The 41,771-nt window shown below is 37.3% G+C and carries 36 protein-coding genes and 2 pseudogenes; 26 read left to right on the top strand and 12 right to left on the bottom strand.

Translation table 11 applies throughout. From position 1 onward, the window contains the following. Positions 1 to 389: 389 nt before the first annotated feature. The 4 genes from KX581_RS02790 to KX581_RS02800 all read right to left on the bottom strand — a co-directional run bounded on the left by KX581_RS02790 (position 390) and on the right by KX581_RS02800 (position 2,837). Complete coding sequence (locus KX581_RS02790; RefSeq protein WP_187862013.1) at positions 390 to 1,526, bottom strand: potassium channel family protein; 1,137 nt, start codon at positions 1,524 to 1,526, stop codon at positions 390 to 392. Between the two features lie 9 nt (positions 1,527 to 1,535). After that, on the bottom strand, positions 1,536 to 1,670 hold the full coding sequence (locus KX581_RS08250) for a hypothetical protein (RefSeq protein ID WP_269201241.1): 135 nt from the start codon (positions 1,668 to 1,670) through the stop codon (positions 1,536 to 1,538). Positions 1,671 to 1,712: 42 nt separating this feature from the next. Next, entirely contained in the window at positions 1,713 to 1,901 is a 189-nt protein-coding gene (rpmB, locus tag KX581_RS02795; RefSeq protein ID WP_001118998.1) for a 50S ribosomal protein L28, read from the bottom strand. Between the two features lie 99 nt (positions 1,902 to 2,000). Continuing rightward, positions 2,001 to 2,837 carry an HpaA family protein gene (locus tag KX581_RS02800; RefSeq protein ID WP_231175522.1) on the bottom strand — a complete coding sequence of 279 codons (837 nt, stop codon included), beginning with the start codon at positions 2,835 to 2,837 and terminating at the stop codon, positions 2,001 to 2,003. 123 nt (positions 2,838 to 2,960) lie between these two features. On the opposite strand from KX581_RS02800, the gene mraY reads away from it, so the two are divergent. Together mraY and murD are read left to right on the top strand one after the other, a co-directional pair. Further along, positions 2,961 to 4,022, top strand: coding sequence for a phospho-N-acetylmuramoyl-pentapeptide-transferase (gene mraY / locus KX581_RS02805; protein ID WP_231175523.1), 1,062 nt, complete (start codon positions 2,961 to 2,963; stop codon positions 4,020 to 4,022). Position 4,023: 1 nt separating this feature from the next. Next, on the top strand, positions 4,024 to 5,292 hold the full coding sequence (gene murD / locus KX581_RS02810; RefSeq protein WP_231175524.1) for a UDP-N-acetylmuramoyl-L-alanine--D-glutamate ligase: 1,269 nt from the start codon (positions 4,024 to 4,026) through the stop codon (positions 5,290 to 5,292). Here murD and KX581_RS02815 read toward each other — a convergent pair. Both KX581_RS02815 and ybgC read right to left on the bottom strand, forming a co-directional pair. Next, a complete protein-coding gene (locus KX581_RS02815; protein ID WP_231175525.1) occupies positions 5,289 to 5,549 on the bottom strand; it encodes an HP0495 family protein in 261 nt (86 codons plus the stop codon). The genes murD and KX581_RS02815 overlap by 4 nt on opposite strands. Next, positions 5,539 to 5,940, bottom strand: coding sequence for an acyl-CoA thioesterase YbgC (ybgC, locus tag KX581_RS02820; protein ID WP_001203796.1), 402 nt, complete (start codon positions 5,938 to 5,940; stop codon positions 5,539 to 5,541). Before ybgC ends, KX581_RS02815 begins: the two co-directional genes overlap by 11 nt. 230 nt (positions 5,941 to 6,170) lie before the next feature. Here ybgC and KX581_RS02825 point away from each other — a divergent pair, with 230 nt between their 5' ends. The 13 genes from KX581_RS02825 to KX581_RS02885 all read left to right on the top strand — a co-directional run bounded on the left by KX581_RS02825 (position 6,171) and on the right by KX581_RS02885 (position 21,395). Next, entirely contained in the window at positions 6,171 to 7,499 is a 1,329-nt protein-coding gene (locus KX581_RS02825) for a sodium-dependent transporter (RefSeq protein WP_108394384.1), read from the top strand. Positions 7,500 to 7,509: 10 nt separating this feature from the next. Further along, positions 7,510 to 8,838 carry a sodium-dependent transporter gene (locus tag KX581_RS02830; RefSeq protein WP_231175526.1) on the top strand — a complete coding sequence of 443 codons (1,329 nt, stop codon included), beginning with the start codon at positions 7,510 to 7,512 and terminating at the stop codon, positions 8,836 to 8,838. Between the two features lie 14 nt (positions 8,839 to 8,852). Beyond that, positions 8,853 to 9,920, top strand: a complete 1,068-nt coding sequence (locus KX581_RS02835; protein ID WP_231175527.1) for a phospholipase A — start codon at positions 8,853 to 8,855, stop codon at positions 9,918 to 9,920. A 56-nt stretch (positions 9,921 to 9,976) separates the two neighbouring features. Next, positions 9,977 to 11,101: a DNA polymerase III subunit beta gene (gene dnaN, locus KX581_RS02840; protein ID WP_231175528.1), complete on the top strand. Its 1,125-nt coding sequence runs from the start codon at positions 9,977 to 9,979 to the stop codon at positions 11,099 to 11,101. A 12-nt stretch (positions 11,102 to 11,113) separates the two neighbouring features. Then, positions 11,114 to 13,435 carry a DNA topoisomerase (ATP-hydrolyzing) subunit B gene (gene gyrB / locus KX581_RS02845; protein WP_231175529.1) on the top strand — a complete coding sequence of 774 codons (2,322 nt, stop codon included), beginning with the start codon at positions 11,114 to 11,116 and terminating at the stop codon, positions 13,433 to 13,435. 45 nt (positions 13,436 to 13,480) lie between these two features. After that, entirely contained in the window at positions 13,481 to 14,473 is a 993-nt protein-coding gene (locus KX581_RS02850; RefSeq protein ID WP_231175540.1) for a DNA methyltransferase family protein, read from the top strand. Further along, positions 14,460 to 15,233, top strand: a complete 774-nt coding sequence (locus KX581_RS02855; RefSeq protein ID WP_231175530.1) for a R.Pab1 family restriction endonuclease — start codon at positions 14,460 to 14,462, stop codon at positions 15,231 to 15,233. The genes KX581_RS02850 and KX581_RS02855 overlap by 14 nt, the downstream gene beginning before the upstream one ends. A 186-nt stretch (positions 15,234 to 15,419) precedes the next feature. Beyond that, positions 15,420 to 16,628, top strand: a complete 1,209-nt coding sequence (csd3, locus tag KX581_RS02860) for a peptidoglycan DD-metalloendopeptidase Csd3 (protein WP_231175531.1) — start codon at positions 15,420 to 15,422, stop codon at positions 16,626 to 16,628. Continuing rightward, a complete protein-coding gene (locus KX581_RS02865) occupies positions 16,628 to 17,266 on the top strand; it encodes an NUDIX hydrolase (protein WP_231175532.1) in 639 nt (212 codons plus the stop codon). Before csd3 ends, KX581_RS02865 begins: the two co-directional genes overlap by 1 nt. Before the next feature lie 10 nt (positions 17,267 to 17,276). Then, the gene (pgbA, locus tag KX581_RS02870) at positions 17,277 to 18,626 is read left to right on the top strand and encodes a plasminogen-binding protein PgbA (protein WP_231175533.1); all 1,350 of its coding nucleotides are present in this window, start codon (positions 17,277 to 17,279) and stop codon (positions 18,624 to 18,626) included. Between the two features lies 1 nt (position 18,627). After that, positions 18,628 to 20,007 carry a glycolate oxidase subunit GlcD gene (gene glcD, locus KX581_RS02875; RefSeq protein WP_120871442.1) on the top strand — a complete coding sequence of 460 codons (1,380 nt, stop codon included), beginning with the start codon at positions 18,628 to 18,630 and terminating at the stop codon, positions 20,005 to 20,007. Positions 20,008 to 20,029: 22 nt separating this feature from the next. Continuing rightward, on the top strand, positions 20,030 to 20,794 hold the full coding sequence (gene dapB, locus KX581_RS02880; protein WP_120871444.1) for a 4-hydroxy-tetrahydrodipicolinate reductase: 765 nt from the start codon (positions 20,030 to 20,032) through the stop codon (positions 20,792 to 20,794). 430 nt (positions 20,795 to 21,224) lie between these two features. Continuing rightward, a complete protein-coding gene (locus KX581_RS02885) occupies positions 21,225 to 21,395 on the top strand; it encodes a hypothetical protein (RefSeq protein WP_000849514.1) in 171 nt (56 codons plus the stop codon). Between the two features lie 253 nt (positions 21,396 to 21,648). Here KX581_RS02885 and glnA read toward each other — a convergent pair whose 3' ends face one another. Beyond that, complete coding sequence (gene glnA, locus KX581_RS02890; RefSeq protein WP_231175534.1) at positions 21,649 to 23,094, bottom strand: type I glutamate--ammonia ligase; 1,446 nt, start codon at positions 23,092 to 23,094, stop codon at positions 21,649 to 21,651. A 145-nt stretch (positions 23,095 to 23,239) separates the two neighbouring features. Between glnA and KX581_RS02895 the strand changes: the two genes are divergently transcribed. From KX581_RS02895 to csd6, 6 genes are all read left to right on the top strand, one after another. Further along, entirely contained in the window at positions 23,240 to 25,315 is a 2,076-nt protein-coding gene (locus KX581_RS02895; protein ID WP_231175535.1) for a DUF262 and DUF1524 domain-containing protein, read from the top strand. A 62-nt stretch (positions 25,316 to 25,377) separates the two neighbouring features. Next, complete coding sequence (gene rplI, locus KX581_RS02900; protein ID WP_025276052.1) at positions 25,378 to 25,827, top strand: 50S ribosomal protein L9; 450 nt, start codon at positions 25,378 to 25,380, stop codon at positions 25,825 to 25,827. A gap of 3 nt (positions 25,828 to 25,830) precedes the next feature. Further along, the gene (gene hslV / locus KX581_RS02905) at positions 25,831 to 26,373 is read left to right on the top strand and encodes an ATP-dependent protease subunit HslV (RefSeq protein WP_108266994.1); all 543 of its coding nucleotides are present in this window, start codon (positions 25,831 to 25,833) and stop codon (positions 26,371 to 26,373) included. Continuing rightward, positions 26,373 to 27,704 carry an HslU--HslV peptidase ATPase subunit gene (gene hslU / locus KX581_RS02910; RefSeq protein ID WP_231175536.1) on the top strand — a complete coding sequence of 444 codons (1,332 nt, stop codon included), beginning with the start codon at positions 26,373 to 26,375 and terminating at the stop codon, positions 27,702 to 27,704. The genes hslV and hslU overlap by 1 nt, the downstream gene beginning before the upstream one ends. After that, positions 27,704 to 28,609: a GTPase Era gene (era, locus tag KX581_RS02915; protein WP_180599787.1), complete on the top strand. Its 906-nt coding sequence runs from the start codon at positions 27,704 to 27,706 to the stop codon at positions 28,607 to 28,609. The genes hslU and era overlap by 1 nt, the downstream gene beginning before the upstream one ends. Further along, positions 28,606 to 29,598, top strand: a complete 993-nt coding sequence (gene csd6 / locus KX581_RS02920; protein ID WP_231175537.1) for a cell shape-determining L,D-carboxypeptidase Csd6 — start codon at positions 28,606 to 28,608, stop codon at positions 29,596 to 29,598. Before era ends, csd6 begins: the two co-directional genes overlap by 4 nt. Positions 29,599 to 29,679: 81 nt before the next feature. On the opposite strand, the gene KX581_RS02925 is transcribed toward csd6, so the two are convergent. Then, positions 29,680 to 30,534 (bottom strand): SEL1-like repeat protein, encoded by an 855-nt coding sequence (locus KX581_RS02925; RefSeq protein WP_120871463.1) that lies wholly within the window; start codon positions 30,532 to 30,534, stop codon positions 29,680 to 29,682. Positions 30,535 to 30,801: 267 nt separating this feature from the next. Between KX581_RS02925 and KX581_RS02930 the strand changes: the two genes are divergently transcribed. From KX581_RS02930 to cag4, 4 genes are all read left to right on the top strand, one after another. After that, a complete protein-coding gene (locus tag KX581_RS02930) occupies positions 30,802 to 31,149 on the top strand; it encodes a cag pathogenicity island protein Cag1 (RefSeq protein WP_000785788.1) in 348 nt (115 codons plus the stop codon). A 63-nt stretch (positions 31,150 to 31,212) separates the two neighbouring features. After that, the gene (locus tag KX581_RS02935) at positions 31,213 to 31,917 is read left to right on the top strand and encodes a DNA topoisomerase (protein ID WP_414600151.1); all 705 of its coding nucleotides are present in this window, start codon (positions 31,213 to 31,215) and stop codon (positions 31,915 to 31,917) included. Continuing rightward, positions 31,910 to 33,355, top strand: a complete 1,446-nt coding sequence (gene cag3, locus KX581_RS02940) for a type IV secretion system outer membrane cap subunit Cag3 (protein ID WP_231175538.1) — start codon at positions 31,910 to 31,912, stop codon at positions 33,353 to 33,355. The genes KX581_RS02935 and cag3 overlap by 8 nt, the downstream gene beginning before the upstream one ends. 9 nt (positions 33,356 to 33,364) lie before the next feature. After that, a complete protein-coding gene (gene cag4, locus KX581_RS02945) occupies positions 33,365 to 33,874 on the top strand; it encodes a VirB1 family T4SS lytic transglycosylase Cag4 (protein WP_180599779.1) in 510 nt (169 codons plus the stop codon). A 473-nt stretch (positions 33,875 to 34,347) separates the two neighbouring features. On the opposite strand, the gene cag5 is transcribed toward cag4, so the two are convergent. The 4 genes and pseudogenes from cag5 to cagY all read right to left on the bottom strand — a co-directional run. Continuing rightward, the gene (gene cag5 / locus KX581_RS02950) at positions 34,348 to 36,594 is read right to left on the bottom strand and encodes a VirD4 family type IV secretion system ATPase Cag5 (RefSeq protein WP_231175539.1); all 2,247 of its coding nucleotides are present in this window, start codon (positions 36,592 to 36,594) and stop codon (positions 34,348 to 34,350) included. 8 nt (positions 36,595 to 36,602) lie between these two features. Continuing rightward, a complete protein-coding gene (virB11, locus tag KX581_RS02955) occupies positions 36,603 to 37,595 on the bottom strand; it encodes a cag pathogenicity island type IV secretion system ATPase VirB11 (RefSeq protein WP_000133874.1) in 993 nt (330 codons plus the stop codon). A 4-nt stretch (positions 37,596 to 37,599) separates the two neighbouring features. Beyond that, positions 37,600 to 38,199: a cag pathogenicity island translocation protein CagZ gene (gene cagZ / locus KX581_RS02960; RefSeq protein ID WP_000418790.1), complete on the bottom strand. Its 600-nt coding sequence runs from the start codon at positions 38,197 to 38,199 to the stop codon at positions 37,600 to 37,602. Between the two features lie 136 nt (positions 38,200 to 38,335). Next, positions 38,336 to 39,838, bottom strand: a pseudogene (cagY, locus tag KX581_RS02965) (type IV secretion system apparatus protein CagY); the annotation flags it as partial. Here cagY and cagA point away from each other — a divergent pair. Then, a pseudogene (gene cagA / locus KX581_RS02970) lies at positions 39,836 to 41,771 on the top strand (type IV secretion system oncogenic effector CagA); the annotation flags it as partial. The pseudogenes cagY and cagA sit on opposite strands and share 3 nt — an antisense overlap.

The following is a 41,771-nucleotide window of genomic DNA, read 5'->3' on the forward strand; positions in this document are numbered from 1 at the left end:
GCATCCAACAGATCACACATAAGTATGTATCGCAAGTTTATTATAAAAAGCTTTTAGTGGAGAATGCGAGCGGTGTTTTAGGCTTGTATCATGGGTATTTTTACGGGAATATCAATTATTTTAATGAAGCGATTATAACGATCATATCAACAAAGAAGGCTTTAAAAGGGTTATAATTAACTCTCATTGAGCGTATGGGTGTGAGAAAAATAAGCCTAAAATCCATTTTAAATCTTGGATCTGTTCTCATCAAACATGAATGGCTAATTTTTTGACTAACGCCAAGCTCTTTGCTATGGATTGTAAAAAATGTTTTTAGCATTTTTTAGATTTTATTACCCATATCTGATGAGAGTCAAGCCTTTTTTATTTAAAAAGGGCTGTATCAATCACAAGGAAATGTAATCCACTTCTTTGGGTCTTTGATGGTTGGCAATGAGTTGCTTACAGGTCGCAACGCCTTCTGAAGTGCCAACCATTAATAGCTTGGATTCGCTTGCAATAATCGTTTCTCCATCAGGCATGGGGATGTATTTGCCATCTTTTTGAGTGATACCAATCACAAACGCTTTAGCGATCTCTCTAAAATGGGCTTCTTTTAATTTCCTTAACACAAGCCAGCTGGTTTTGGGGACAATCACTTCCTCTAAGTCTAAAAGCGTGTCTTTTTTATTGATAAAGCGCTCTAAGATATTTTCCATATCCGGACGCACCGCCATAGCACTCACTCTCTGCGCCATGAGTTTTGTAGGGGAAACCACCATATCAGCCCCTAATTTTTTTAATTTTTCTAAGCCTTCATCGCTATGCGCACTTGCAATGATGTAATAAGGTTTGCGCTTTAATTCCTTTTCAAACAAGCGCACGCTCACCATTAACGCCACATTCACCGGTAAAATCTTAGACAAAGCCACAACACCCCTAGCGCTGCTTAAGTGGGTTTTTAGCATGGCTAAATTGGTGTGCGGATCGCCTATGATATAGTAGGGGTATTTGTGCTTAATGGCTTCTTCTTCAAAACTAGGGTCATTATCCACGACCACAAAAGGGATCTGAGCGGAGCGGAATTGCTTGCTCAATTCAATGGTGTATTCGTTGTGGTAACAAATCACATAATGATCCTTAAGGCGCGCGATTTTATAAATCATACCTTTCTCCTTAATCAATCTGGTAAGCGTGCCTTTATTGACCACGCTAACTAAAATAGCCACGCTAAAGGCAATGATTCCTGCCCCAAAAAACATTAAAATGGAAGTTAAAAAAATACTTATAGGCCCAAACTGGCTTTCATTTAAAGTGCCAAACCCTGTAGCTGTCATGGTGTAAGTCGTTTGAAAGAAAGCTTGCATAAGGCTATAATTTTCTAGGGCGAAGTATCCCAGAGTGCCTAAAAGCACAAGCAATTGGATTAAAATAAGCGGGAGTCTAAAGACCTTAAATTGCTCATAGATTTCAGAATTTAAATTGACTTCTGGCTGAATTTCATCGTCTTTTTTGATTTTAAAAAATTTCAACTTTTCAAACAAAACCAATTCCTAGATCAAAATAAATTCTTTTGAAAGCGTTTCATTTTTAAACTCCCTTAAAATATCAAGCCCAATCGCACCAAATTGATATTTAATAAAGAAGTTTAGTTTTAAGGGGAGTTTTAAAAAGGTTATCAAAAACATCAAAACCACCCCTACAATCAAAACGGACAGAAATTCTAAAAACTAAGCCCCTTTACGCATGGTTCTTAAAGTGGAAGCAGCCACTTTAATGCGTTTAGTCGTGCCGTCGTCTAATTGGATCTTAATCGATCGCAAGTTAGGGAGTAAGCGGCGTTTGTTTTTGTTGTTGGCATGACTGACATGATTGCCTATCATAGGCCCTTTAAAAGTTAAAGCGCATCTTTTTGCCATTGTATATCCTTAATTATTGAAATAAATTTGACATTATACTTAAAATAGTCTTTAAAGAGACTGATTTTAAGGCTAATTTTTAAATGGTTCGTTTAAGAACTACTTTTTTTGAGGCATAGAACTTTTAAAGCCTTTCATTCTATCAATAGCGTCTCGGTATTTGGCAATATTTTCTTTTGTAAGTTCTGTTACAGCTTTTTTCATGACAACCGCATACATTCTGTTTAAGATTTTATGTATCGCATCTTCTTTATTCTTTTCTAAATTTTCATGGATAATGCTGTTTGAAGAATTAAGCCCTCCAGAATTACTGTGTTTGTAAGTATAAGTCATTGCCTGAAAAGTTCCTACTTCCACAGCAAAATCATGGACTACACGATTGCTTTCTGGCTCATAAAAATTAAACCACACAGAGCCTGAGCTTTGATCCACTAGCGCGTCTAAATTAGGATTATTGGGATCTTTTACATTCATTTTTAAATCTTCTAAGATTCCTACCCACCCTTTCAAATCCAAAACGGAAAAAATCTTTCTTTTATCTTGCGCATTTAAAGCTTTTTCATCTTGAAAACGCAACACTTGATAGCCTCTTTTTTCAAAAATAGTTTGGATTTGATTGGCTAAAGCGTCTTGAAACTTATCAATATAGGGTTTTAGATTATCGCTCACTTGAATGTGTGGCGCTAAAATACCTACAACATGGTGGTTTTGTGGGGCTTGAACGATATGTATCGGATAATTAAAATCTAGCGGCGTAACATGTTCAGAGCTTGTTTTCATTCTTTCATGAGTTTGAACTTGATTTTTGGCGCCATTTGGTGTTTTTGTTTCAGCGCTTGGATTCATCGCACAACCAATCAACACGCTTGAAAGCCCTAAAGCCACTAACATTTTAGAATAAATTCTAACTTTTTTAAAAATAAGCGAACGCTCCATAAAAGACTCCTAAAAATTAAAACAAACTTCTATTCTACCCTATTCATGCTATTTTTAAGTAAATCAATTTGCGCTACAATTTTCTTTTTTCTAAATTCAAGCATGGCGATTTTAGGGGATTTTATGCTCTATTCTTTACTATATGGCTATTTCAATATCAATCTTTTCCAGTATTTGACTTTTAGAGCAGGGTTAGGGTTTTTCATAGCCTTTTTCCTCACGCTTTTTTTAATGCCTAAATTCATTCTATGGGCCAAGGCTAAAAAGGCTAACCAGCCCATTTCAAGCTTTGTGCCAAGCCACCAGAATAAAAAGGATACCCCTACGATGGGGGGGATTGTGTTTGTTTTTGCAACCATTGTTGCGAGCGTGTTGTGCGCGTCTTTGGGCAATCTTTATGTGTTGTTAGGGATAATCGTGTTAGTGGGCTTTAGTTTTGTGGGTTTTAGAGACGATTACACTAAAATCAACCAACAAAATAACGCCGGAATGAGCGCGAAAATGAAATTTGGCATGCTTTTTGTCCTTTCGCTTGTGGTGTCTGTTTTGTTGAATCTTAAGGGGTTAGACACTTTTTTATACGCGCCTTTTTTGAAAAACCCCTTGTTTGAAATGCCCACGATTTTGGCGGTTGGTTTTTGGGTGTTGGTTTTTTTATCCACAAGCAATGCGGTGAATTTAACCGACGGGTTAGACGGCTTAGCGAGCGTGCCTAGCATTTTCACCCTCTTAAGCCTTTCTATCTTTGTGTATGTGGCAGGGAATGCGGAATTTTCTAAATACTTGCTCTATCCTAAAGTCATAGATGTGGGGGAATTGTTTGTTATCTCGCTGGCGTTAGTGGGATCGCTCTTTGGCTTTTTGTGGTATAACTGCAACCCGGCAAGCGTGTTTATGGGCGATAGCGGGAGTTTGGCCTTAGGGGGGTTTATCGCTTATAACGCTATTGTTTCGCATAATGAAATCTTATTGGTTTTAATGGGATCGATTTTTGTGGTAGAAACTTTGTCTGTGATCTTGCAAGTAGGGAGCTATAAAACCCGTAAAAAACGCCTTTTTTTAATGGCGCCTATCCACCATCATTTTGAGCAAAAGGGCTGGGCAGAAAACAAGGTGATCGTGCGTTTTTGGATCATTTCTATGCTGAGTAATTTAGTCGCTCTTTTAAGCTTGAAGGTGCGTTAAAATGAAAATCTCTTTATTTGGGCATGGCAAAACCACTCTAGCCTTAGGGCGTTTTTTTAGAAAAAACCATAACGAAGTCAAATTTTTTGACGACCAATTCACTTCATCTTTTAAAGATAGAGAGGGTTTTGTTTGCTATCCCAGTAAGGATTTCAACCCTAATGATTCCCAACTAGAGATAGTCAGCCCTGGCATTAGTTTCACGCACCCTTTAGTCATAAAAGCCAAGCATTTAGTGAGCGAATACGATTATATTAATAGCTTGTTTGATTTGGTTTTCACGCCTACTATAATAAGTATTAGCGGCACTAATGGTAAAACCACCACGACAGAAATGCTCACCATGCTTTTAGAAGATTTTAAGGCTGTGAGTGGGGGGAATATCGGCACGCCCTTGATTGAATTGTTTGAAAAACAATCGCCCTTGTGGGTGCTAGAAACAAGCTCCTTTTCTTTGCATTACACTAATAAGGCTTACCCTTTAATCTACTTGCTCATCAATGTAGAAGCCGATCATTTGACTTGGCATTGCAATTTTGAAAATTATTTGAACGCTAAACTCAAGGTTTTAACATTGATGCCTGAAACTTCGCTCGCTATCCTCCCTTTAAAATTCAAAGAACACCCCATTATTCAAAACTCGCAAGCGCAAAAAATCTTTTTTGACAAAAGCGAAGAGGTTTTAGAGTGTTTAAAAATCCCTTCTAACGCTCTTTCTTTTAAGGGAGCGTTTTTATTAGACGCTGCCTTAGCCCTTTTAGTTTATGAGCAATTTTTAAAAATAAAGAATTTAAAATGGCAAGATTATAGAGAAAACGCCCTTAAAAGACTGAACGCTTTTAAAATCGGATCGCATAAAATGGAAGAATTTAGGGATAAACAAGGGCGTTTGTGGGTAGATGACAGCAAAGCCACAAACATTGATGCCACCTTACAAGCCCTAAAAACCTTTAAAAACCAAAAAATCCATTTGATTTTAGGGGGCGATATTAAAGGGGTCAATTTAACCCCCCTTTTTGAAGAGTTTAAAAACTATAAAATAAGCCTTTATGCCATAGGATCAAGCGCTTTTATCATCCAAGCCTTAGCGTTAGAATTTAATGTTTCTTGTCAGGTTTGTTTGGAGTTAGAAAAAGCGGTTCAAGAAATTAAAAGCGTTTTATCGCAAAATGAAATCGCTTTGCTTTCACCCAGCGCGGCCAGTTTGGATCAATTTTCTTCATATAAAGAAAGGGGTGAAAAATTTAAAGCGTTTGTTTTAAAGGATTAAAGCGCATGCGCCACAACATCTAATTGTGAAATTTTTTGAAAAATCTCGTTCCGTTCTGCTTCGTTTGAAACTTCCATAGAAACATTAAAGCTATAAAATTTAGCGTTTTTAGAAGTGTTTTTAAATTCCAATTTAAAGGGGCGTTGGTAGGTTTCTAAAAGCTTTTTTAATGTGCTTGTATCTTTAGTGGTCATAATCACCCTATAATCCCAAAGGCAAGGGTAAATAATGGTGGGTTTTTTTGAATCAGACGGCATTGAACAGCTCCTTAAACAATTTAGGAATGGCAATAGGGCTGTATGTGGAGCGATTGACAAAGCCAAATTTGATTTCTGAAGCAAAGACTTTAAAAGGCTTCATAGGCTCTAAAGAAGCGTTTTGGATACAATAAATTTCTTGAAAAAGCACCACAAAAACCTTTCTTAATTCTTTAATTTGCGTTCTTATTTCTAAGACCTGCCCAAGGCTTGCGGGGGTGAAAAAATCCGCTTTGATAGAGCGGATAACAAACACGCCTTCTTCATTTTCTGGCAAGACATTTTGTTTAAAAAAAAACTCGCTCCTAGCCCTTTCGCAATATTTCAAATAATTCGCATGATAGACCACGCCTTCAGAGTCGGTATCTTCGTAATATACCCTACAGCGCATTGATTCCCCTTACTTAAATAATGAAACTTTCTTAAAATTATACAATATGTAACTTAACTATAGTATAATCTAGGGGCGTTGCTTTATAATTTTTAGGTATTTTTGAAGTGGGTTTTTTCTTAAATCTTAAGATCTTTAAAGATTTCAAAAAATTAATACAGCAATAGTTGGGCGATTAAGGACATCGCTCTTTAATTCTAATCATTTACAAGGAGTTTGGTAGTTAAGATATGGGTAATCATTTTTCTAAATTAGGATTTGTTTTAGCGGCTTTAGGGAGTGCGATAGGTTTAGGGCATATTTGGCGCTTTCCTTACATGACTGGGGTGAGTGGTGGGGGTGCTTTTGTTTTATTGTTTTTATTTTTATCCTTAAGCGTTGGCGCGGCGATGTTTATCGCTGAAATGCTATTAGGGCAAAGCACTCAAAAAAATGTAATAGAAGCTTTTAAAGAGCTTGACATTAACCCCAAAAAACGCTGGAAATACGCAGGGCTTTTGCTTATTTCTGGGCCTTTAATACTGACTTTTTACGGCACGATTTTAGGCTGGGTGCTTTATTATTTGGTGAGTGTTAGTTTTAACTTGCCTAACAATATCCAAGAATCTGAACAAATTTTTACTCAAACTTTGCAGTCTATAAGGTTACAATCCATTGGGCTTTTTAGCGTTTTATTCATAACCGGATGGATTGTTTCTAGAGGGATTAAAGAAGGGATTGAAAAACTCAATCTAGTCTTAATGCCCTTACTCTTTGCCACTTTTTTTGGTTTGCTTTTCTATGCGATGAGCATGGATTCTTTTTCTAAAGCTTTCCATTTCATGTTTGATTTCAAACCAAAAGATTTGACTTCTCAAGTGTTCACTTATTCCTTGGGGCAGGTTTTCTTTTCTTTAAGCATCGGTTTAGGGATCAATATCACTTACGCTGCGGTTACGGATAAAACGCAGAATTTGCTTAAAAGCACGATTTGGGTGGTTTTATCAGGGATTTTAATTTCTCTTGTGGCAGGGCTTATGATTTTCACTTTTGTGTTTGAATATGGGGCTAATGTCTCACAAGGCACAGGGTTAATTTTCACTTCTTTACCGGTGGTTTTTGGCCAAATGGGAGCGATAGGCGTTCTTGTTTCAATTCTTTTCTTGCTCGCGCTCGCTTTTGCTGGCATCACTTCTACGGTGGCTTTATTAGAGCCAAGTGTGATGTATCTTACCGAAAAGTATCAATACTCTCGTTTTAAGGTTACTTGGGGTCTTGTAGCGCTAATTTTTGTGGTAGGCGTGGTGTTGATTTTCTCGCTCCATAAGGATTATAAAGACTATCTCACTTTCTTTGAAAAAAGTCTTTTTGATTGGTTGGATTTTGCCTCAAGCACCATTATCATGCCTTTAGGCGGGATGGCAACCTTTATTTTTATGGGCTGGGTTTTGAAAAAAGAAAAATTGCGTCTTTTAAGCACGCACTTTTTAGGCCCTAAATTGTTTGCAACTTGGTATTTCTTGCTTAAATACATCACCCCTTTAATTGTGTTTTCCATTTGGTTGAGCAAGATTTATTAAAATATTTGGCATGGGAAAATTTTCTAAATTAGGCTTTATTTTAGCCACTTTGGGTAGCTCTATCGGTTTAGGGCATATTTGGCGCTTTCCCTATATGGTAGGTCATAATGGGGGGAGTGCGTTTGTGCTTTTATATCTGGTGCTAACCTTGAGTTTAGGCATTGCTATGCTTTTAGTGGAAATGCTGATTGGGAATTTGGGTAAAAAAGATGTTGTTTCTAATTATCAAATCTTAGATCCTAAAAGGAAAAAATATTACCCTTTCACTTCTTTTTTTATTTTAGGCGGCCCTCTCATTTTATCCTTTTATGCGGTGGTGTTAGGCTGGGTGCTTTACTATCTTTTTGTAGTAACTTTTGATTTGCCTAAAGATTTAGAGCAAGCTAAAATGCAATTTAGCATGCTCCAAAATGGCAGTTTAATCTGGCCTGTTATTGGCTTTAGCGCATGCTTATTGCCGACAATATGGTTTGTTTCTAGGGGGATTGAAGAGGGGATTGAAAAATTAAATGTAGTGCTGATGCCCTTATTGTTTGTGATTTTCATAGGGCTTTTAATCTATGCGATGACTTTAGAAAGCATGCCTAAAGCTTTGCGATTTTTATTTAATTTTGAGATTCAAAAGATTGATTTTAAGGTTGTTATGGACGCTTTAGGGCAGATGTTCTTTTCTTTGAGTTTGGGGGTAGGCACGATTATTACTTATTCAGCTTTCACGCCCAAAAAAGAAAATCTATTCAAAAGCTCTTTATTGATTGTCTTGCCCGGTATTTTAATCTCTTTGATTGCCGGGGTGATGATTTTCACCTTTGTGTTTGAATACCATGCAGATGTGTCTCAAGGGCCAGGGCTTGTTTTTATTTCCTTGCCTTTGACTTTCGCTAAAATGGGCATGAGCGGGCAGATCGTTTCGCTTTTTTTCTTTATGGCGCTTGTTTTTGCCGGGATCACTTCTACGGTTTCTTTGATAGAGCCTTTAGCGCTTTATCTCATCAATCGTTTTAATTTCTCGCGCATTCAAGCGTCGCTATGGATAGGGGTTGTTGTGTATGTTTTAGGCGTTTTAGTCATTCTTTCTATGAATGAACGATACGCTAAGTTTTTGAGTTTTGCTCATAAGAGCGTGTTTGGGTGGCTGGATTTCATCACTTCTTCATTTTTAATGCCTTTGGGAGGCTTGTTTTCAGTCTTGTTTGTAGGATGGATTTTAAATAAAAAGCGCTCTTTTTTAGCCACGAAGCATTTCTTTAACACAAACGCTTTTAAAGCGTGGCATTTTAGCGTTCGTTTTATCGCGCCTGTAGTGATTTTAGCGATTTTCATCTTGCAATTTAAGTGAAATAAGGATGCTTGATGAAAAGCATTTTGCTCTTTATGATTTTTGTAGTTTGTCAGTTAGAAGGCAAAAAATTTTCACAAGATAATTTTAAGGTGGATTATAACTACTATTTGCGCAAACAGGATTTGCACATCATTAAAACGCAAAACGATTTGTCCAATTCTTGGTATCTCCCTCCACAAAAAGCCCCCAAAGAACATTCTTGGGCGGATTTTGCTAAAAAATATTTAAACATGATGGATTATCTAGGCACTTATTTTCTGCCTCTTTATCATAGTTTCACCCCCATTTTTCAATGGTACCACCCCAATATCAACCCGTATCAACGCAATGAGTTTAAGTTCCAAATTAGTTTTAGAGTGCCTGTATTTAGGCATATTCTTTGGACTAAAGGCACGCTTTATTTGGCTTATACCCAAACTGACTGGTTTCAAATTTACAATAATCCCCAATCCGCTCCCATGCGAATGATGAATTTCATGCCTGAACTCATTTATGTTTATCCTATTAATTTTGAACCTTTTGGGGGTAAAATAGGGAAATTTTCTGAAATTTGGATAGGTTGGCAGCACATTTCTAATGGCGTGGGGGGCGCGCAATGTTACCAGCCTTTTAATAAAGAAGGCAATCCTGAAAACCAGTTTCCAGGACAACCTGTAATCGTTAAAGATTATAACGGGCAAAAAGATGTGCGCTGGGGGGGGTGTCGTTCGGTGAGCGCGGGGCAACGCCCTGTGTTTCGTTTGGTGTGGGAAAAGGGAGGCTTGAAAATCATGGTCGCTTATTGGCCCTATGTCCCTTATGATCAATCCAACCCTAATTTGATTGATTACATGGGGTATGGTAACGCTAAAATTGATTACAGGAGAGGGCGCCATCATTTTGAATTGCAACTTTATGATATTTTCACGCAATACTGGCGTTATGATCGCTGGCATGGAGCTTTCCGCTTAGGCTATACCTACCGCATTAACCCTTTTGTGGGGATTTATGCGCAGTGGTTTAACGGCTATGGCGATGGCTTGTATGAATACGATGTTTTTTCCAATCGTATAGGGGTAGGAATACGCTTAAACCCTTAAAAAGCGTTCTTTTATGCTATAATTAAGACCAAAAATTCAAGGGGATTATTTTAGCTATGAAAATCAGTGTTAGTAAAAACGATTTAGAAAATACTTTGCGCTACTTGCAAGCTTTTTTGGATAAAAAGGACGCTTCTTCTATCGCTTCACACATCCATTTAGAAGTCATTAAAGAAAAGCTTTTTTTGAAAGCCAGCGATTCCGATATTGGGCTAAAAAGCTATATTTTTACGCAATCTAGCGATAAAGAGGGCGTTGGCACGATCAACGGGAAAAAGTTTTTGGATATTATTTCATGTTTAAAAGACTCTAATATTATTTTAGAGACTAAAGATGACAGCTTGGTGATCAAACAAAATAAAAGCTCTTTCAAACTCCCCATGTTTGACGCTGATGAGTTCCCTGAATTCCCTGTTATTGATCCCAAAGTGAGTTTAGAAGTCAATGCCCCCTTTTTAACAGATGCGTTTAAAAAGATCGCTCCTGTGATTGAGCAAACCAGCCATAAAAGAGAATTAGCCGGTATTTTAATACAATTTGATCAAAAACATCAAACCCTTTCAGTAGTAGGCACGGATACCAAGCGGCTTTCTTACACGCAGTTAGAAAAAATTTCTATCCATTCCACTGAAGAAGACATCTCTTGCATTTTACCTAAAAGGGCTTTATTAGAAATCCTTAAGCTTTTTTATGAAAATTTCAGTTTTAAAAGCGATGGCATGCTAGCGGTGATTGAAAACGAAACGCACACTTTTTTCACCAAGCTCATTGATGGGAATTACCCTGATTATCAAAAAATCCTCCCCAAAGAATACACTTCTTCTTTCACTTTAGGCAAGGAAGAATTTAAAGAGAGTATTAAATTGTGCAGTTCTTTAAGCTCCACCATTAAACTCACTTTAGAAAAAAACAACGCTTTGTTTGAATCTTTGGATTCTGAACACAGCGAAACGGCTAAAACCTCTGTTGAGATTGAAAAAGGTTTGGACATTGAAAAAGCCTTTCATTTGGGCGTGAACGCTAAATTTTTCCTTGAAGCCTTAAACGCTTTAGGGACAACGCAATTTGTTTTAAAATGCAATGAACCTTCATCGCCTTTTTTGATCCAAGAGTCTCTTGATGAAAAGCAAAGCCACTTGAGCGCTAAAATTTCTACTTTGATGATGCCAATCACATTATAAAGGCTTGATTGAATGCAAAATTACCAGAGCCATAGTATTAAGGTTTTAAAAGGCTTAGAGGGGGTTAGGAAACGCCCTGGAATGTATATTGGCGATACCAATGTGGGTGGGTTGCACCACATGGTGTATGAAGTCGTGGATAACGCTGTAGATGAGAGCATGGCGGGTTTTTGCGATACGATTAATATCACTTTGACTAGTGAGGGGTCATGCATTGTAGAAGATAACGGGCGAGGTATTCCTGTAGATATTCACCCCACGGAAAAAATCCCCGCTTGCACCGTGGTTTTAACGATTTTGCATGCGGGGGGCAAGTTTGATAACGATACTTATAAAGTTTCAGGCGGTTTGCATGGCGTGGGCGTTTCGGTTGTGAACGCTTTAAGCAAACGCTTGATTATGACCATTAAAAAAGAGGGTCAAATCTATCGCCAGGAGTTTGAAAAGGGTATCCCCATTAGTGAGCTTGAAATCATTGGCAAAACCAAAAGCGCTAAAGAAAGCGGCACGACTATTGAATTTTTCCCTGATGAAAGCGTGATGGAAGTCGTTGAATTTCAAGCGGGTATTCTGCAAAAGCGCTTCAAAGAAATGGCGTATCTTAATGACGGCTTAAAAATTTCTTTCAAAGAAGAAAAAACCCAACTGCAAGAGACTTATTTCTATGAAGACGGCTTGAAACAATTCGTTAAAGACAGCGCTAAAAAAGAACTGCTCACCCCCATTATTTCGTTTAAAAGCATGGATGAAGAAACGCACACTTCTATAGAAGTCGCTCTAGCGTATGCTGATGATTACAATGAAAACACTTTAAGCTTTGTGAATAACATTAAAACTTCTGAGGGTGGCACGCATGAAGCGGGCTTTAAGATGGGCTTGTCTAAGGCGATTTTACAATATATTGATGAAAACATTAAGACAAGAGAATCCCGCCCCATTTCTGAGGACATTAAAGAGGGCTTGATTGCGGTCGTGAGCTTGAAAATGAGCGAGCCTTTATTTGAAGGGCAGACTAAATCCAAACTCGGTAGTTCGTATGCGCGCGCGTTGGTTTCAAAATTAGTCTATGATAAAATCCACCAATTTTTAGAAGAAAACCCTAACGAAGCTAAAATCATCGCTAATAAAGCCCTACTAGCTGCAAAAGCCAGAGAAGCCAGTAAGAAAGCCAGAGAGCTTACAAGGAAAAAAGATAATTTGAGTGTCGGCACTTTGCCTGGAAAATTAGCCGATTGCCAGAGTAAAGACCCCTTAGAGAGCGAAATCTTTTTAGTGGAGGGCGATAGCGCGGGCGGGAGCGCTAAACAAGGGCGCGATAGGGTTTTCCAAGCGATTTTGCCCTTAAAAGGTAAGATTTTAAATGTGGAAAAAAGCCATTTGTCAAAAATCCTAAAATCAGAAGAGATTAAAAACATGATCACGGCTTTTGGGTGCGGTATTCAAGAGAGTTTTGATATAGAAAGATTGCGCTATCATAAAATCATTATCATGACCGATGCTGATGTGGATGGGAGCCATATCCAAACCTTGCTGATGACTTTTTTCTATCGTTATTTACGCCCGCTGATTGAACAAGGGCATGTTTATATCGCTCAAGCCCCTCTTTACAAATACAAGAAAGGCAAGACAGAAATCTATCTTAAAGACAGCGTCGCTTTGGATCATTTCTTAATTGAGCATGGCATCAATTCGGTGGATATTGAAGGGATTGGTAAGAACGATTTGATGAATTTGTTAAAAGTGGCGCGCCATTACCGCTACGCGCTTTTGGAATTAGAAAAACGCTACAATTTGCTAGAAATTTTACGCTTTTTGATTGAAACTAAGGACGCCTTAAGCTTTGATATGAAAATTTTAGAAAAAAGCATTTTGGAAAAATTAGAGGGCTTGAATTATCAGATCTTACGCTCTTTTGCTACTGAAGAAAGCTTGCATTTGCACACGCAAACCCCTAAAGGCTTGGTGGAATTTAACCTAGATGACAACCTCTTTAAAGAAGTGTTGTTTGAAGAAGCGCATTACACTTACCAAAAGCTTATGGAGTATAATTTAGATTTTTTAGAAAATAAGGATATTTTGGGGTTTTTAGAAGAAGTGGAAAATCACGCTAAAAAGGGAGCGAATATCCAGCGCTATAAGGGGCTAGGCGAGATGAACCCTAATGATTTGTGGGAAACGACCATGCATAAAGAAAACCGTAGCTTAATCAAACTCAAGATTGAAGATTTAGAAAAAACCGATGCAGTCTTTTCGCTTTGCATGGGCGATGAGGTAGAGCCCAGAAGAGCCTTTATCCAAGCGCATGCTAAAGATGTGAAGCAGCTAGATGTGTAAGGGATTTTGATTAGAACCCCTAAACATTTAAATAAGCGAGAGAGCGTGAATTTAGGGGCTTATTACACGCCCCCTTATTTAGTGGATTGTGCTTACAGGCTTTTAAAAAAGCATGTTGGTATTGAAGACTACACGCTTTTAGACACCGCATGTGGCAATAAAGAGTTTTTAAAACTCCACCACCCTAAAAAAATAGGAGCGGATATTGACCCTAAGTGTGGTGCTTTAATAATAAACGCTCTAGCTAATCCTAAAAGAGAAAATTATGGTATTAACCAAGATGAGCCTTTAATCATCGTGGGCAATCCCCCCTATAACGATAGAACTTCCTTTATCAAACAAAATATTAAAAATAAAGATTTCATTTTTGAGATAGACAACGATTTGAAATCTAGGGATTTAGGGATAAGTTTTTTAAGATCTTTTGCAATTTTAAAGCCGGCGTTTATTTGCGTGCTACACCCTTTATCTTATCTCATCAAAGAAGCTAATTTTAAGCAATTAAAGCTATTTAAGGATCATTACAGGCTTTTAGACGCTTTTGTTGTTTCTTCTAAATCTTTCACTAAAAGTAACGAATTTCCTATTGTGATAGCTTTATATGAGCGAGGGCGAATGGACTATGCAGGTATTAGGCGTTTTATTTTTCCAACTGATTGCGATACGACGCTATGCTTAAACGATTTTGACTATATAGCCAATTATGTGGATAAATATCCTAACGCTAAAAAGGTTGATGCATGCGTGGGCTATTTTTTCCCCATGCGAGACATTAACGCTCTTAAACGCAACAAAACTTTTTTAAACGCGCCAAGCGAAAATGCGGTGCGAATCAGTCAAGATAAATTGATCTATTACCAATATGTCCATTATTTTAAGGAAATCGCTCCTAAAATCCCTTATTATTTTGGTAATTTGGATATTATTATTGAAAATTCCGCTTTTTTAGAAATTAAAGACGCTTTTTTAAAAGATAAAAGAGTGCGTTTAGAATATTTTAAAAAATTGTTTCAAGGACACGCTTGTGAGTTTGATTAAAATTAACCATGATGAAAAAGTGATTGGGATTTTTATTCCTTTAACTTCAATTTCAGGCAAAGTGCGTGTGAAAATCAGACATGCCTTTAGCGATTATGGTGTTTCAACAGCGACTAGAACAATCCCTTTTAGTTTAAAGCATTATGTAGAGTGGCAAATCGGTTATGATGTCCCCATTAAAGATAAAGAAAAATTTGAACTCACTACTTTAAAAGATAAAAAATATCATTTTTTAGGGGCTAATAATAAAGTAAAAACTCTTTATGAATTGAGCGAAATGATTTATTACGCTAAGCAATTAGATTTAATCAGTTTAGAAAATTTAGAAAATACTTTAAAATATTTAGAAAAACAAAAACAATTTATAGAAGATAATTTTATGATTACAAGAGAAAGATTTAGATCGCATCAATTTGGTGGCATGGATTTTGAACTTTCACGCATTTCTTATCCTTTACTCATTCATTCTTTTAATGATAATCAATTGAGCGAAATTGTTATTAGAGAGCAACAATATGGTTCTAAAACCCAAGCTATGCTGTATTTTTGCTTTTCTATTTTGGAATTAAAAACCGCTACTCCCTTATTAAACAGAACGGCTGCACTTAAAGAACATGCTCTTTTGATTATCCATAAAGCCAACGCTCCCATGTTCTTAGAAATGCTTAAAATTTTTGGACTTTTAAGCCAAGCGCACCATGACGATGTGTTAAAGATTTTAGAAAAAATACTTCAAAATTTTAACAATAATACGGATTGATTAAAAAGGGAATACCCAACGCTATAAGGCGAGATAAAACCATTTATGAGAAACACCATGCATCAATAAAACGCGCTCCATAAAGCTATAAAAACAAGGCTAGGCTTCAAACTTGTATCGTTTTTCTTTAACGGCTTATGTTATACTAATAAAATACAGATTCAATTGAAGGCATTAAACAACTGCATGGTATTTTTTCATAAGAAAATTATTTTAAATTTTATTTATTTTTTAATGGTTGCTTTTTTATCCCATGGGGTTTTTTTAAAAGCCGATGAGATGAAAAAGCAAACTTTATTGGTAGGTGAAAGGCTTGTGTGGGATAAGCTAACGCTGTTAGGGTTTTTAGAAAAAAACCATATCTCTCAAAAACTCTACTACAACCTAAGCTCTCAAGATAAAGAATTGAGCGCTGAAATTCAAAGCAATGTTACCTACTACACCTTAAGAGATGCTAACAACACGCTCATTCAAGCCCTTATCCCTATAAGTCAGGATTTACAAATCCATATTTATAAAAAAGGAGAGGATTATTTTTTAGACTTTATCCCCATTATCTTCACTCGTAAAGAAAAAACTTTGCTTCTTTCTTTGCAAACTTCGCCCTATCAAGATATTGTCAAAGCCACCAATGACCCCCTTTTAGCCAACCAATTGATGAACGCGTATAAAAAAAGCGTGCCTTTTAAACGCCTGGCAAAAAACGATAAGATCGCTATCGTTTATACAAGGGATTATCGTGTGGGGCAAGCGTTTGGCCAACCAACCATTAAAATAGCCATGATTAGCTCTCGTTTGCACCAATACTATCTTTTTTCCCATTCAAACGGGCGCTATTACGATTCAAAGGCACAAGAAGTGGCAGGGTTTTTACTAGAAACCCCGGTGAAATACACCCGCATTTCTTCGCCTTTTTCGTATGGGAGATTCCATCCTGTCTTAAAAGTCAGACGGCCTCATTACGGCGTGGATTATGCGGCTAAACATGGCAGTTTGATCCATTCTGCTTCAGACGGGCGTGTGGGTTTTATAGGGGTTAAGGTGGGGTATGGGAATGTGGTTGAAATCCATTTGAACGAATTGCGCCTGGTGTATGCTCACATGAGCATGTTTGCTAAGGGGTTAAAAAAAGGATCATTCGTTAAAAAAGGGCAAATCATAGGAAGAGTGGGAAGCACCGGTTTAAGCACCGGGCCGCATTTGCATTTTGGCGTGTATAAAAACTCCCGCCCCATTAATCCTTTAGGCTATATCCGCACCGCTAAAAGCAAATTACACGGCAAGCAAAGAGAGGTTTTTTTAGAAAAAGCTCAGCATTCTAAGCAAAAATTAGAAGAACTTCTTAAAACCCATTCCTTTGAAAAAAATTCATTTTATCTTTTAGAGGGTTTTTAATGTCTTATTTTAAGAATGCTTTCAATCAAAAATCTTTAATAGACGATTCCAGTGTGTATTTAGAGCCTTGTTCTAGCTCTAATTTCATAGAATTAAAACGCATGCATTATAATGAAGAGAATACTAAGAAAACATGGGATATTATTAAGTCTTTAGACAGCGTGGCGGTTTTACTCTATGAAAAAGAATCCGATTGTTTTGTGATTGTGAAACAATTCCGCCCAGCCATTTATGCGCGCCATTTTCATTTTAAGCGCAATCAAGATCAAAATATTGACGGATACACTTATGAATTGTGCGCGGGACTTGTGGATAAAGCTAATAAGAGTTTAGAAGAAATCGCTTGCGAAGAAGCGCTAGAAGAATGCGGTTATCAAATTAGCCCTAAAAATTTAGAAACCATAGGCCAATTTTATAGCGCGACTGGGCTGAGTGGGAGTTTGCAAACGCTCTATTACGCTGAAGTGCGCGAGAGTTTGAGAGTTTCAAAGGGTGGGGGGATTGATACAGAAAAGATTGAAGTGCTGTTTTTAGAGCGATCAAAAGCTCTTGATTTTATAATGGATTTTCAATACGCTAAAACCACCGGATTGTCTTTAGCCATTTTATGGCATTTAAAAAAGTTTAAAAATGTTTAAAAGGAATTTTATGTTAAGGCTTTTGATAGGACTTCTTCTAATGAGTTTTATAAGCTTGCAATCAGCCTCTTGGCAAGAACCCTTAAGAGTGAGTATAGAATTTGTGGATTTGCCTAAAAGAATCATTCGTTTTCCAGCCCATGATTTGCAAGTGGGGGAGTTTGGTTTTGTCGTTACTAAACTTTCAGATTATGAAATCGTTAATTCTGAAGTGGTCATTATTGCCGTTGAAAATGGTGTCGCAACGGCTAAATTCAGAGCGTTTGAGTCCATGAAACAAAGCCATTTACCCACTCCAAGAATGGTCGCTAGAAAGGGCGATTTAGTCTATTTTAGGCAATTCAACAACCAAGCGTTTTTAATCGCTCCTAATGATGAAATCTATGAGCAAATCAGAGCGACTAACACCGATATTAATTTTATTAGTTCTGATTTGTTGGTGACTTTTTTGAACGGGTTTGACCCAAAAATCGCTAATTTAAGAAAAGCGTGCAATGTTTATAGCGTGGGGGTGATTTATATTGTAACCACGAACACGCTCAATATTTTAAGCTGTGAGAGTTTTGAAATTTTAGAAAAAAGAGAGCTAGATACAAGCGGCGTTACTAAAACTTCTACGCCGTTTTTTTCTAGAGTTGAGGGTATTGATGCAGGCACGCTAGGGAAACTTTTTTCAGGCAGTCAATCTAAAAATTACTTTGCTTACTATGACGCTTTGGTGAAAAAAGAAAAACGCAAAGAAGTAAGGATTAAAAAGAGAGAAGAAAAGGTTGATGCTAGAGAAATTAAACGAGAAATCAAGCAAGAAGCCATTAAAGAGCCTAAAAAAGCCAATCAAGGCACAGAAAACGCTCCCACTTTAGAAGAGAAAAACTACCAAAAAGCAGAGCGAAAACTTGACGCCACAGAAGAAAGGCGTCGTTTAAGAGATGAAAAGAAAAAAGCCAATGCCGAACAAAGAGCGAGAGAATTTGAACAAAGAGCGAGAGAGCATCAAGAAAGAGATGAAAAAGAACTTGAAGAGAGGAGGAAGGCTCTAGGCATGGATCAAGGCAATGAAAAAGTCAATGCCAAAGAAAATGATCAAGAAATCAAGCAAGAAGCCACTAAAGAGCCAAGTAACGAAAATAACGCTACCCAACAAGGCGAAAACAAAAACGCTCCTAAAAAGAATAAGGCTCAAAAAGAAGAGAATAAACCAAGCTCTAAAGAAGAAAAACGCCGCTTGAAAGAAGAAAAGAAAAAAGCCAAAGCCGAACAAAGAGCGAGAGAATTTGAACAAAGAGCGAGAGAGCATCAAGAAAGAGATGAAAAAGAACTTGAAGAGCGAAGAAAGGCGCTAGAAGCGGGTAAAAAATAACATGTTAGAGAAACAACACCTCAAATACTTTAAAAACCTAGTAGGGGGAGAGGATTTTTTCACCGATTTAGCGCATTTGAACGCTTATTGCTATGACGCTACTAAAGAAAGGCATTTGCCTAGCGGCGTGATTTTCCCTAAAAACGAGCAAGAAATCAGCCAGATTTTAAAATATTGCAACGAGCACCGCATCATCGTTGTGCCTAGGGGGGCTGGGAGCGGTTTTACAGGGGGGGCGTTGAGCGTGAGCGGGGGGCTAGTTTTAAGCGTAGAAAAGCATTTGGATAAGATTTTAGAGATTGACACTAAAAATTTAATCGCTAGAGTAGAACCGGGCGTGATTAACAAGCATTTCCAAAACGAAGTGGAAAAATTGAATCTCTTCTACCCCCCAGATCCAGCGAGTGAAAATCAAAGCACTTTGGGGGGGAATGTCGCTGAAAATGCCGGTGGCATGCGCGCGGCTAAATACGGCATCACTAAAGATTATGTCATGGCTTTAAGGGTGGTTTTAGCGAATGGTGAAATCATAAGGGCAGGTAAAAAAACGATCAAAGATGTCGCCGGTTTTAATGTTGCAGGGCTGATGATCGCTAGTGAGGGGTGTTTGGGCGTGATTTCTGAAATCACTTTAAAGCTTTTAGCCAAACCGCCCCTAAAACAGAGCGCGATGGGGGTTTTTAACCATATTGAAGACGCCATGAACGCCGTTTATAAGACAATGAGCAGCGGCGTTACGCCTGTGGCGATGGAATTTTTGGATAATTTGAGTATTAAAGCGGTTGAAGAGAGGTTTTCTAAAGGCTTACCCAAAGACGCTGGAGCGATACTCATCACTCAAGTGGATGGTGTGGTTAAAGAGCAGATTGCATGGCAACTCAATGAGATAGAAAAGCATTTTAAAGCCAATGGTTGCGTTGGTTTTAAGATCGCTCAAAACGAGCAGGAAGAGCAGGATTTGTGGTTTTCAAGGCGTAACGCTTCTCAAAGTATTAGCGTTTATGGTAAAAAGAAATTGAATGAAGATGTGACCGTTCCTAGGGCGAGTTTGCCGAGTTTGTTGCAAGAAGTCGCCAAAATAAGCCAAAAATACGGCTTTAAAATCCCTTGCTTTGGGCATACGGGCGATGGCAATGTGCATGTGAATATCATGCTAGAAGATCCTAAAAGGGATTTAGAAAAAGGGCATCAGGCTATGGAAGAGATTTTTCAGGCTGCTATTAGTTTGGAGGGGACTTTAAGCGGGGAGCATGGCATAGGCTTGTCTAAAGCCAAATTCATGCCTTTAGCGTTTAATCATAGTGAAATGGAGCTTTTTAGGAACATTAAAAAAGCCCTTGATCCTAATAATATTTTAAACCCTTTTAAAATGGGGCTATAAAATTTAAAAGCAAGGAAAGCGCATGAAAATCGGTGTTTATGGAGCGAGCGGTCGTATAGGGAAACTGCTCTTAGAAGAATTAAAAGGGGGGTATAAGGGATTAGTGCTGTCTAGCGTGTTTGTCAGGCAAAAATGCGAAACGGATTTCAGCTCTTTTTCACACGCCCCTTTAGTAACCAACGATTTAAAAGCGTTTGTGAGGGCATGCGAATGCGTGATTGATTTTTCTTTACCTAAAGGCGTGGATCATTTGCTAGAGGCTCTTTTAGAATGCCCTAAAATTTTAGTTTCTGGCACGACCGGTTTAGAAAAAGAAACGCTAGAAAAAATGCAAAAATTAGCTTTAAAAGCGCCACTTTTGCACGCACACAACATGTCTATTGGGATTATGATGCTCAACCAATTAGCCTTTTTAGCTTCTTTGAAATTAAAAGATGCGGATATTGAAATTGTAGAAACGCACCACAATCTTAAAAAAGATGCCCCAAGCGGCACGGCGTTGAGTTTGTATGAAACTTGCACTAAGGCTAGGGGGTATGATGAAAAAAATGCCCTAATCACTCACAGAGAAGGTTTGCGCTCTAAAGAAAGCATTGGCATAGCTGCTTTAAGGGGGGGCGATGTCGCCGGGAAGCACACGATAGGGTTTTATTTAGAGGGTGAATACATAGAGCTTAGCCATACGGCGACTAACCGATCTATTTTTGCTAAAGGGGCTTTAGAAGTGGCCCTGTGGCTTAAGGATAAAGCCGCTAAAAAATATGAAATCAACGAGATGTTTGGTTGAATGTTTTAATTCTTTTTGTATAAATAATTCACGCTTTTACGATGAAATATTTCCCCTTTTTAGCCTTGCTAAAAGGTTTTTACTATACTATAAGGGATATTGCTAACGATTAAGCTGTATTGGAAGAGTTTATTTTGCAAGAATTAATCTTGCCTTGTGTGATTAGTAACACAAGGCAAGTGTGGTAAACCCTACTACAATTTCAATTCAAGGAGCCTAACTAAAATAAAAGGAGAAATTTTAGTTAGGGCTTTATTATAGCAAAAATTATCAAGGATTACAAAGGGTAGCGTTTCTGGTTGGGATTTAGGGCGTTATTTTGATTGTTTTGAGTTTCATTTACTTTTTGTTTCATAATAAATCTTAACTATCATAGACGCATGATTAAAGTATGTAAGTTATTAAAAATTTTAAAACAAAAGGATATAAAATGAAAACCATTAGAAATAGCGTGTTCATTGGAGCGTCTTTACTTGGCGGTTGTGCTAGCGTTGAAACTCGTTTTGACGCTTTGCGTGTTGCTTGCGTTAAAAACGCTGTTATAGAGAAAGAAGCACGCCACACACCCAAAGATTTTAGTAGTCCTTACCACACTGACTAAACCGGCACTGGGTTTTAGGCGGGTTTAGTTGGGGGTTTTAGGGGTGTTATTTCAAATGCTCTCTGTCCCCTTAAAAAATGAGTTTTGCATAAAAAATAAAGTTAAAAACCCCATTGTTAAAGATCAAAGAGCCTTAAGTAAGGCTTATCCAAAAAGCAAAGAAAATCAATTTTTCCAACCACTTTTTTTAAGAATAAGGTATTTTTGCCCTATTCTAAATTGTTAAAGTGGGATTATTGATTCGCTCATTGTTTTAGCATGAATAAGTGGTGATAAATTCAAAAGGATGGGGTTTGCTCTCCCATGGGAACACTTCAGCGTTGAATTTAAGAGACTGATAAGCTTGAATAAATTCTTCGCTAAAGACCTGACTCTCTTTTAAATACTGCTTATCGGCTAGCATTTCTTCTAACGATCGCCTTAAAGTGTGGGGCATTTGTTTGATACCCTTTTCTCTGATTTCATCTAAAGTCAATTTGAAAAGGTTAATATCCATCGCTTCGCCGGGATCAATCTTATTTTTAACGCCATCCATGCCTGCCATTAAAATCGCTGCAAAAGCCAAGTAGGGGTTTGATGAGCTGTCCGGAAATCTGAATTCAAACCTAGCACTATTTTTAGAAATCCCATAAGGGATGCGCACGCTCGCGCTCCTGTTGTTAGCCGAATAAGTCAAAATAGATGGGGCTTCATAGCCTGGAATTAGGCGTTTATAAGAATTAGTGGAAGCGTTAGTGAAAGCGGCTAACCCTCTAGCGTGGCGCAACACGCCCCCTAAAAAATGCAACGCCAACTCACTCAAGCCCTTGTAAGTTTCGCCGCTAAAAAGGTTTTCGTTGTTTTTCCAAACGCTCACATGGGTGTGCATCCCGCTCCCGTTATCCCCGTATAAAGGTTTTGGCATGAAAGTGGCGGTTTTCCCATTTAAATGAGCGACCATTTTAACCACGTATTTGAGTTTTTGGACATTGTCGGCGGCTTCCACTAAATCCCCAAATTTCACGCCCACTTCGCCTTGCGCTTGCGCGACTTCATGATGGACGACAAAAGTTTCTAACCCCACTTGGTTTAAGACTTTCACAATTTCAGTGCGAATATCCATCATCGTATCCGTTGGCGGCACAGGCATATAGCCCCCTTGCTTGCCCGGTCTATGCCCAAAATTCACGCCATTTTCAAAGCTCTTATCCCGATTCCATTCGCCCTCTTCGCTATCCACTTCGTAGTATTGGGAATTGGAAGCGTCTTTAATTTTAATGGAATCAAAGATGAAAAATTCGCTCTCCGCACCAAAATAAGCCACATCGCCCAAACCTGAATCTCTTAAATGTTTTAAGGCTTTTTTAGCGATACTTCTAGGGCATTTCTCATAAGGCTGGTTTTTATACACATCATACACATCGCAAAACACGACCACGCTCACATCCGCGCTAAAAGGATCAATGAAATAACGCACCAAATCAGGGGTTAAAATCATATCGGAGTGTTCAATGCTTTGCCAGCCTTTAAAACAACTCGCATCAAAAGGAATCCCCTCTTTAAACATGCCATGCGTTAAAGCCCCAAAAGAATAAGCGATGTGATTCCAAGTGCCTTTAATATCGCTGAATCTAAAATCCACAAATTCCACTTCATTTTCTTTGCAAAATTCAAAAAACTCTTTGATCTTGCTTTCACTATTTTGAGTTCTTACTACCATTAACCACCTTTAATTGTTATGAATTGAGTTTGATTGATAGGGGTGATTATAGCATTTATGGGGTAAAAAAAGTAAAATCTGTATCAAGTATCAAGTTTTATTAAGATGCATGCACTAAAATCCGCTAAATTAAGGAGTGTTATTTATGAAAGCAGACGCAACCCCACTATTAAAATTTATTAAAGACAATCAAAAGAATCAATTGGTCATTCCCATCTATCAGAGGGTGTATAGTTGGGAAAAGGAACAATGCAAAGAATTATGGGATGATATTATAAAAGTTGGTGGAGATGATAAGATGGACGGGCATTTTATCGGTTCTATTTTGTATGTGCTAGATGGCATTACGCACTCTGACAATGCATTACTCATTATTGATGGCCAACAAAGGCTCACCACCATCACGCTTTTATTCATCGCTTTGAGGGATTATTTAAACGATGAAGATGAATTTTTAGAAAAATTTTCGCGTGAAAAAATAGAGAGCTATCTTATCAACAGCAATAAGGACGGCGATAAGAAATTCAGACTCATCTTATCAGAGTCTGATAAAGACACCTTGCTGTCTTTGATTGATGAAAATAGAAGAAAACCGAACGAACCTTCGTTAAAAATAATGGAAAATTTTAAATTATTTGAAGAATGGATCCGTAAAAACACCGACAAACTAGAAACGATTTTTAAAGGATTTAAAAAACTCATGATAGTTTGGATTGCTTTAGAAAAAGGGAAAGATGATCCTCAACTTATTTTTGAGAGCATGAACTCAAAAGGTATTGAACTCACGCAAACGGATTTGATCAGAAACTATATCATAATGGAAACAGAGATTGAAAAGCAAGAAGGCTTTTATAATCAATATTGGAGGGCTATGGAGGAGGATTTTAAACAAAATGAAAAATTATTTAATCGGTTTGTCCGTCATTATCTCACGATCAAAATAGGAAAGACTCCCAATGAGAAAAGAGTTTATGAGGCTTTCAAGGATTATCAGCAAAAAGAAGGGATAGAAATAGAGGATTTATTAAAAGATTTGCAAAAATATTGCGGGTATTTTTGCCGGATCGTATTCAAAAAAGAAGCCGATAAAAATTTAAACAAGGCTTTAAGTTTTCTTGTAGATTTGGAAATGGATGTGATCTATCCGCTACTATTAGAGCTTTATGGCGATTATAAGGATGGCGTTTTATCCAAGCAGGATTTTATCCCTATTGTCGCTTTGATAGAGAGCTATATTTGCAGAAGGGCGGTGTGCGGGCTTAGCACAAATAGTCTCAATAAAGTCTTTCCCTCTTTTACAAAAAAAATCAATAAAGATCAATATCTTGAAAGTATAGAAGCGCATTTTGTCTGTCTGACAGAAAAACAAAGATTTCCAAACAATGACGAGTTTAAAAAGCTTTTTATTACAATAGATTTTTATCATTTTCAAAAAAGGGAATACTTTCTTGAAAGGCTAGAAAATTTTAACACAAAAGAGCCGGTCAATACTCAAGAATGCACTATTGAGCATATCATGCCTCAAACACTCACGGAAGAATGGAAAAGGGATTTGGGTGAAAATTTTCAAGCAATACACGATAAATACCTCCACACAATAGGGAATCTCACTCTAACCGGTTATAACTCTGAGTATAGTAACAATTCTTTCCAAGAAAAAAGAGATATGGAGAAGGGCTTCAAACAAAGCCCGTTGAAACTCAATCAAAGTTTAAAAGATTTGGAATCTTTTGGCGAAAAAGAGATTGAAAAAAGAGCTAATGATTTAGCGGATTGGGCTTTAAAGATTTGGACTTACCCCAATCTAGAGGCAGAAACATTAGAGGAAGATAAACAGAAAGGAAAAAGAGAAAAAAAGGCTTATGATTTAAGCTCTTATAAGTTTAGCCCCCATTCAAGGGAATTGTTTGATATTTTAAGCAAAGAGATTAAAGCTTTTGATGAAAAGATAACTGAAAAATTTAATCAAGAGTATATCTCTTGTATGTTTGACAAAAATTTTGTGGATATTGTTGTGCAAAACAAGGATTTAAAATTGTATTTAAATATGCCATTTAATGAACTGCAAGACGAAAAAAATCTGGCAAGGGATATTAATAAAGGTCATTTTGGGAATGGGGACATAGAAATCAAACTAGAAACAAAAGAGAATATCCCTTATTGTTTGGGATTGATCAAACAGGCTTTAGAAAAACAGATAGGTGGTAGGAACAGGCAATAAAAACCCAACTTATTAAAATAAAGAGTATAATTACAAATTACTTACAACTTAAAGGGGATATGATGAAAGTTCTATTATTAGAAGATGTGAAAAATTTAGGCAAAGCGGGTGAAGTGTGTGAGGTTAAAGATGGCTATGGGAATAACTTTTTAATCGCTAACAAAAAAGCCAAACTCGCCACTAACGAAGTGATCAACAAATACAAAGCCGAAGTCAAAAAGAAAGCGGAAAAAGAAGCCCTAGAAAAGGCGCAAAAATTGCAAATGGTAGAAACTTTACAGACCATCACGCTGACTATCCATAAAAAAGTCGGCGCGAACGGCTCTTTATTTGGAGCGATCACTAAAGAAGAGATCACGGAGCGTTTGAAAGAACAGCATGCGAGTTTAAATTTAGATAAAAAAGACATTGAACTCAAACACCCGATTAAAAGCACAGGGATTTATGAGATTGAAGTCAAGCTTGGATCGGGGGTTGTGGGCGCGTTTAAAATTGATGTGGTGGCTGAGTAGAAAATGTTTGAAGCGACAACGATTCTAGGCTATAGAGGGGAGATGGGGGGTAAGAAGTTTGCGCTCATTGGAGGCGATGGGCAGGTAACTTTGGGTAATTGCGTAGTCAAAGCCAATGCGACAAAAATCAGAAGCTTGTATCACAACCAGGTTTTAAGCGGGTTTGCCGGAAGCACCGCGGACGCTTTTAGTTTGTTTGATATGTTTGAACGCATTTTAGAGAGCAAAAAGGGGGATTTGTTTAAAAGCGTAGTGGATTTCAGCAAAGAATGGCGCAAAGATAAGTATTTACGCCGATTGGAAGCGATGATGATCGTTTTAAATTTGGATCACATTTTTATTTTGAGTGGCACGGGCGATGTTTTAGAGGCTGAAGACAATAAGATCGCTGCTATTGGGAGTGGTGGGAATTACGCCTTAAGCGCGGCTAGGGCTTTAGATCATTTCGCTCATTTAGAGCCTAAAAAACTTGTAGAAGAGTCCTTAAAAATCGCAGGGGATCTTTGCATTTACACCAACACGAATATTAAAATTTTGGAGCTTTAATGTCTAAATTGAATATGACCCCAAGAGAAATTGTCGCTTATTTGGATGAATACATCATTGGGCAAAAGGAAGCTAAAAAGTCTATCGCTATCGCTTTTAGGAATCGTTACAGGCGTTTGCAACTGGAAAAATCCTTACAAGAAGAAATCACGCCTAAAAACATTTTAATGATTGGTTCTACTGGCGTGGGTAAAACGGAAATCGCAAGAAGAATAGCAAAAATCATGGAACTCCCCTTTGTGAAAGTGGAAGCGAGCAAATACACAGAAGTGGGTTTTGTGGGGCGTGATGTGGAGTCTATGGTGAGGGATTTGGTCAATAACAGCGTGCTTTTAGTGGAAAATGAGCATAAAGAAAGATTAAAAGACAAGATTGAAGAGGCGGTTATAGAAAAAATCGCTAAAAAACTCCTACCCCCCTTGCCTAGTGGTGTGAGCGAAGAAAAAAAACAAGAATACGCTAACAGCCTTTTAAAAATGCAACAAAGAATCGCGCAAGGCGAGTTGGATAGTAGAGAAATTGAAATTGAAGTGCGTAAAAAAAGCATAGAGATTGATTCTAATGTGCCGCCTGAAATTTTAAGGGTTCAAGAAAACTTGATTAAAGTTTTCCATAAAGAACAGGATAAAGTCAAAAAAACTTTAAGCGTTAAAGAGGCTAAAGAAGCCCTAAAAGCAGAAATTAGCGACACGCTTTTAGATGGCGAAGCCATTAAAATGGAAGGTTTGAAGCGCGCGGAAAGTTCAGGGGTGATTTTTATTGATGAAATTGATAAAATCGCTGTAAGCTCTAAAGAAGGAAGCCGTCAAGATCCCAGTAAAGAAGGGGTTCAAAGGGATTTATTGCCGATTGTAGAGGGGAGTGTGGTGAATACGAAGTATGGTTCTATTAAAACGGAGCATATTCTATTCATTGCAGCCGGGGCTTTTCATCTTTCTAAACCAAGCGATTTGATCCCTGAATTGCAGGGGCGTTTCCCTTTAAGGGTGGAGTTAGAGAATTTAACCGAAGAAATCATGTATATGATTTTAACCCAAACTAAAAACTCTATCATCAAGCAATACCAAGCCCTTTTAAAAGTGGAAGGCGTAGAAATTGCGTTTGAAGACGATGCGATCAAAGAGTTAGCCAAACTTTCTTATAACGCCAATCAAAAAAGCGAAGATATAGGCGCTAGAAGGTTGCACACCACCATTGAAAAAGTGCTAGAAGACATTAGCTTTGAAGCGGAGGATTATTTGGGGCAAAGCGTTACTATCACTAAAGAGTTGGTCCAATCAAAGCTAGAGGATTTAGTGGCTGATGAAAATTTAGTGAAGTATATTTTATAATGAAGACTAAGGCAGGCTTTGTAGCTCTTATAGGCAAACCAAACGCTGGAAAAAGCACTCTTTTAAACACTTTATTAAACGCTCATTTAGCCCTTGTTTCGCATAAGGCTAATGCGACCAGAAAATTGATGAAATGCATCGTGCCTTTTAAAGATAAAGAAGGGTATGAGAGCCAAATCATTTTTTTAGACACACCAGGGCTCCATCATCAAGAAAAATTACTCAACCAGTGCATGCTCTCACAGGCTTTAAAAGCGATGGGCGATGCTGAATTGTGCGTTTTTTTAGCTTCTGTGCATGATGATTTAAAAGGCTATGAAGAGTTTTTAAATTTGTGCCAAAAACCCCATATCTTGGCTTTGAGCAAGATTGACACAGCCACGCATAAGCAGGTTTTACAAAAATTACAAGAGTATCAAAAATACGCTTCGCAATTTGTAGATCTAGTGCCTTTGAGTGCGAAAAAATCTCAAAATTTAAACGCGCTTTTAGAATGCATCAGCCAGCATTTAAGCCCTAGTGCATGGCTTTTTGAAAAGGATTTGATGAGCGATGAAAAAATGCGCGATATTTATAAGGAAATCATTAGGGAGAGTTTGTTTGATTTTTTGAGCGATGAAATCCCTTATGAAAGCGATGTGATGATTGATAAATTTATAGAAGAAGAACGCATAGACAAGGTGTATGTGCACATTATCGTAGAAAAAGAAAGCCAAAAAAAAATCGTGATAGGCAAAAACGGGGTGAATATCAAACGCATCGGGACTAACGCGCGATTAAAAATGCAAGAAGTGGGCGAAAAAAAGGTTTTTTTAAACTTGCAAGTGATCGCTCAAAAATCATGGAGTAAGGAAGAAAAGAGCTTGCAAAAACTGGGTTATATCCATCAAAGGAAAAGGGATTGAAAAAAATATTACCGGCTCTGTTAATGGGGTTTGTGGGATTGAATGCTAGTGATCGTTTGTTAGAAATCATGCGCCTTTATCAAAAACAAGGCTTGGAAGTGGTGGGTCAAAAGCTGGATTCTTATTTAGCGGATAAATCTTTTTGGGCAGAAGAGATTCAAAATAAAGATACGGATTTTGGCTATTATCAAAACAAGCAGTTTTTATTTGTAGCGGATAAATCCAAGCCCAGTTTGGAGTTTTATGAGATAGAAAATAACATGCTTAAAAAAATCAACAGCTCTAAAGCTCTTGTAGGCTCTAAAAAGGGCGATAAAACTTTAGAGGGCGATTTGGCCACGCCCATTGGAGTGTATCGTATCACGCAGAAATTAGAGCACTTGGATCAATATTATGGCGTTTTGGCTTTTGTAACGAATTACCCTAATTTGTATGATACCTTGAAAAAACGCACCGGGCATGGCATTTGGGTGCATGGAATGCCTTTAAATGGCGATCGGAATGAATTGAACACCAAGGGCTGCATTGCGATTGAAAACCCTATTCTAAGCTCTTATGATAAGGTGTTAAAAGGCGAAAAAGCGTTCCTCATCACCTATGAAGACAAGTTTTTCCCTAGCACTAAAGAAGAATTGAGCATGATTTTAAGCTCCCTTTTTCAATGGAAAGAAGCCTGGGCTAGGGGCGATTTTGAACGCTACATGCGTTTTTATAACCCCAATTTCACTCGCTATGACGGCATGAAATTCAACGCTTTTAAAGAGTATAAAAAAAGGGTGTTTGCAAAAAATGAAAAAAAGAATATCGCTTTTTCTTCTATCAATGTGATCCCTTACCCCAACTCTCAAAACAAACGCTTGTTTTATGTGGTGTTTGACCAAGATTACAAAGCCTACCAGCATAACAAGCTCTCTTATAGCTCCAATTCTCAAAAAGAACTCTATATAGAGATTGAAAACAATCAAGTGTCTATTATAATGGAAAAATAAGAAAAATAAGGCTCTGTTTTAATGAGGGTAATCTAAGCGGATTTTTCTAATCCTTAAGCTTTGATACAAGTTTGATTAAAACTATAGAGCTTCCATGGCTTTTTCATAGCCAAATTCTGCGGATTTTTGCAAGAATTTTTTAGCCTTCTCCTTTTTCTTTCTAGTGCCAAGCCCTTCTTTATAAGCGATTCCAATTCTATAAAGGATCTCCCCCATTTGTTGTTTGAGTAAAATAATATTGCTTGAAATTTCAGCAATGTCTTCCCAAAGAAGTGTCTTATCTTTGATTTGAGTGGATTTCATAACAAGTATTCCAAACTTCTTTCCAAATTTTATAGGATTCGCACTCAAACCTGAAAGATCAATGAATCGCGATCCAATAAGCATACTAGTGAACGCAAGGTTTGGTAATCTAAAATTGTTAGCAAAATAATTTGTGCTTTTATTAGAAAACATGCGAACCACATGCCTGTAAGTCTTAAGCGCTTGTTTCAAATCCTTTTTCATCCCTAAGCCTTGCGCTTGCATGCGTCCTAAAATAAGAGCACCCCCTAACAACCCGCTCCCATACCCTTTGATAGCGTTTTGTGCATAGAATTGTGCTTTTTTATAATCCACTTTCACGCCCTTTCCCTCCAAATACATTTTGGCTAAATAAACGCTGCCAAGCCCAATGCTGTATTCTTGCGCCGTTTTAAAATCTTTAAAGGCTTGTTTGTATTGGCCTTGATTAAAATGGTCTAAACCATTTTCAAAATAATATGTCTTATGATTTCGTGCAATTTCATCCCACTGATTTCGCGCCCTTTCATCCCAATCATCACTTATGCTAATATATTCATCAGCTATACAAAGTGAAAACGGCAACAATAAAACTAGTAAAAGCAATAAAGGCTTTAAAAAAGAGAGGGTGGTGCGATAAAAATCTTTAAACATGTCAAGTCCTTTTACAATTTGAGCCATTCTTTAGCCTGTTTTTCTAGCCAGATCACAAGCGAACTTTCAAAGCAATTTGAATGGATAGCAGCAAGCTTAATCGATCTAACTTAAACGCTTCATTCTATCAAATCATCTCTTTTTTAGACTACAAACAACAGCATAATGGCGACAAGCAATAGGGAGATGGTTTTATATTTTTTGCTATAATAACATGAATTTGTTTCATAGTGACAAATTGAGAATATACCTTATGGAGGTAACACTATGGCTGACACAATCAATACAACTGAAACAACCCATGAAACAAAGAAACCAAACGCCTTTGTAAATTTTTTCAAAAACAGTTTGACTGACAAGCGTTATGATGCATTAGGTCTCATTGGAGCAGGGGTTTTATGTTGTGTCTTGAGCGGTGCTATGGGGATTGTTGGGATAATTTTTGTCGCAATAGGAATCTTTTTGTCTTTTTCTAATATCAACTTAGTGAAATTAGTTGAAAAATTGTCCAAAAAACAACCTAAAGCGGCAACAACTGTCAATAACGAAACCCAAAAATCTCAAGCAACAAGCGTTACTAACGGACCAACTGAAGCTAAAGAGAATAAAGATTGAGGTAAAACAACGATTTTGACTGAAGAAAGAATAAAAGAAAATTTCAAAAATTTAGGTGTTCTAGTGGTTTATTACTCACTGCATGACCTACACAAGCAACCTATAAATTCTTTTTCTCTAAAGACTTCTAATATCATAGGATTCTCTATTTTTATCTGCGAACACGCACAAAAAGAAATCATGCAAAAAGTGGCTTCAAGACACACTGACGATTCAAATAAGTTCAATATCAAACCCAAAGAAAAGATTGATGAGAATGTCATTAACGCATTAGAGACAAGTTTGAAATCTAAAGGGGTCGTTTCAGAAACGCTAGAAAGTATCAAAGAAGCTAAAAACAACAAAGAGTATGAGAATTTGTCCAATAGGGGGTTTTTAAGGGCTAAATTGGATCAAGGGGTAGGGATCAACTTTCAAGAGTCTCTAGGCTACAACTTGAGCACCCTACAAAAAAAGGCAATCTCTCTGTTAAAAATCAGCCCCAATCAGATATTAGAATTAGTCCAAAAACTATACATGAAAGGGCATATAAGCTATCCTACTGAATATTTGTTTGAAGAGACTTTCAAAAAAAACTTATATAAGATTTACAAGGACTCAGAGAATGATTGCTTCAACAAAAATGTGGCTGATGAAGAAAAAGTTCTTTTAGGGTTTCTTAACAGAAAATTCACTCCCAATGAGTTTTTTACAGCTATATCACTTATCTTAAATGCAATGGAATTTTGTCTCTATATCAATTCTGAAAAAAAGGAAACTAATGTTTAGAAAACTAGCAACCGCTGTATCGCTCATAGGCTTACTAACCTCTAACACTCTTTATGCTAAAGAAATAAGTGAAGCCGATAGGGTCATTAAGGCCACTAAAGAAACTAAAGAGACCAAGAAAGAAGCTAAACGACTCAAAAAAGAAGCCAGACAGCGCCAACAGATCCCTGATCATAAGAAACCTCAATATGTTTCTGTTGATGACACAAAAACTCAAGCGCTTTTTGATATATACGACACCTTGAATGTGAATGACAAAAGCTTTGGGGATTGGTTTGGTAATAGCGCTTTGAAAGACAAAACCTATCTCTACGCTATGGATCTATTGGATTACAACAACTATCTATCCATAGAAAACCCCATTATCAAAACAAGAGCAATGGGAACCTATGCGGATCTCATCATCATCACAGGCTCACTAGAACAAGTCAATGGGTATTACAACATTTTAAAAGCGCTCAACAAACGAAACGCTAAGTTTGTCTTAAAAATCAATGAAAACCTGCCTTATGCCCAAGCGACTTTTTTGAGAGTGCCAAAAAGAAGCGATCCCAATGCCCATACGCTTGATAAGGGAGCGTCAATTGATGAGAATAAGCTTTTTGAACAACAAAAACGCGCGTATTTCAACTACGCCAACGATGTGATCTGCAGACCCAATGATGAAGTGTGTTCGCCTCTAAGAGATGAAATGGTAGCTATGCCCACTAGCGATAGCGCTACTCAAAAACCTAATATCATTGCTCCTTATAGCTTGTATAGACTAAAAGAGACAAATAACGCCAATGAGACTCAACCATCACCTTATGCCACTCAAACCGCTCCTGAAAACAACAAAGAGAAGCTCATAGAAGAGCTAATCGCTAACTCCCAACTCATAGCCAATGAAGAAGAGAGGGAAAAGAAACTCTTAGCAGAAAAAGAAAAACAAGAGGCTGAATTGGCTAAATACAAGCTCAAAGACTTAGAAAATCAAAAGAAACTAAAAGCTTTAGAAGCAGAGTTGAAAAAGAAAAATGCTAAGAAACCTAGAGTAGTGGAAGTGCCTATTTCTCCTAGAACAAGTAATCCTGATGAAACAATGAGAGTTGTCAAGGAAAAAGAAAATTATAATGGATTGTTAGTGGATAAAGAAACCACGATCAAACGAAGCTATCAAGGGACTTTGATTAGTGAAAATTCTTACAGCAAAAAAACACCTCTCAATCCTAATGACTTGAGAAGCTTAGAAGAAGAAATTAAGAGCTACTATATTAAGTCTAATGGCTTGTGTTATGCTAATGGCATTAGTCTCTATGTCAAAATCAAAAACGACCCCTATAAAGAGGGAATGCTGTGTGGCTATGAGAGCATTCAAAATCTGCTCTCACCTCTAAAGGACAAGCTCAAGTACGACAAGCAAAAGTTACAAAAAGCGTTACTGAAAGATTCAAAGTAAGTTAAAGTTTTGTTTGAGAAATGGATTGGTCTGACTTTGCTTCTTAATTCCTTAGCCTATCCATGCCAAAAGGTAACCATTAGTTTCGAGCAGTATGAAAATCTTATCCATATCCATCAAAAAGGTTGCAACAATGAAGTGGTGTGCAGAACGCTTATTTCTATCGCTTTGTTAGAAAGCTCTCTAGGGTTGAACAACAAGCGCGAAATTTCCACAAAAGACACTTCTTATTCCATGTTTCATATCACTTTAAACACCGCTAAAAAATTCTATCCTACCTACTCTAAAACGCTTCTCAAATTCAAATTGCTAAACGATGTGGGTTTTGCGATCCAATTAGCCAAACAAATTTTGAAAGAAAATTTTGACTACTACAAACAAAAATATCCCAACAAAAGCGTGTATCAATTAGTGGAAATGGCAATAGGCGCTTATAATGGGGGAATGAAACACAACCCTAATGGTGCTTATGTGAAGAAGTTTCGCTGCATTTATTCTCAAGTGCGTTACAACGAGTAGAGCATACTAACTATTTTTGAATCTTTGTAATTTTTACAAGCAATCTTGGTGATACACTTCTCCTATCTTATGAATTTATAATAATATCATTTACATCATTATCTTTTAATTTTTCTAAAATATATTTTGCTTCTTTTTATTAAGATATTTTGTCTTTTTATTTTTTGGAATAGGCTTTTGCTTTCCTTATAAAGACATATAGCGTAAGAATTCTTCCAATTCATGCCATTTTCTCTGGGCATAGGTGCTGTAAAAATGGATTGATGAATTTTAATCTAGCGCATGCAGCAATCCAATAAAAGCGATGGCTAGCAAATCAAAGAACACACAAGCTTTTGATGAGTGAAAATTTCACTAAAGATATAGGAAAACTCAAACGCTTCATGCAAGACAAAGATTATTTTTTTAGCAAAGAAGCGTTTGATCTGATTTTGAAGGATTTTTAAAACGAAACTAATGATCAGAAACTAAAATCACAGTTCGCTTGAACCCACAGGCACTAAAGACTTGTCATAGCTCAATTCACCTCTGGTTTTAGCGGCTTGCAAATCATCATAAAAAGTTGCTTGATTTGGTACTTTCCCCAATTTGTATTTCTTGCTCAAGCTTGGACTTACCTTAATAAGCTCATCAGTGAAGAATGGATCATCATAGTAAAGCGCCTTGTGGCACTTGATGGGTTTGAGCGTGTTTTCTAGAATGATAAGCTCATCGCCCATAGTCATCAATTCATCAGGGGTCATCAAAAAGCGCTCTTTGTTGCTGATAGAAGTATTGGTCTTACCGGTATTATCATCAATGCTTCGGCTCACGTCTTGTCTAGTGTATTTCCCTAACACCTTAGAAAGTTTTTCAAAATGTTCATAGTAGTTATCGTTGTTAATCCCATAATACATATTCAAAGAAAGGTTGTCTAAAATAGTCTTAGCGCCATTCCTACCATAACCAAGTGGGGGGTCATTCTCTAGTTGCGCTTTACTTTGAAACACAAAAGCGGGGCGCATGTTGTATTCTGCCATAATCCCTACCGCTTTAACAAAGGTCTCTAAATAGCCACACAAAGTGAATTCGTCCATGAGCATCAAGCAACTTCTTTTGCATTGTGGATCATGGATTGGCAGAATCAAATTGCTATAAATCATCACATTGAAAAACAGCTCTAATATCGGCCCAACAATAGTGCTTTCTTTAGGATTAGCGATCACGCCAATACTCACTTCGTCAATCCTTAAACGCCTGAAATCAAAATCATTAGCGCTCGTGAAATTTCTGATCATGGCGTTATTGTAGGGGGCAAACGCTGAAGTATAGACCCCTTGAACAGAGCTGTAAGTTTCTTTAGCACCGCCCATTGTCTTGAAATTATTCCACATGTTTCTAGTGGCAGGACTAAGCACTCTTATATTATCGCCACTCTTATCTTCTTCACCTCCAAAAAATTCCATCAGAGACACGACTTTTTCCATGTTTGTGTCTTCATCAATCAAGTTGATACCGCTTGCCATAGAACCTATGAAAAACATCGTGGGAGTTTCAGGCATGATGATTTTTTTTCTTTTGACAAACTCAAGCCCCTTTTTAGTCCACATGAGATCCCTATAAATATTGCAATTGATGACAAAAAGATTTCGCGCTTGATTGCTAAAAAAAGGATCTTTTTCATTAGGTCTTTCAGGGAACACGAGCTTTGCCAATCCAAAGATTTGAGTGGAAAAATCCCCCCCACTAGCCACCATCCCATGACCTTTTAGGCGTATGTCAATTTGAGAGAGTATGTCTTCAGTTAAAACCACATCATTACCAAAATCCACATAAGCGAAAGGATTAAATCGGTGTGTTTTTAAGGAGAAAGGTTCATAGATGAACACTTTTTGGTTGAAGCGTTTTTCTCTGATTTTTCCGCAAGTTTCCATAGTGTCAGCCTTAGGGTCAAACACAACGATATTCTGAGGATAATTGATCATATTAGGCATGATGAAACCCACCCCCTTACCGCTTCTGGTAGGAGCAATCAAGCCAATGAACGCCTGTCCTGCGTAAGCGATAAAATCCCCCAAACCACGCCTGCCTACAATAACCTCTCGTTTGTCAAAGGCGCGTTTTTTATTATTGGGTGTGATAAGTTTAGCTTTGATCATTTTTTCTTCGCTCTCCCAACTCGCGCTACCAAAGAGATCATCAACTTTTTTATTCGCTCCTATGTCTCTAGTCCGAGTTAAGTATTTTAAGAACCACACAAAAAAGGTAATGAATATATAAGAGCATAAAATAGAACTATATACGACTAAGGATATATTGAACCCATAAATCTTGAGTGAACTAAAACAAAGCGCCTTAAAATAGTATGCAGGAAAATCTTGTATCGCATAGATCCATATATCAAAAAGATCATCATCGCTCTCAGGCAATTTATTATCATCATAAAAATTACCTAATAGAATCAAGAAAAATAACCCTGATGTGATAAAAGAATAGGATAGTAATAGTGTCGCTTGTAACCAAAAGCCAAAAGTTTTAACTCTTTCTTTCAGCCCCTCTATAATGATTTCTTTAAAGTTTTTTTTCTTTTGAGGTTGGTTAGCTTTATCTTTAAAAGCTTTTTTTTGAGCTTTTATGAATTTGTAGAGAAAAAATAACGCTATTACCCCTATGAAACTAAAAATAACAACCAACTTATAATCCTCTATGAAATATAAGGTGTTATACGACAAGTCTTCCATTGTACCTACTACCTATGTTTGATATAAAATTCATCACACTGTTTGTGGTGGTTGATATGGACAATCATATCAATCAAATCTTTAAAGCCCTCAATGAGACTTTCAAACTTGATATTCCTTGCTGCACTATTAGATGAACTCATGTTGGCTAAACGAATAAACGCTTCTTCACTGCTCCCTGCATGCAGAGTGGTTAGCGTGCCTTTATGACCGCTACAAAGCACATTATAAAAATCGTATGCCTCACTGCTTCTGAGTTCCCCTAAAATGATTCTATCAGGCCGCATTCTCAAACATGACTTTAAGCAATCAGCAGAGGTGATATTCCCACCAAAAAAAAGCTGTGTGTAGTTCTTGTGGTGTTTGAATACAATCTCTTCGGTGTCTTCAATGGATATGATCCTTTCTTCTTTGGGGATAAACTCCATGATGCTTTTGATATAAGTCGTTTTACCGCTTCCTGTGCCACCACAAACAATCACATTTTTACCAATAGCAATACCATCTTTAATCGCACTGATCGCTTGTTCTTTGTTGTCTAGTAGATTATAAAAACCTTGCTCTTCAAAGAAGCTATGAGGATAGGTTGTTTTGCTAGGTATCCTTATGGATATGGAAATGGTTTCATCATTAACTGTAACAGGGGAAAGGACAATTTGCACCCTTTCACCATTCGCTAAATTGCTGCTCAAAATAGGATTTTCATAGTTGTCTATTGTTTTTTTCTTAAAACTCGCACAACACCGAGCAAAATGCATTAAACGAGATAGACTAAAGGCTTTCTTGTCTCTCACATCAAATGGTTGCCATTCGCCATTATTTTTTAAAACCCATACAACCTTGTTCCCATTGTAACAAATCTCAGTGATATTTTCCATTTTTAAAAAATCACCAAAAAGTTCTTCAGTAGCATGCCTTAGAGGATTTAATGCCGCTTCTTTTAAAGCTCTTTCTACTTCTAGAAATTTTTTATCTTCTGCACTCAATCTGTCTTCAGTCATGTTCTCATTCCAAATTTAATTTTAATTGGGTTATCAATTTAGCTCTTTCTAAAGAAGTGAGATAAGTCTTATTTTTGCTCAAAATAATATATTTAGTCCCTATATCTTGGACAATCTCATTGAGCTTCCTTCCAAAATCATCTATCCCTAGAATCTGAAACGCCACGCCCATCATATTGCCATCTATGAATGGCGGTAAATACTCTCTTGGCAGATAAGAAGCCACTAGGTCTGAAATTCTTGCTACTTCATCACACATAAAATTATTGAAGTTGTCAGAAATTTCTACAACAAACTCCCCAAGCGTTAGTTCATTTTTGATCGTGCTTTCTGCAAAAGTCTTTTCTTGTTTGCAACGATTGTAGCTGGCTAACACAAGGTTGTTCAAATAGTTGTAATAAGCATCAAAACTAATAAAATTCTTTTGCATATTGATTCTTAACTCTTGAACTCTTCTCAAAAAATCTTGCGGATCGTTGCTATCTTTTAAAGAAATGGCGTAATTTTGAATAAACTTATCCCTTACTTCATTTGCATTTCCCATAAGAGATCTGTTGCTATCTAAGATCTTTTGTCTTTCTGCTTCATTGAAACCGAGTTCCATTGCTGTTTCCTTTCATTGTTTTTGCTTGGTTTTTTCCGCCATTACACCCTCTAGAAGAGCCTGTTGTTGGTTTTGTCTTTTATTTTGTAAAGAACCAAGTTTGGTAACATAGATATATTTTATCCTTTCTTTTGAATTAATTGCCACCTTTGGGGCTTGTGGTGATTTCTTCATGCTCTCTAGACAAAGTTTTAGTGCTTTGTTTGATAATTTCATCTACCACAGATTTGTTGGTAATTTTAACATCATACACGCCACTAAAATCAATATCGTCCATTGTGAGAATCTTAATACTATCGCCCTCGTTTTTGTAAAAACTTGGGGGGATATTCATCAGTTGCCCTAGAATTTGATTAGACATCTGAGCTGAACTTTGCATACTACCATTGATAGCTTGACCCAAAGCGTAATTAAATTCAGGTATCCTTTCACTTCTACCTTTGCCAAGACCTATGAGTTTATCTAGAGCTATGATAGGCGCAGTTTGCAAGAAGCTATTAACCACGCTTGCTATCACAGCAAAGCCTATGCGCTTCATAAAGTGGTTATTCACATAGCCATCTACCCCTGCTTCACCCAACATGCCTGCTGCTTGAGCGTTTGCTAGAGGTATTATCACACCATCAGGCGTAATGGCTTTAGTAAAGACTATCATTAAACGAGTCATAATGGGTGTGCCACCTTTCACGCTTTGATAATTCCCATACACCTTAGTGCCTTTATCTAGTAAGATCATAGTGCCGTTCATGTTCCATACATCTTTGGCTACAACCCCACTCACTATACCTGTGAGAGTGGCATCTACTTTAGAAGTCAGAGTGATTTCAATAGGGGTGTATTGCGCTAAAACAAATGTGGGATCACTCTTGCCTATAAAGGCCTGTTTGACAGGGCTTGTTTCATCTTGTTTTTCTGCTTTCTTTTTATCGTCAATGGGATTACCATTTTCATCTACAAAGTCCCCACTCTTTTCGTTTTTGTTCTTAAGAGCGATTTCACTGATATTCTTGGCAGTTTCTGCGACATCTTTGTCTATCTTATTGCTTTCTGCTTTAGCTTTTGCTGTGGATTTTTCACTTTTTTCTTTATCGTCATCTTTTTTATTACCACCTAAAGCCTTAGCCAATTTAGCTTCTAAATTCTTATCCTTAATGGTTTTTTCTGTTTCGTATTGCTTGGTAATATCAGGCTCTATGGAAGCATAAATAGGATTATCGCTAGCTATTTTGTCCGCATCAACATTAGTAGCGTTAATAGTGGCAATATCGCCGCCATTTTTGAAATCCATTGGCAACAACGGATAACCTTTAGCCGCCATGTTATCAAAGGTTTTGCGGTTTCTTAGTTCGCTATAAATCAGATCCACTTCATCAGCTTGTCGTTTGATTCCCAGAATTAGTGCCCTTTCACTATCGCTCAAGCCCTCTAAACATTGCTCTATGGCCTCTTGATCAGTGGGGTCATCTAAGTTATCCAAGCACTCGCTTGCTTGATGCAACCTTTCTGTTTTACTCAATTGATTTTGTTTGTTTTGTGTCCTTTTATTTTGGATTTCTTGGATCAAATCGCTATAAAGGTTTTGGCATTTCCTTTTTTCTTCATCGGTTTTAGCCATAGCCAAACAATCCGCAACAGCCTTTACAAAGAAGATCAACTCACAGGCTTGAAACAAGCGTTGAGTCAAGAAGAGATCCAAAACAAAGTGGATTTCATGGAATTTCTTGCAAAAAACAACGCTAAATTAGATAACTTGAGCGAGAAAGAGAAAGAACAATTCCAAACTGAGATTGAAAATTTCCAAAAAGACCGTAAGGCTTATTTGGACGCTCTAGGGAATGATCACATTGCTTTTGTTTCTAAAAAAGACCCAAAACATTTAGCTTTGGTTACTGAGTTTGGTATTGGTAATGGGGAATTGAGCTATACTCTCAAAGATTATGGGAAAAAACAAGATAAAGCTTTAGATGGAGAAACAAAAACCACTCTTCAAGGTAGCCTAAAATATGATGGCGTGATGTTTGTCAATTATTCCAATTTCAAATACACCAACGCCTCCAAGAGTCCTGATAAGGGTGTAGGTGCTACGAATGGCGTTTCCCATTTGGAAGCAAATTTTAGCAAGGTAGCTGTCTTTAATTTGCCTAATTTAAATAATCTCGCTATCACTAATTATATAAGGCGAGATTTAGAAGATAAACTAGTCGCTAAAGGATTGTCCCCACAAGAAGCTAATAAGCTCATCAAAGACTTTTTGAACAGCAACAAAGAAATGGTTGGAAAAGCTTCAAACTTCAATAAAGCTGTAGCTGAAGCTAAAAACACAGGCAATTATGACGAAGTGAAAAAAGCTCAGAAAGATCTTGAAAAATCTCTAAGGAAACGAGAGCATTTAGAGAAAGAAGTAATGAAAAAATTGGAGAACAGAAACGACAACAAAAATAGAATGGAAGCAAAAGCTCAAGCTAACAGCCAAAAAGATAAGATTTTTGCAATTATCAATGAAGAGGCTAGTAAGGAAGCAAGAGCGGCCGCTTACACTCAGGATCTTAAAATTATCAGAATGGAATTGTCTGATAAGCTTGAAAACATCAACAAGAATTTGAAAGACTTTGATAAATCTTTTGATGAATTCAAAAATGGCAAAAATAAGGATTTCAGCAAGACAGAAGAAACGCTAAAAGCCCTTAAAGACTCGGTGAAAGATTTAGGTATCAATCCAGAATGGATTTCAAAAGTTGAAAACCTTAATACAGCTTTGAATGAATTCAAAAATGGCAAAAATAAGGATTTCAGCAAGGTAACGCAAGCAAAAAGCGACCTTGAAAATTCCATTAAAGATGTGATCATCAATCAAAAGATAACGGATAAAGTTGACAATCTCAATCAAGCGGTATCAATAGCTAAGGCAACAGGCGATTTCAGTGGGGTAGAGCAAGCGCTAGCCGATCTCAAGAATTTCTCAAAAGGACAATTGGCTCAACAAGCTCAAAAAAATGAAGATTTCAATACTGGAAAAAATTCTGAACTATACCAATCCGTTAAGAATGGTGTAAATGGAACCCTAGTCGGTAACGGGTTATCTCAAGCAGAAGCCACAACTCTTTCTAAAAACTTTTCGGATATCAAGAAAGAATTGAATGAGAAATTTAAAAATTTCAACAACAATAACAATAATGGACTCAAAAACGAACCCATTTATGCTAAAGTTAATAAAAAGAAAACAGGAGAAGTAGCTAGCCTTGAAGAACCCATTTATACTCAAGTTGCTAAAAATGTAAAAGCAAAAATTGACCGACTCAATCAAATAGCAAGTGGTTTGGGTGATGTAGGGCAAGCAACGGGCTTCCCTTTGAAAAGGCATGATAAGGTTGATGATCTCAGTAAAGTAGGGCTTTCAGCTAGCCCTGAACCCATTTACGCTACGATTGATGAACTCGGCGGACCTTTCCCTTTGAAAAGGCATGATAAGGTTGATGATCTCAGTAAAGTAGGGCTTTCAGCTAGCCCTGAACCCATTTACGCTACGATTGATGAACTCGGCGGACCTTTCCCTTTGAAAAGGCATGATAAGG

Origin of the sequence: Helicobacter pylori, assembly GCF_021062735.1 — a bacterium.
Taxonomy (GTDB): domain Bacteria; phylum Campylobacterota; class Campylobacteria; order Campylobacterales; family Helicobacteraceae; genus Helicobacter; species Helicobacter pylori_DN.

Excerpts from the sequence above, each read along its gene's own strand:
- KX581_RS08250 (WP_269201241.1), bottom strand. The coding sequence starts at position 1,670 with ATGTTTTTGATAACCTTTTTAAAACTCCCCTTAAAACTAAACTTCTTT.
- rpmB (WP_001118998.1), bottom strand. The coding sequence starts at position 1,901 with ATGGCAAAAAGATGCGCTTTAACTTTTAAAGGGCCTATGATAGGCAAT.
- KX581_RS02800 (WP_231175522.1), bottom strand. The coding sequence starts at position 2,837 with ATGGAGCGTTCGCTTATTTTTAAAAAAGTTAGAATTTATTCTAAAATG.
- mraY (WP_231175523.1), top strand. The coding sequence starts at position 2,961 with ATGCTCTATTCTTTACTATATGGCTATTTCAATATCAATCTTTTCCAG.
- murD (WP_231175524.1), top strand. The coding sequence starts at position 4,024 with ATGAAAATCTCTTTATTTGGGCATGGCAAAACCACTCTAGCCTTAGGG.
- KX581_RS02815 (WP_231175525.1), bottom strand. The coding sequence starts at position 5,549 with ATGCCGTCTGATTCAAAAAAACCCACCATTATTTACCCTTGCCTTTGG.
- ybgC (WP_001203796.1), bottom strand. The coding sequence starts at position 5,940 with ATGCGCTGTAGGGTATATTACGAAGATACCGACTCTGAAGGCGTGGTC.
- KX581_RS02825 (WP_108394384.1), top strand. The coding sequence starts at position 6,171 with ATGGGTAATCATTTTTCTAAATTAGGATTTGTTTTAGCGGCTTTAGGG.
- KX581_RS02830 (WP_231175526.1), top strand. The coding sequence starts at position 7,510 with ATGGGAAAATTTTCTAAATTAGGCTTTATTTTAGCCACTTTGGGTAGC.
- KX581_RS02835 (WP_231175527.1), top strand. The coding sequence starts at position 8,853 with ATGAAAAGCATTTTGCTCTTTATGATTTTTGTAGTTTGTCAGTTAGAA.
- dnaN (WP_231175528.1), top strand. The coding sequence starts at position 9,977 with ATGAAAATCAGTGTTAGTAAAAACGATTTAGAAAATACTTTGCGCTAC.
- gyrB (WP_231175529.1), top strand. The coding sequence starts at position 11,114 with ATGCAAAATTACCAGAGCCATAGTATTAAGGTTTTAAAAGGCTTAGAG.
- csd3 (WP_231175531.1), top strand. The coding sequence starts at position 15,420 with ATGGTATTTTTTCATAAGAAAATTATTTTAAATTTTATTTATTTTTTA.
- KX581_RS02865 (WP_231175532.1), top strand. The coding sequence starts at position 16,628 with ATGTCTTATTTTAAGAATGCTTTCAATCAAAAATCTTTAATAGACGAT.
- pgbA (WP_231175533.1), top strand. The coding sequence starts at position 17,277 with ATGTTAAGGCTTTTGATAGGACTTCTTCTAATGAGTTTTATAAGCTTG.
- glcD (WP_120871442.1), top strand. The coding sequence starts at position 18,628 with ATGTTAGAGAAACAACACCTCAAATACTTTAAAAACCTAGTAGGGGGA.
- dapB (WP_120871444.1), top strand. The coding sequence starts at position 20,030 with ATGAAAATCGGTGTTTATGGAGCGAGCGGTCGTATAGGGAAACTGCTC.
- KX581_RS02885 (WP_000849514.1), top strand. The coding sequence starts at position 21,225 with ATGAAAACCATTAGAAATAGCGTGTTCATTGGAGCGTCTTTACTTGGC.
- glnA (WP_231175534.1), bottom strand. The coding sequence starts at position 23,094 with ATGGTAGTAAGAACTCAAAATAGTGAAAGCAAGATCAAAGAGTTTTTT.
- KX581_RS02895 (WP_231175535.1), top strand. The coding sequence starts at position 23,240 with ATGAAAGCAGACGCAACCCCACTATTAAAATTTATTAAAGACAATCAA.
- rplI (WP_025276052.1), top strand. The coding sequence starts at position 25,378 with ATGAAAGTTCTATTATTAGAAGATGTGAAAAATTTAGGCAAAGCGGGT.
- hslV (WP_108266994.1), top strand. The coding sequence starts at position 25,831 with ATGTTTGAAGCGACAACGATTCTAGGCTATAGAGGGGAGATGGGGGGT.
- hslU (WP_231175536.1), top strand. The coding sequence starts at position 26,373 with ATGTCTAAATTGAATATGACCCCAAGAGAAATTGTCGCTTATTTGGAT.
- era (WP_180599787.1), top strand. The coding sequence starts at position 27,704 with ATGAAGACTAAGGCAGGCTTTGTAGCTCTTATAGGCAAACCAAACGCT.
- KX581_RS02925 (WP_120871463.1), bottom strand. The coding sequence starts at position 30,534 with ATGTTTAAAGATTTTTATCGCACCACCCTCTCTTTTTTAAAGCCTTTA.
- KX581_RS02930 (WP_000785788.1), top strand. The coding sequence starts at position 30,802 with ATGGCTGACACAATCAATACAACTGAAACAACCCATGAAACAAAGAAA.
- cag3 (WP_231175538.1), top strand. The coding sequence starts at position 31,910 with ATGTTTAGAAAACTAGCAACCGCTGTATCGCTCATAGGCTTACTAACC.
- cag5 (WP_231175539.1), bottom strand. The coding sequence starts at position 36,594 with ATGGAAGACTTGTCGTATAACACCTTATATTTCATAGAGGATTATAAG.
- virB11 (WP_000133874.1), bottom strand. The coding sequence starts at position 37,595 with ATGACTGAAGACAGATTGAGTGCAGAAGATAAAAAATTTCTAGAAGTA.
- cagZ (WP_000418790.1), bottom strand. The coding sequence starts at position 38,199 with ATGGAACTCGGTTTCAATGAAGCAGAAAGACAAAAGATCTTAGATAGC.